The organism is Kitasatospora viridis (assembly GCF_007829815.1).
GTDB lineage: Bacteria > Actinomycetota > Actinomycetes > Streptomycetales > Streptomycetaceae > Kitasatospora > Kitasatospora viridis.
In genome coordinates this window covers 617475-673499 of record NZ_VIWT01000001.1, presented here as the reverse complement: position 1 = coordinate 673499, position 56025 = coordinate 617475, and the positions used below count along the sequence as shown (strand labels likewise).

Genomic DNA, 56025 nt, shown 5'->3' with positions numbered 1-56025 from the left:
GCGGCGTCCGGGTGCCGTGCAGCCAGGCGTCGAGGAAGCCGGACAGGTCCTGGCCGGCCAGCTCGGAGGCGGTCTCGACGTAGTCGGCGGTGCTCGCCGAGCCGTCCCGGTAGCGGGCCAGGAAGCCGCGCTCGATCCGGTCGAAGGCCTGCTCGCCGACCCGTTGGCGCAGCGCGTAGAGCACCAGCACCCCGCCCAGGTAGCGCTGCTCCTCGAACAGGTCGGCCGCGTTCGGGTCGGCCACCGGCCCCCAGTCGTGGCGCCACTGGTCGCCGTCGGCGTAGACCGCGCGCATCCGGTCGTCCAGCGAGGTCAGGCCCAACCCGTCCGGCCAGCCGCGCTGGTAGCGGTAGAGCAGGCCGTAGTAGTCGGCGTGCCCCTCGTTCAGCCACAGGTCGGACCAGCTGCGCGGGGTGACGCTGTCGCCGAACCAGGAGTGCACCAGCTCGTGCATCATGTGCGAGCCGATCGCGGGTTCCGGCTGGGTGAGGAAGCCGGGCTTGTAGAGGGTGAGGGTCTGGGTCTCCAGGCCGGTGAAGCCGAAGGCGTCCGGCGCGTCGGTGTCCACCGGCAGCAGCCCGTAGGACTCGAACGGGAAGGGGCCCAACCGCTGCTCGATCCACTCCAGTTGGCCGTACTCCAGGTCCAGCGCGGGCCGGACGGCGGCCAGCCGGGCGGGGGGTACGACGTCGCGCAGGGGCAGGCCGTCCGGGCCGCGGTGCTCGTTCAGCCGGTAGTCGCCGACGGCCACCTGGAGCAGCTCGGTGGCCATCGGGGCGCGGTAGCGGTAGGTCCGGGTGGTGCGGCCGTCCCGCCGGCTGCTGCCGGCGGGGGTGCCGCCCGCCACCCCGAGCAGTCCGTCCGGCGCGGTGACGTCGACGGTGAACCGGGCCTTGTCGTCCGGCCGGTCGTTGCAGGGGAAGACGGTGTGCGCGCTGTTCGGCTGCCCGGCCAGGGCGAAGCCCGTCGCGGTCGGCACCCAGCCGGTGTGCGGCAACCGGGCGGTGGGGTCGGCGGTGTACTCGACCTTCACGGTGAGCCGCTGTCCGCCCGCCGCCCGGTGGGGCAGATGGACCGTCAGTTTCTCTTCCTCGGTGCGGAACTGCGCGTCACGGCCGTCGACCGTGACCTGGCGCACCGTCAGGCCCAGGGCGTCCAGGTCGAGCTCGCGCAACGGCTGCCGGGTGCGGGCGGTGATCTCGGCCGTGCCGGCCACCGTGCGGGTGTCGGCCAGGTAGTCGAAGGCGAGGTGGTAGTCGAGCGCGTCGTAGGCCGTGCTGCCCAGGCCCGGGAAGACCGGGTCGGCGGGCGAGGGTGCGGCCTGGGCGGTCGGGGTGAGCGGGGCCAGCAGGAGCCAGCAGGCGAGCGCGGGCGGGGCGGCCTTGGCGATCATCACGTGACGGAGTGTAGGGGGCAACGGCCGGCGGGCCGTGGCATCAGCCACGGCCCGCCGGGTGAATCCGAGGTGGGGTCAGCTCGCGTTCAGCGCGGTGTCGTCGATCACGAAGCTGGTCTGGGCGGAGGAGGAGTTCTCCACGCCGCTGAACTTGAGCGTGACGCTCTTGCCGGCGTAGGAGGACAGGTTGTAGGTCTCCTGGACGTAGCCGTTGTTGGCGTTCAGGTTGGAGAAGGTGGCGATGGTGGTGCCGTTCGCCGTGACGGTCAGCTTGTCGGAGGCGGTGCTACCGGTCTTGGCGGTGTCGATGTGCAACCAGAAGCTGAAGCTCGCCGAGCAGTTGGCCGGCACGTTGACGGTCTGCGACAGGGTGTCGGTGTGGGCGGCGCCGTAGCCGTCCAGCCACGCGTCCCAGTTGCCGCTGTGGGCCGGCTCGCTGACGGTGTCGTTGTTGATGACGCCGGCCGTCGCGGTCCACGGCGAGGCGGCGCCGGTCTCGAAGCCCGGGTTGCCGAGCAGCTGGCCGCCGCCGGTGCAGGTGCCGCCGCCACCGGAGGTGGCGATGGTCCAGCTGAACGAGGCGGAGCCGGAGGCGCCGGTGCCGTCGGTGGCCGTCACGGTGACCGAGGAGGTGGCCGCGGTGGTCGGGGTGCCGGTGATCAGGCCCGAGGAGCTGATCGACAGGCCGGCCGGCAGGCCGGTGGCCGAGTAGGTCAGGGTCTGGCCGGAGCCCGAGTCGGTCGCGTTGACCTGGAGGCTGACCGCGGTGCCGACGGTGCCGCTCTGGCTGCCCGGGTTGGTCACGGTGACGGTGTTACCGGTGCCGCCACCGTGGTTCAGGATCGGGTGCGAGATCGAGCACGCGTTGGTGTCGTTCGACCAGCTGGCCTGCTCCGGGTAGGTGCCGAAGGAGCCGAAGGAGACGTTGGCCGCGCCGCCGGTGGTGCCGGGGGCGATCCAGGCGCACTCGTCGGAGTTCTCCTGGCCGTTGAAGGAGCTGCCGCTCTGCTGGTTGGTCCAACCGCCCGCCGGGTACATGTCGGACATCATCTCGTGCCACTCGTGGCCCAGGGTGATGGTCCAACCGTCCAGGGTTCCGGGCGAGTTGACGAAGCCGACGCCGCAGCCCTGGCCGGAGTCCATGTTGTACGGCTGGTTCGAGAAGGCGAGGTCGCCGTACGGCGAGCTGACCGCGCCGCCGGTGAGCGAGGAGTCACCCGTGTAGTCGTGCCAGGCGCAGTACTGGCCCTGGTAGTTGTCCGGGTTGGCGCCGGTCGGCGAGAGGATCACGTAGTAGGTGTTCCGGTTGGAACCCGACGCCGTGTTGCCGAAGTGGGCGGCCGCGTTGACGGCCTCCTGGCCCAGCTGGTTGCCGGTGGCCGCGCTCGGCGAGGCGCTGGAGGTGTCCTCCCAGACGCCGGACAGCACGCCGCCGGTCTGGTAGGGCACGAAGCTGGCGTTGCTCGGGCAACTGGTCGCCCCGCTGGCCACGTTGGGGCCGTCGCACCACTGGGTCAGGTCGGCCGACCAGAGCTCGTTGTTGGTGCCGATGCCCTTGAACATCTGCTGGGCCGCGGCGGCCGCGCCGTCCGGGTCGCCGGTGAAGGTGGCGTTCCCGTTGCTGTCGGTGCCCTGGGTACCCCATTGGGAACCGTAGAACACCAGGTAGACCTTCGCGTGGCCGTCGTTGACGCCGACGCCGTTGACGCCGCCGCCGTAGGAGAGGGTCTCCGGGCCGGTGGCGACCTGCGGGCTGGCGTGGCCGGCCGCCCAGGTCTTCATCTTGCCGTTCTGCTGGATCGTCGGGATGACGCCGTGCCGGTACGAGTGACCCGTCGCCGGGTCGTACGGGTTGGCCGAGGCGGCCTGGCTGGTGGCCGGGGCGGCCGTGGCCGACGGGGCGGCGGCGGCCATCAGCACGCCGGTGACCAGGGACAGCGCCGCGAGGCCGGTGACGGCCGCTCGTGCGCGGATGTGGGGAGTACCCATCTGTGGGGGGAATCCTCTCTCCTGCAGACCGTCGGAGGAACGCCGGTGGGCGCGGACGGTCAGCTGCGTGGGGTCGGACTTGCAAGACGCACCTGGGCGGGCCGCCGAGAACACACGGCGACGGCCGTCGAGCGGTGGAGCGGGACGCACCGAACCTGGGGCACGGCGCGCGGGGCGCGTCGCACCGGTGTGCGGGTGGGGGATCCGGCGCGGCCGTGGGAGCCGCGGCGGGTGGGGAGCGGCGGTCGGCCCGCCGTTCACTGCGGTGAAGCAAAGCAGAGTTGGCGAGGCTCGGTCAACGGTGCGGGCGTCAGGTTCCTGTACCGACCGACCGATCGGTCGTGGTGATCTCGCTCCCGCGGTGCGGGAGTTACCGAACGCCGGGGCGGGAGAGCAGATCGTCCAGCAGTGCCGGGCCCTGCTCGGTGAGGTAGAAGTGGCCGCCGGGGAACGAACGCCAGCCGAAACCGGCCGTGGTGACGGTGGCCCAGGTGCTGATCGACGCCTCGTCCACGTACTCCTCGCTGTCGCCGAGGTAGGCGGTCACCGGGACCGAGAGCGGTGCGGCGGCCGGGTCCACCCGGTGCGCGTCGACGTTGCGGTAGTCGGCCCGCAGGACCGGCAGGACCAGCTCGCGAAGATCCGGATCGTCGAGCAACTGCCCCGTGGTGCCACCGAGTTTGCGCAGGTGGGCGACGAGTGCCTCGTCGCTGGCACCGGGCAGGCCGCGGGCCTTCTCCATGCCGGGACCGGGGCGGCTGGACACCACCAGCGCGCGCAGCGGGGAGCCGGGCCGGCCGTCCAGCAGGCGGGCGGTTTCGTAGGCCACGGCCGCGCCCATGCTGTGCCCGAAGAGCACCAGCGGCGCGCCCCACAGGTCGGCGCAGGCCTCGGCGACCGGCGCGGCCAGCTCGGCGATGCTGCCCGGCACCGGCTCGGTCAACTTGTCCTCGCGGCCCGGGTAGCGGACCGCCAGCAGCTCCACCCCGTGCGGCGCGAGCGGCCCGAGGAAGCGGTAGTAGTTGGCCGAACCACCCGCGTGCGGGCAGCACAGGATCCGCAGGCGCGGCGCCGGGACCGGCTCGGGGTTGAGCCGGCGGAACCAGCGCTCGGCGGTCGCCCTGCCCCCGTCGCCCATCTGTGACCCCTCTCCCCACCGCGGCACCAAGACCCGCCCATGGTAGCGGTCGATGATCATCCGGTCAGCCCCCGCCGTCCAGCTGCCGCCCAGTCACCGCCCAGCCGGCGCCCAGTCGGTGCACGGCCGCCGGCTACCCCCGGGCGGCCGTGAGCTCGGCCAGCAGCTCCGGCCCGCTCCAGCGCCGGCGCGGCCCCCGCTCCGCCTCGTGCACCAGCGCCGCCAGTCGGGCGTTCACCGGTGCTTTCAGGCCGAACTCGGCGGCCAGCGCGACCACTTCGCCCTGGAGGTTGTCCACCTCGGTCGGCCGCCCGCGCTCCAGGTCCTCCCACATCGAGGAACGGGCCCGGTCGTCCACCCGCAGGTTGGCGGCGGCGATCCGGCGGAACACCGCGTCCGGCGCCAGCAGCACCCGCGCGGTGACCGCCGCCGGGAACGGGCCGACCTTGGACAGCGGCAGCCCCGCCGCCCGGAAGGCGGTCAGCGCCTCGCCCTGACAGAGCGCCAGGCACCGCCGGTAGGCCCGCTGGCCGAGCTGCTCGCGCAGCGGCAGGTCGGAGAGCGCGTTCACCGCGTTGTTCAGGTTGGCCATCAGCTTGCTGCGCTGGGTCGCGCCGATGTCGGCCTCCGACTGCGCGGACAGGCCGGCGGCGGTCATCACCCGCAGCAGCGGGGCCGCCGCCGGGTGCTGCTCGATCGCCACCGCGCCGGCCGTGCCGCGGTGGAAGGTGCCGGGCGCGGACTGCAGCACGTTGTACGGCACCATCGCCGCCAGCACCGTGCGCCCGGGCAGCGCGGCGCGCAGCCGCTCGGTGTTGTAGAGCCCGTTCTGCAGGCTCACCACCACCGCCGAGCTGCCCAGTTCGGCGAGCTGGCGGGCGGCGGCGGCCGTCGCCGCGGTCTTCACGGTGACCAGCACGAAGTCCGCCCCGGCCGCCGCCTGCGGCGTGGTCGCCACGGCGAACCGGTCGGCCGGCACGGTGCGGGCCGGCCGCTCGCCGCCGGACAGCGTGAGCCCGCCGGCCAAGGTGTCCAGCACGGCCGGGCGCCCGATCAGCGTGACCTCGGCGTGCTCGGCGAGATGGCCGCCCAGGTAGCAGCCGACGCTCCCGGCGCCCAGCACGGCGATCCGCAGACGGTCCATCAGTCGTTCCCCTCGGTCGTGTGACTGCGGGTCAGACTACGCAGCAGCGGGGCGAGGAAGCGACGCTCCAGGGCGCCGGGCGGCAGCTGCTCCGGCTCCACGTAGCTCTGCGCCAGACCGCCCTCACGCAGCGCCACCAGCAGCCGGGCGAACTCCTCGGCCGGCACGGTCAGTTCCAGGCCGGCCCGGGCCAGGAAGGCGGTCAGCCCGGCGGCCAGCGCGGCCCGCAGCCGGGCGTCGTGCCGGGCCAGCACCCAGGCGGCCTGCGGGTCGCGGATCGCGTGCAGGGTGAACTCGGTGGTCACCAGGTACCAGTCGCGCTCGGCCGGCTCGATCACCGAGGCCAGCTCGGCCAGCCGCTCCAGGCTCGACTCGCCGTCCGGCACCGCCTCCAGCGCCGCGGCCAGCTGGGCCAGGGTCCGCTCGCTGTGCTCGTCGAAGAGCGCCAGGAACAGCTCCTCCTTGCTGGCGAAGTTGGAGTAGAACGCGCCCCGGGTGAAACCGGCGGCGGTGCAGACCTGTTCGATGGTCGCGGCCCGGAAGCCGTGCTCGGCGAACGTGGTCAGCGCGGCCGCCAGCAGCGCCGCCCGGGTGCGCGGGCGGCGGCTGGTGGTGCCCTTGGGCATGGTGCTCCTGCGGTGCTGTGGTGATCAGTGGTGCTGTGATGATCAGTGGTGATCAGTGGTGCTCTGGTGGTCGGTCGGCTGATCAGTCGACCAGGTCGGGGGAGGCGGCGAAGACCTGGTCGAAGAGCGGCTGCGCCTGGAACCAGCCGGCCAGCGAGCCGCCCAGCTGGGCGTGGGTGCGCTCGGCCGTCTCGTGGTCGATCAGCCGGGGCGTGCCGGCCGCCATCGCCAACAGCTGGGCCTGGCAGGAGCGTTCCATGGTGACGAACCACCAGGCCGCCTCGGCCACCGTCTGACCGACCGTCAGCAGCCCGTGGTTGGCCAGGATCGCCGCCTTGTGCGCGCCGAGCGCGACGCCGATCCGCTTGCCCTCCTCGACCTCGTCGGCCACGCCCCGGTAGTCCAGGTAGAGGCCGTGGTCCTGGTAGAAGGCGCAGGCGTCCTGGGTGATCGGGTCCAGCGGTATGCCCAGGCTGGCGAAGGCCTTGCCGTGCAGCGAGTGCGCGTGCGCCGCCGCGACCACGTCCGGCCGGGCCGCGTGCACCGCGGAGTGGATCACGAAGGCGGCCTTGTTGACCAGCCGCCGGCCGACCAGCAGGGTGCCCTCGTGGTCGACCAGCAGCAGGTCGGAGGCCTTGATCAGGCTGAACGCCATGCCGAACGGGTTGACCCAGTAGCAGTCGGGGAACTCCGGGTCGCGCACCGTGATGTGGCCGGCCACGCCCTCCGAGAAGCCGAGCCGGCCGAACAGCCGGAAGGCGGCGGCCAGCTGCTCCTTGCGGTGCTGCCGCTCCTCCTCGAAGGAGTCGAAGGTGGGCGGCAGCGGGAAGGTGACCCCCTCGGGGGTCGGTCCGATCAGCTTGGCGACGTTCGGGTCCATGGGCACGGGACTCCTCCGAGGGTGCGGGGCCGATGGGCCGACGATACGCCCGCGTATCCGATACGACAATGCATCGGATACGCGGGTGCATCGGTTCCTCAGTTCGCCGCCCGCAGCTTGCCCGCCCGGTCCCAGGCCCAGTAGCCGAGCACGCCCGCCAGCGCCAGCGCCAGCCCGGCCACCGGCACGCAGGCCGCGTTGCTGTCCGTGCGCACCGCGTCCGACAGCGGGGCCGCCAGCACCACCACCGCCACCGCCGGCCCGGCCGCGTACCAGGCGGCGAAGACCAGCGGCCCGAGGCCGCCGCCCGCCCCGCCGCCCGCGCCGCCCAGCGGCGAGACGATCAGATCGCGCCGCGGCACCCCGCGGCAGGCGTTCACCAGGCCGGCCGCCACCAGGGCCGGCACCAGCACCGGAGCCAGCCAGACCGCCGGCCCGCCCCCCGCCAGCTCCACCCCGAGCGCCGCCAGCACCGCGATCAGCCCGCCCAGCAGCACCGGCACCACGGCGTGCCGCAGCATCAGCCCGGTGATCCGGTACGGCGACCAGGAGGAGCGCCGCAGGTCGTCCGCCTCCACCCGGGCCGGCTCCAACAGCTGGGCCACCGCCAGGTAGCCGAAGACCACCGCGACGCCGGTCGCCAGCCAGCCGGCCGGCCCCCGGCTGGTGTGCGCCGGCACCGCCGCGAGCAGCGCGGGCCCGGTCAGCAGCACCGCCCGCCCCAGCCGGGCCGGGGCGCGCAGCAGCGCGGTGGCGTCCCGCCAGGGGATCACCAGCCAGGCGCTGCGCGGGGCGGGCAGCCGCAGCCGGTGCCGCGGCTTGGCGCCGGCCGCACTGCTGACGGCCAGTCGGGCCGAGCGCAGCTCCACCGTGCGCAGCGCCGCCAGCACCCCGGCGGCCGTCCGGGCCCGCTCGCGCAGCCGGTCCAGCGGCACCGTCGACGCCGCCCGGTCGGCCAGCACCAGAGCGCCCAGCGTGCCGATCAGCAGCAGCGCCGCCGCCGCCCAGGCGCCCGGCACCGAGGCCCGGGTGGGGGCCAGCGCGGTGATCCCCGCCCACCCCCAGGGCCCGGACCAGAGCTCACCGCGCTCCAGCCAGCCCACCCGGTCACCGGCGATCGCCAGGCCGCACTGCGCGGCCAGGCCGAGCACCGCCAGCAGCACCGGCCCGGAGAGCCGCCGCACCCAGCGCGCCGCCCGGTCGCTGCGCTCCACCCAGACCGCGGCGCTGGTGGCCAGCAGCGGCACGCACAAGCAGCCGACCAGGCACCAGCCGAACGCCGCCGCCAGGCCCACCTTCACCATCAGCCCAAGCGCCACCATGGCGCCGACCGCCGTCACCAGTCCGGGGAAGGCGGCCAGGCCGCAGGAGAGCCAGAACCACGGGCGCAGCACCGGCCGGGGCCGCACCGGGTGGATCAGCAGCCAGTCGATCGAGGCGCGCGGCGGCACCACGGGGCCGCGCCAGAGCGCGTCCCGCAGCACCACCAGGAAGGTGGCCAGCGAGACGGCGGCGATCCCGCTGGGCAGCGCGGCCAGCAGCCGGCCGCCGTGCGCGGTGTAGTCGGCGCCCATCTTGGCCTGGAGGAAGAGGCCGAGGCTCGGCACCCCGCCCCAGATCACCAGCACCAGCACCACGCAGTAGAGGAGGAAGAGCACCTGCTTGGCCCGGCCGCGCCGGTGCGGGGCGCGCAGGGTGCGCAGCAGGGCCAGCGCCTCCGGGGTCCAGTCGTCCGCGTCGGTCCAGTCCGGCGGGCTGTCGGTCTGCTCGGCGTGCGGGGCGGTCACCTGACACCCACCCGGTCCAGCACCTCGGCCGCCGGGCCCTGGTCCAGCACCTTGCCCTCCTCCAGCACCACCACCCGGTCGGCCACCTCGCGGGCCAGGTCGGCGTGGTGGGTGACCAGCAGCACGGCGACGCCGTCGGCCAGCTCGCCGCGCAGCAGCTCGGCCAGCCGGCGGCGGGCGGTCGGGTCGAGGCGCTGCTCGGGCTCGTCCAGCAGCAGCAGGTCGCGCGGGCGGACCAGTGCGCAGGCCAGCAGCAGCGCCTGCAACTGGCCGGAGGAGAGCGCGGAGGGCAGCGCGTCGGCCCGCTCGGTGAGCAGCCGGTCGGCCAGCACCTGGGCCACCCAGGCCTGGGCGTCGGCCACCCCGTGGGCCACCGCGACCAGCAGCAGGTGCTCGCGGACCGTCAGGTCCGGGTAGTGCGCCACGGTGTCGCCGACCACGGCCACCCGGGCCCGGATCCGCGGGTCGTTCTCGTCCATCGGCAGCCCGTCGAACCGGACCGAGCCGGCGCTCGGCCGGTCCCGGCCGGCCGCCACCCGCAGCAGGGTGGACTTGCCGGAGCCGTTGTGGCCGAGCAGCGCGACGCACTCGCCCGCGGCCAGCGACAGGTTCAGCGGGTGGAGCACCACCCGGTCGCCGTAGGTGCGGCTGACCTTGGTCAGCTGCAGGAGCGCCTTGGGGTTCTCGGCCATCAGCGGGGTGCCCTCTCGACGTTATGGTCGGTTCACCCTACCGAGCGCCGCGCAGTCGCCGGGCCGTGCTCGCGAGGCCGCCGCTCGGACCGGCAGGACGGTCACACGGTCAGGACGATCCGGCCGCGCCCGTGGCCCTGGGCGCTCAGCCGGTGCGCCTCGGCCGCCTCGGCCAGCGGCAGCACGGTGCGCACGGGGAGCACGAAGGTGCCCGCCGCGTGCAGCTCCAGGACCTTGGCCAGGCCCTCGGCGGTGCGCCAGGTCGCCGGGTCGGTGCCGCTGAACCGCACGCCCGCCCCGGCCGCCTCCTGCGCGTCGACGATGGCGATCACCCGCTCGGTGCCGCCGGTCAGCTCCACCGAGCCGGCCAGGTAGCCGCCCGCCGCGTCCAGCACCGCGTGCACGCCCTCGGGTGCGAGCGCGCGGACCCGCTCGAAGACGCCCTCGCCGTAGGCGACCGGTTCGGCGCCCAGCTCGCGCAGGTAGTCGTGGTTGGCCGGGCTGGCCGTGCCGATCACCCGGGCGCCGGCCGCCACCGCGAACTGCACGGCCACCGCGCCGACGCTGCCGGCCGCGCCGTGGATCAGCAGGGTGTCGCCCTTGGCCACCCCGAGCTCGGCCAGGGTGCGGAAGGAGGTCTCGGCGGCCATGTGGAGGGCGCCGGCCTGCTCCCAGGAGAGGTCGGCGGGCTTGGCGGCGAGCAGCTCCTCGCCGGTCACCGCGTACTCGGCGTAGGCGGCGGGCACCGAGCCGAAGACCTCGTCGCCGACCGACCAGCGGGTCACGCCCGGGCCGACGGCGGTCACCGTGCCGGCCGCCTCCAGGCCGGGCACGTGCGGGAGCTCCAGCGGCATGAAGCCGGTCAGGTAGCCGGCCCGCAGCTTCCAGTCGAGCGGGTTGACGCCGGCCGCACGGACCTTCAGCTGCACCTGGCCCGGGCCGGGCTGAGGCGCCGTCAGCTCGGTCAGCGAGAGCTGCTCGGGCTCGCCGTAGGCGGCGAAGGAGATGGCGAGGGACATGGTGGGCACCCTTCCGGTGGTGTGGTGCCCGGGGCGTTTCCCGGACATCACTGACTCTGTCAGCGCTTTCGTTTCGAAAGCAGTGGAGCGTTCTGCCTAGGACCGGGAATCCCACCCGAGCGGCCACTGGTTGTCACCGGGCATGGACCGCGTGATCGACCGCCCGCAGCTCGCCGACTTCCTGCGCCGCTCGCGCGCCCGAGTGCTCCCGTCGGACGTCGGCCTGACCGACGGCCCGGGCAACGGGCTGAGCAATGGGCCGAGCAACGGCCGGGCCGACGGCCGGCGCCGCCGCACGCCCGGGCTGCGGCGCGAGGAGGTCGCGCTGCTCAGTGGGATGTCGCCGGACTACTACGTGCGCCTGGAGCAGGCGCGCGGCCCGCAGCCCTCCACCCAGCTGCTCGGCGCGCTGGCCCGGGCGCTGAAACTGACCGAGGACGAGCGCGACCACCTCTACCTGCTCGGCGGGCACCAGCCGCCGGCCGCCGCGCCGGTCGGGCCGCAGATCGCGCCCGCCGTCCGCTACCTGCTCGACCAGCTGACCGACACGCCGGTGCAGGTGGTCAGCGACCTCGGCGACCTGCTGGCGCAGAACGCCTCGGCCGACCGGATCTTCGAGCCGGTCTGCACGGTGCCGGTGGAGCGGCGCAACACGGTCTGGGCCTGGTTCGTCAACTCCGGTCTGCGGCACGCCTATTCGGACGAGGAGTGGGAGCTCTCCGGGCGGGCGCTGGTGGCCGACCTGCGGGCGGCGGTGACCCGGCGCGGGCCGGGCGACCAGCAGGCGGCGGAGCTGGTCGAGCGGCTGCGGGCGAGCAGCGCGGAGTTCGCCGAGTACTGGTCGCAGCACGAGGTGGCGACCTCCCGCACCCGTCACCTCCGGCTGCCGGGGCAGGAGTTCGCGGTGGAGACGCTGCTCACCCCGGCGGCCGACCAGCGGCTACTGCTCTTCACCCCCGCCGGCCAGTAGCGCGCCGACGAAGCGCGCGGTCTCCGCGCGCAGCTCGGCGCGGCCCGGGGCCCGCCGGATCCCGCTGCCCACCGCCGAGTTGAAGAGCACGCCCTCGCACCAGCGGACCAGCCGACGGGCGTCCGCGACCGGGTCCGCCGAGCCGCAGCGGGCCAGCAGGCCGGCCGCGAACTGCACGAAGCCGGCGCCCAACCGGTCGTAGACCTCCCGCAGTTCGGGTCGCCGGGCGGCCTCCAGGGCCAGCTCGAAGCGGGCCAGGGTGACGGCGCGTCCGGTGGTCAGCGAGCGGTGCAGCGCCTCGGCGACGACGGCGGCCAGCACCTCGCGGGGCGGCCCCTCGGGCAGTGCGGTCAGCTCCGCGCCGCCCTCCAGCTCGGCGATCCGGGTCAGCGCCAGCTCCAGCAGGGCGGCCCGGGTGCGGGCCAGGTTGGAGGTCGAGCCGGGCGGCAGTGCGGCGGCCTCGTCCACCGCGCGGTGGGTGAGGCCGCGCAGGCCGCGCTCGGCGATCAGGGCGATCGCGGCGTCGGCGACCAGGGTAGATCGGGGCGTCATGGGTCCGATCATCGCCGCTCGGGGGCGGAGGCTCCCAATCCACACTACAGGCGTAGTACGGTGGCACTACACCTGTAGTTGCGGTACTCGTCAGGAGGCCCTCCATGGAAGCGATCGTCATCGGCGGCGGCATCGGCGGCCTCACCGCCGCCCTCGCCCTGCACCGGCGCGGCCACGCCGTCACCGTCCACGAACGCGCCGCGAGCCTGGAACCCGTCGGCGCGGGCATCGCCCTGGCCCCCAACGCGCTGCGCGCGCTCGACCGGCTCGGACTCGGGGACCAGCTGCGCGCCCAGGCCGGGCCCGACGCCGCCCGCACCGGGCTGCGCCGGCCCGGCGGACGTCGGCTGGCCCGGTTCGACCCGGCGGCGATGGCCGAGCTGTACGGCGACCGGATCGTCGCCGTACCGCGCGCGGTGCTGATCGACGCCCTGCTGCGCGCGCTGCCACCGGGCACGGTGCGGACCGGGTCGGCGGCCACCGTGGTCGACCCCGACGGGGGAGTGGTGCGCACCCCCGACGGGGACCGGACCGCCGACCTGGTCGTCGCCGCCGACGGCATCCGCTCCCCGACCCGCGCCCGGCTCTTCCCGGACCACCCCGGGCCGCGCTACTCCGGCTTCACCACCTGGCGGGTGCTGATCGACGCCGCGCCACGGGAAGCCGGCGAAGTGTGGGGGCGCGGCGCGCTCTTCGGCACCGTCCCGCTGGCCGCCGGCCGCAGCTACCTCTACGCCGCCGCCCTCGCCCCGGCCGGGGGAGCCGGTGGGCACGACGAACTCCTGCGCCGCTTCGGGGGATGGTGCGACCCGATCCCCGAACTCCTCGCCGCCGCCGACCCGTCCGCCGTGCTGCGCCACGACGTCCACGAACTCCTCGACCCGCTCCCCGCCTTCCACCACGGCCGCACCGCCCTGCTCGGCGACGCGGCGCACGCGATGTCCCCCTTCCAGGGGCAGGGCGCCTGCCAGGCGATCGAGGACGCGGTCGTCCTGGCGGCGGTCGGTGACCTCGCCGCCTACACCGCCGCCCGGCTGCCCCGCACCACGGCGGTGGTGGCCGGCTCGCACCGGGTGGCCTCACTGGTGGCCCGGCGCAGCACGGTCGGCGTGCTGGCGCGCGACGCGCTGCTGGCGGTCGGCGGGCTGCTGCCGCAGCGGCTGGTGCTGCGGCAGGCGGCGCGGACGGTGGAGTGGCGGGCGCCCCAGTGACGGGTGCTGGAGTGACGGGGCGTCAGCGGTCCAGGCGGACGCCTCGGCGCAGGGGGCGGGTGGGGCGGTGGGCGAGGCGCATGGGGACGCTGATCCTGCCCCGTGCCGTGTCCACGTTGGCTTGGATGTGCAGGTGCGGCTCGGTGGTGTTGCCGGAGTTGCCGACCTCGGCCAACTCCTGTCCGGCGCTGACCCGTTCGCCCTGGCGCACGCGGAGGCTGCCGGGGCGCAGGTGGGCGAGCAGGATCACGGCGCCCCGGTCCGCCGCCCGCAGCACGATGTGGTTGCCGGCGGGCGGCTGCACCATGAGCGGGCCGGGCTCGCTCGCGGACGCCAGGACGGGCTGGTCCGCGTAGCCGTCGAAACAGGCGAGCACCTCGCCGTCGCACGGGGCGGCCACCACCGCGCCGTAGGCGTGGTAGGCCTCGTTCGCCCGAGGCGCCAGCCCTCGGGCGCGGGTGCCGAAGGGGCCGAGGCAGAGCAGGTCCAGCGCGAAGCGCTCGTCGGGATGGCCCGCGTGGTGGTTCACGGACGGGCCCCCGCCCTGGAGGATCAGGGCCCGGCTGCCCGGCAGCGGATTGCGGATCAGCACGGGCCGTTCCTCGCCCGCCTTCTCGAAGCTCGCGACCACTGCCCGGACCGCCGCGACCAGGGACCCTCCGGCGAGGACGGTCATCCAGAGCTCCACGCTCCCGTCCGGGAGTCCGGGCATCCGGAGGGCGGCGACCGCGAGGAGCGCGCCGATCGTCAGAACGAGGGCCCACCGGCCGATGCCACTCGACACCAGCCACCCGATGAGTCCCAACGCGCCTCCTGCTACGCCGAGTTGCACCACATCGGCCCGCGTCCCGGCCAGCGCTGCCACTGCGGCCAGGGCCGGGCCGGGCAGGACCGTCACGGGAAGGACGAGCAGTGGCGTCCACCGCTCGCGCACCGACCGGGGCCGCTCCGGCCGCCCGCCGCCGACCCACACCGCGAGGATCAGCCCCTCGGCGTCCACGTTCACCGACGCGGCCACCGCCCCGCGCTCGCACTCCACCCGGTACTTCCCGGCCGGCCCCTCCGCCGTGACCGCCCCCACCTCGCCGTACTCCGCGCGCAGCTCCTGCCGGATCGCCGCCAGCCGCCGCAGGCCGATCCGCTCGACGGCCGCCGGGGCGAACAGCTCCTCATCCGGTCGACCACCCGTCAGGAACCGCCACAACTGCTCCCGCTCGTCCCCCACCGCTTCCCCCGTCCCACCCGGCCCCGCGCTCCAGCGGAGCATCGCAGAGGGCACACACGAACTCAGCATCCTTGATCACGTTCACCGCCCCGCACCCGGGGCACAGCCGGAACACCAACTCCTCGCCGCACTGCGCCGCCAGATCCAGCACCACCATGTCGCCCAGGAGGCCCAGCCGTCGAGGTGAAAGTGTGTTGAGCAGGTGAAGCCCCCGCTGGTAGCTTCCGCCTGCTCGCTGTCCTCCTTGGCAGCGGGACGATCACAGGGGGTGCTTCATGACTTCTCGTCGAGTCCTGGCGGCGATGGCTGCCATGCTCGTCGCCGGGGGTGTCCCGGTGGCCGGGGCGACCGCCGCGCAGGCGGACACCGGCATCACCGTCCAGGCTGCGCACAACGACTGGACCAACAACGGCAAGCTGGTCCTGACGCTGAGCGCGCCGACCGCCGTCAAGGACGTCAAGGTCAGCCTGTACTCGGTGGCGACCCAGCAGACGGTGGCCACGGTCGCCGACTTCAAGCTGACCTCCGGCACCGCCGAGAGCGGGAGCTGGGAGAATGCGGCCCGGATCCAGCTCCCGGACCTGGGCAGCTACCGGATCGACGTGTCGGCCACCGACGCGGGCGGTGACGTGCTGAACACCACCGGGTCCGGCTACTTCTACTACTCGGTGACGACCAACCTGAACGACACCAAGGTGGACCGCAGCACGGTGGACTACTTCCACCGCAGCGTCACCATCAGCGGGCACCTGATGGGCCAGTGGCCGGGCTCCGGGGCGATCACCCCGATGGGCGGGCTGTCCGTGGGAGTCACCTCCTACGACCAGTCCGCGACCGTGACGACCGGGGCGGACGGCAGCTTCTCCGCGACGCTCCCGTTCACGAACGCCTACGACACGGACATCCAGGCGAACTTCTCGTACGACCCGAACCACGTCTTCTACAGCCAGTCGGGCTCGCGCGACTTCCAGATCGGCTGGAGGAAGACGGCCACCAGGATCGTCGAGAACCCGAGCTCCCGGCTGATCCCCTACCAGGGCACCGTGAACTCGACCAGCGCCACCCTGCAGTGGGACTCGCCCACCGGCTGGCAGCCGCTGGGCGGGAAGAAGCTGGGCTCCAACTCCTTCGGCAGCTTCGTCCAGGAGACCACCGACGCGAACGGCAACGCGGTCTTCCCCGCGACCCAGGCGTTGTGGAGCAACACCACGCTGATGGTGGGGTGGTCGAGCGACGACCCGTACCTGAAGGACGCCACCGCGAGCAGCTCGGTCATGGTGGTGCAGCCGGCGTCCTTCCTCTCCTTCTCCCCGACGCGGACGGACGCGGCCGACGTCGCCGTCCAGGGCAACATGACGTTCCCCGGCCTGATGACCCCGGGCACGATCCCGGTGAACATCCAGTTCTCGACCACCGGCAAGGGCGGCTGGACGACCGTGGCGACGACGCCCGGCGCCCAGTGGAACGGTACGGGCTACGGCTTCTCCGCGACCGTGCCCAGCACCACGGCGGGCTTCTGGCGAGCCACCTACACCGGGCAGCCGCAGTTCCAGAACGCGGTCAGCACGGTCGCCTTCGTCCCCGCTCCCTGACGCCGCCCCGCTCGTCCAACCGGTCGGGCCGTCCGGCCCGACCGGTTGTCGGTCGCAGACTGATGTTCCGTCAGTTGACGCTGAACGAGTAGTAGTACGGGGACAGCTGGACGCCCTTGGTGGTGGTCGCGTAGACCGTCAGCTGGTACCAGTCGCTGGTGGGCGGGGTCCAGGTGATCTGGGCGGTGCCGTCGGCGCCGGCGGGGACGGTGACGGTGGGGTCGCTGTTGAACTGGTAGGTGTAGCTCGCGATGTCGCCGCCGGGGATCTTCGGGGCGAAGGTGAAGGTGCCGGGCACGCCGGTGCCGCCGCCCGAGCCGTTCTCGGGGTAGACGGTGGAGGTCACGGTCGGCGTGGTGTCGAGGTAGCCGTTGTTCCACGACGCCTGCTCGCTGACCCAGCCGTCGGCGCTGGTGGAGCTGACGGTCAGGGTGTCGCCGGTCGGGCCGTCGAGGACGACGTGCAGTTCGGCGGTGCCGTCGGAGCCGGCCGGCACGGTGGTCTTGGTCTGGCCGTTCGCGCTCTGGTGCACGACGGTGTAGCTGACCACGGGGCTGGCCGACTGGAGGCCGGGGTCGGCGGTCAGCTTGAAGGTGGCCTGCTCGCCGAACGGCGTGGTGGGGGTGTGCTTGGTGATGGTGGGCGCGTCCGGGGTGGTCCGGATGTCGTACGTGGTGACCGGCGACCGGTTGCCGGCCCGGTCGAGGCTGATCACCGAGAGCCGCATGAGGCCGGTGTCGGACGGCGGGACCAGGCTGACCGTGCCGGAGCCGCCCAGGGTGGCCGCGCGGACGGCGATCTTCGGGTCGGCGTAGATGTCCTGGTACGACGGGACGCCGTTGGCGCCGATGTTGGCGCTCGGGACGGGGAAGTCGCCGGTCCAGGAGTACTCGTAGCCGGCCACGTCGCCGACGCCGCCCGCGCCGAAGTCGAACTGGATCGGCGCGCCGCCCTGCACGGGCTGCCCGGCCGGGTAGTTGGGCGAGCTGACGGTGGGCGCGGTGGCCGGCGCGGTGTCGTCGTCGGCCACGTAGCACGGGGCGGACCAGGCGGAGGTCGCGCCGCTCGGGTCCACGGTCCGGGCCTGCCAGGCGAAGGTCTGACCGTCGGTCAGCGGGCCGATGCTGGTGGACAGTTCGTTCCCGGTCACGTAGCTGGTGCGGGAGCTGGTGGTGACCTGGGTCGGGTCCGAGGTCGGCCAGTACTGGAACTGCTCGGTGAGGTCGGTGGCGCTCGGGTCGGTGTCGCCGGCGATGCCCTCGACCTGGAGCCCGAAGCTCCGGCTCGCCACGTAGACCGGTGCGCCCGGGTCGGTGGAGCACGCGAGGTAGGCGTTGAACAGCTCGGTCGGCGTCACCGGCGCCCCGCCGGCCGCGTGCGCGGCGACGGGTGCGGCCATCGCGAACCCGATGGCGGTGGCGGTGGCGAAGGCCAGCCGGGCTCTCGTGCCCAGTGCGGTCCTCATGTCGGTCCCCCCTTGACTGTTTGGACTGCTGCGACTGCTTGGACTGCTGCGACTGCGTGACTGCCCGGCCCCCCGTCCGAACGAACGGTCCGGGCAAGGGAGATGCTAGCGCGGAGCACTGGTGAAGAAGCTGGGATTATGCTGTGGATCACCGGGGGTCCCACCCGCACCGCGTGCCCTGACAAAAGTCATGGTCCAACGGTGCGTCAGCACACTCCCGGTCCCCCGCCGCTGCCCGCCACCATGGGTGCCATGACCTCCACCGATCTGAACCACCCCGACACCGTCCGCGCGTTCGGCACGGTCCGCAAGCTCGTGATCGCCTACTTCGGGCTCAGCGTGCTGACCCTCGCCGCGATCCTGCTGCTGCGCAACCACCACTCGCAGGTGAACCCGACCGTCTGGAGCCGCGGCATCGCCGTGGTGTTCAGCGCGGCCGTCACCTTCTGGCTCACCAACCGGGCGGCCGGCGGCTCGCGGAACGCGTTCCGGCGGCTGCGGTTCGTCTCCGTGGTCTTCCCGCTGGCGATCGTCTACATCGTCACGGCGCAGGCGGCGCTCCCGCTCTGGATGAAGATCGAGCAGGGTGCCTGCGGCCTGGTGCTGGTGGGCGTGGCCGCGGTGGTCAACGGCCGGCACCTGCGGGAGCTCTTCGCCGCGCGGTGACCGACGGCACCCCGGCAGTCAGGAGAGGACGGATGAGCAGCAGCGGGCGGTACTGGGGACAGGGCTGGCGCCGGGTGATGCTGGCCAACGGGATGCTGGTGTACCCGGGGCTGACCGCCGCCAGTGTCCCCTCGCACGTGCACGGTGCGGCGGCGGTCGCGGCCTACGCGATCGTCGGGGCCTTCACCGCCTGCTACCTGGCCGTCATCGCCGCGGTCGCCGCCGGCCGGCCGCGGCGCGGGCTGCTACTGGCCGGGGTGCTCGGCGCGCTCTTCGCGGCCGAGCTGCCGTTCCTGCGGACCGACGCGTTCTTCCTGGCCGTGGTGGTGGTCTCGGTGCTGGCGGTGCTGCGGCGCGAGTGGACCGGGCCCGCCGTGCTGACCGGCGCGCTGGCCGCCCTGGTGCTGCCGTGGGCGGTGCGGCCCTGGCACACCGGCCCGGGCTACTTCCAGGCGATGGCGATCTTCTTCAACTGCCTGGTGGTGGCGGCCTTCGCGGAGATCGCCAGCACCAACAAGGCGCTGGTCACGGCGCAGGCCGAGGTGGAGCGGCTGGCCCAGGAGGCGGAGCGCAACCGGATCGCCCGCGACCTGCACGACCTGCTGGGCCACTCGCTGACCGCGATCACCGTGAAGTCCCGCCTCGCGCAGCGGCTGGTGGCCAAGGACACCGCGCTGGCGCAGGCCGAGATGGCGGCCGTGGAGAACCTGTCCCGGCAGGCGCTGGCCGACGTCCGGGCCGCGGTCTCCGGCTACCGCGAGGTCACCCTGGCCGGCGAGTTGGCCCGCGGCCGGGAGCTGCTGCGCGCGGCCGGCGTGCTGGCCGACCTGCCCTCGGCCACCGACGTGGTGGCCGAGCGCGAGCGCGAACTCTTCGGCTGGGTGCTGCGCGAGGGCCTGACCAACGTGGTGCGGCACGCCCGGGCGACCCGCTGTACGGTGACCATCACCGCCGACTCGATCGAGATCCGCGACGACGGCCGGGCGACCGGCGACAACGCCGACGGCAAGGGGCTGACCGGCCTGCGCGAGCGGGTCGCGGCGGCCGGCGGCGCGGTGCTGGCAGGGCCGCTGGACCCGCACGGCTGGCGGGTGTACGTGACGACCGGACGCGCCCCGGAAGGGAACCAGGAACCGAGATGACGATCCGTCTGCTGCTCGCCGACGACCAGGAGCTGGTCCGCACCGCCCTGCGGGCGCTGCTCGACCTGGAGGACGACTTCGAGGTGGTGGCCGCCGTCGGCCGGGGCGACCAGGTGGTGGACGCGGCCCGCGAGCACCGACCGGACGTCGCGCTGCTGGACATCGAGATGCCCGGCCTGGACGGCCTGGCCGCCGCCGCGGTGCTGGCCGAACAGGTGCCGGGCTGCCGGGTGGTGATGCTGACCACCTTCGGCCGCTCCGGCTACCTGCGCCGGGCGATGGAGGCCGGCGCGGTCGGCTTCGTGGTCAAGGACGCCCCGGCCGAGGTGCTGGCCGACGCGATCCGCCGGGTGGCGGCGGGGGAGCGGGTGGTGGACCCGGAGCTGGCGGCGGCCACCCTGGCGGCCGGCGCCTCACCGCTGACGGCCCGTGAGCGGGACGTGCTGAACGCCTCCCGCTCGGGCGCCTCGGTGGCCGAGATCGCGGCGAAGCTCTACCTCTCCGAGGGCACCGTGCGCAACTACGTCTCCTCGGCGATCACCAAGACGGCCACCCGGAACCGGACCGAGGCGGCCCGGGTGGCCGACGAGCGGGGCTGGCTCTAGGTAGGACCGCGCCGGTACGAAGTGACCGTCGGTTGACGATCCATCACATCGGCGCAGGTTGAGCGCGTACTGGCGGATAATCATTGGTTAATTAAGAGTTGACCAAACGTCATTCAGATCATCTGCACGATTCGCTAACCTTTGGCTCCTCTGTTCACCTGCCCGGACCCTGCACGGCCGGGCCCAGGGGGGTTCACATGCCACCACGGCACCACCGCATACCCACGACCACCCGCCGTCTGACCAGCCGCTTGACCAGCGGACTGCTCAGCACCGCCCTGCTGGCGCTGGGCACCGGCGCGCTCACCCTCACCGCCGGCCCGGCCGCGCACGCCGACAGCACCACCATCTCCTCGGACAACTACCGCACCGGCTGGGACCAGAACGAGCCCGGCCTGACCCCGGCCCAGGTCAGCTCCTCCGACTTCGGCCAGCAGTTCTCCACCCCGGTGGACGGCCAGGTGTATGCGGCGCCGGTGACCATCGGCAACACCGTGGTGGTGGCCACCGAGACCAACCACGTGTACGGCGTGAACGCGACCACCGGCGCGGTTCAGTGGACCGACGCCTACGGCGCCCCCTGGCCCGCCTCCGGCCCGACCACCCCGGGCAACACCTGGTCCTGCGGCGACCTGGCCCCGTACATCGGCATCACCTCCACCCCGGTCTACGACCCGGCCAGCGGCTACGTGTACCTGACCTCCAAGGAGGACGGCGGCCAGTACCACGACGCCCCCACCTGGAAGATGCACGCGATCAACCCGGCCACCGGCGCCGAGAAGCCCGGCTTCCCGGTGCAGATCGGCGGCTCGCCGAGCAACGACCCGAGCGTGGTCTTCAACCCGGTCGAGGAGGGTCAGCGGCCCGGCCTGCTGCTGCAGAACGGCGTGGTCTACGCGGGCTTCGGCTCGGTCTGCGACCACGGCGCCTGGCGCGGCTACGTCGCCGGCGTCTCCACCGCCGGCACCCAGACCGCGCTGTGGGCCGACGAGACCGGCACCGCCAACCACGGCGGCGGCATCTGGAACTCCGGCGGCGGCCTGGTCGCCGACGCGCAGGGCCACATCCTCTTCTCCACCGGCAACGGCGTCTCCCCGCCGCCCGGCCCGGGCAAGACCCCGCCCAGCACCATGTCCGAGTCGATCATCGCGCTCGGCGTGCAGCCGGACGGCTCGCTCAAGGCCACCGACTACTTCAGCCCCTCCGACGCCACCGTGCTCGACACCAACGACCGCGACCTCGGCTCCGGCGGCGTGATGGCGATCCCGGACGGCTACGGCAACAGCGCCGTGCCGCACCTGGCGGTCGAGGAGGGCAAGGACGGCCGGATCTTCCTGCTCAACCGGGACGACCTGGGCGGCCACGACCAGGGCGCGAACGGCGGCGACGCCACCGTGCAGACCCTGGGCCCGTACAACGGCTGCTACTGCCACCCGGCCTTCTGGGGCGCCGACACCGGCTACGTCTACTACTCCGGCAACGGCGGCCCGCTCCAGGCCTTCAAGCTCGGCACCGCCGGCAACGGCAACCCGGCGCTCGCCCTGGTCGGCCAGGGCGCGATCAACTTCGGCTACCTGAGCGAGGGCTCACCGGTCGTCACCTCCACCGGCACCACGGCCGGCTCGGCCACCGTGTGGGTCGAGCGGGCCAACGACATGTACGGCAACGGCGGCACCCTGCTCGCCTACAACGGCACCCCGAACGCCGACGGCTCGCTGACCCTGCTCTGGTCCGGCCCGATCGGGGTGGCGCCCAAGTTCGTCACCCCGACCACCAGCAACGGCCGGGTCTACATCGGCACCCGGGACGGCCACCTGCTGGCCTTCGGCCGACCGGCCGCCTCGGCGCTGACCGGCTCCCCGGTCGCCGAGGGCAACGTCAACGTCGGCTCCACCGGCACCGGCACGCTGACCGTCACCGCCACCAAGGCACTGACCGTCAACTCGGTGACCACCAGCGCCCCGTTCGCGGTCACCGCGCCGGCCCTGCCGCACACCATGGCGGTCGGTGACACCCTGTCGATCCCGATCACCTTCACGCCGACCGTGGGCGGCCCGACCTCCGGCATCGTCAACCTGGCCACCGACGCCGGCACGGTCGGCTTCTCGGTCACCGGCAACGGCATGAAGGCCGGCTTCGGCACCGCGCCGAACAGCGTGAGCTTCGACGACGAGCCGACCGGCGTGCCGGTCGCCGCCAGCGTGCAGTTCACCAACACCGGCACCGGCAGCGAGACGATCACCGCGATCGGCAACCCGGCCGCCCCCTGGACGGTCACCGGCGCGCCGGCCGTCGGCACGGTGATCGCGCCGGGCGGCTCGTTCGTCGCCAACGTCAGCTACGACCCGACGGTGGCCGGCAACAGCACCGACACCTTCTCGGTCACCTCCACCTCCGGCACCTTCTCGGTGCCGCTGAGCGGACAGGCCGTCACCGGGCAGGGCCACCTGACGATCACCCCGGCCACCCTGGCCTTCGGCTCGGTCCCGGTCGGCACCACCTCGCAGCAGCTCAGCTTCACGGTCACCAACGACGGCAACGTCCCGGTCACGCTCAACAAAGCCAAGGCCCCGGTCGGCACCTTCAGCAGCCCCAACGCGATCGCCGAGGGCACCGTGATCGGCCCGGACCAGTCCATCTCGGTCCCGGTGGTCTTCACCCCGGGCGCCGCCGGACCCGCCTCGGACAGCTACGAGATCACCGGCAACACCGGCCAGGGCGACAACTTCGTGCAGCTGAACGGCACCGGCCTGGCCACCCTGCCGGCCCCGCCGACCGGCTGGCAGGCCAACGGCAGCGCCACCCAGCCGACCGCCGGCACCCTCCAGCTCACCCCGGCCGCCACCCAGCAGTCCGGCTCGGCCTTCTACACCTCGCCGGTCGCCACCGACGGCCTGACCGCCTCCTTCACCGCCCAGCTGGGCGGCGGCACCGGCGGTGACGGCATGACCTTCGCCCTGGTGGACGCCACCAAGGGCACCGCCGGCGGCACCGGGACGGGCGGCGGCGGGCTGGGCTTCTCCGGCCTGACCGGGCTCAGCGTCGACCTGGTCAGCTCCTGGAGCGGCCAGACCGGCACCGGCAACTTCGTCGGCATCGCGGCCGGACCGGGCAGCGGCGCCGACAACCTGACCTACCTGGCCTGGGCCAAGGCCCCCAGCGACCTGCGCACCGGCACCCACGCGGTGGCGGTCACGGTGGCCGGCGGCCACGTCAAGGTCTCGGTGGACGGCACCGCGCTGCTGGACTACGTGCCCGCCACCGGGGTCGTCCCGGCCAGCGCCTACGTCGGCTTCACCGGTGCCTGCGGCGCCTCCACCGACCTGCACGCGGTCAGCAACGTGGTGGTCACCCCGCCCGGCACCGCCACCGGCAGCCCGCAGCCGCTCACCCCGACCCCGACCGCCGTGGCCTTCGGCTCGGCCACCCTGGGCAGCACCGCGACCCAGTCGGTGACGCTGACCAACAACGGCACCGCCACCGAGACGGTCACCGGCACCACCGCCCCGGCCGCCCCGTTCGGCGCCACCCTGCCGGCCACCGGCACCGCCGTGCCGGTCGGCGGCTCGATCACCGTGCCGGTCACCTTCGCCCCGGGCCTGACGGGCACTCAGAACAGCACCTTCGCCGTCACCACCACCAGCGGCACGGTCACCGTCTCGCTGGTCGGCACCGGGCAGCCCGCCGCCACCGGCGGCACCCTGCCCGGCTTCACCGACAGCTCCTGGCAGCTCAACGGCAACGCGGTGGACAACGCGGGCACGGTCGCGCTGACCACCGACGGCCAGCACTCCGCCCGCGGCTCGGCGGTCAACGCCAAGGCGGTCTCGCCGCTGGGCCTGCACGCCACCTTCACCGAGCAGATCAGCGGCACCAGCAGCTCGCCCGGTGACGGCCTGACCTTCTCGCTGCTGGACGCCTCGTCCAACTCGCCCACCGCGGTGGGCAGCAGCGGCAGCGGGCTCGGGGCCTCCGGGCTCAACGCGGTGGTGACGGGGCTCGCCGTGTTCGGCAACTTCGGCGTCAACACCGCGCCGGTGCTCGGCGTGGCGACCTCCAGCAGCACCGGCTTCAGCACGCTGGCGGCCGACACCGCGATCCCGGCGCTGCAGGGCAGCAGCCACCAGATCGACATCACCGTCACCACCGCGAGCCACCTGGTGGTGAAGATCGACGGGACGCAGGAGGTGGACGTGCCGGTGACGCTCCCGAACAAGGTGCTCGCGGCATTCACCGCGGGCACGGGTGCCTCGACCGACACCTTCGCGGTCTCCGCCCCGACGATTACGTACACCGCCTGACACTGCCTGATCAGCCGTGTGACCGGGTCGCCCCGACCCGGTCACGCGGCGCGTGAAATCGACCCCCGGCACTGACCGGTAGTCAATAATCATTCTTGGACCGGGATTGGCCGGTCCGTGCTGGGGGGATGTTCCATGATTTCGGCCGTCATCGTTCTGTGCTCACTCCTGCTCTTCGGCGTGGCAGTGTTCACCCTCTGGTGGATGCTGCACGCCTGGCGCACCCCGGAGACCCTGGCCGCCACCAGGTTCACCGACCCCGACGGCACCGGCGCGCTCTCCTTCTCCCTGCTGGTGCCCGCCCGGCACGAGCAGGCGGTGCTGGAGCGCACCGTGCTGCGGCTGCTGGAGTCCACCCACCCGGACTTCGAGGTGATCGTGATCGTCGGCCACGACGACCCGGAGACCGCCGAGGTGGCGCACGGGCTGGCCGCCCGCCACCCGGAGCAGGTCTTCGTGGTGACCGACACCCACGAGAAGAAGAACAAGCCAAAAGCGCTCAACTCGGCGCTGCCCAGCTGCCGGGGCGACGTGGTCGGGGTCTTCGACGCCGAGGACCAGGTCCACCCGGACCTGCTCTCGCACGTCGACCACGCCTTCCGGGCCACCGCGGCGGACGTGGTGCAGGGGGGCGTGCAGCTGATCAACTTCCACTCCAGCTGGTACAGCCTGCGCAACTGCCTGGAGTACTTCTTCTGGTTCCGCAGCAGGCTGCACCTGCACGCGGCCAAGGGCTTCATCCCGCTCGGCGGCAACACGGTCTTCGTGCGCACCGACCGGCTGCGGGCGAACGACGGCTGGGACGCCAACTGCCTGGCCGAGGACTGCGACCTGGGCGTGCGGCTCTCCAGCCAGGGCGCCAAGGTGGTGGTCGCGTACGACTCGGAGATGGTGACCAAGGAGGAGACCCCGGACTCGGTGGTCTCGCTCTTCAAGCAGCGGACCCGGTGGAACCAGGGATTCCTCCAGGTCTACCGCAAGCGTGACTGGCGCTCGCTGCCCACCATGCGGCAGCGGATGCTCGCCCGCTACACCCTGGCCACCCCCTTCGTGCAGGCCTTCTCCGGCCTGCTGATCCTGGTCGGGATCGCCGTCGCGCTGTTCAGCTCGGTGCCCGACCTGGTGGCGATGATCTCCTTCTCGCCGCTGATCCCGATGGTGGCGATGTTCGCCTTCGAGGCCGTCGGTCTGCACGACTTCGGCAAGCAGTACCGGTTGCCGATCAAGTTCTCGCACTACGCGAAGCTGATCCTGGGCGGCCCGTTCTACCAGCTGATCCTGGCCGGCGCGGCGATCCGCGCGGTCTGGCGCGAGCTGCGCGGCCGCAAGGACTGGGAACTCACCAGGCACGTCGGCGCCCACCTGAACGCTTAGGGCTCCTCCTCGGCCGGCCCGGCCCGGCCCCTGAGCCCGCAATTTCACCCGGGGAAGGAAACAACACCCGATGGCGACTGTCGTCGCGACGGTTCTGCAAGAAGAACGCCCCGATCCGGCCCTCGACCCGACCGCGCCTGCACCGCGCGGCCGGCTCGCCCGGCTGGCGTCGACCCGGCCCGACCTGCTGATCACCCTGCTGCTGGTGGCCGCGGTGGTGCTGGTGCAGGGCCTGAACATCCGCAACTTCCCCACCGTCAGCGACGACGAGGGGACCTACCTGGCCCAGGCCTGGGCCATCCAGCACGGCCACGGGCTGGCCCACTACAGCTACTGGTACGACCACCCGCCGCTCGGCTGGGTGCAGATCGCCGCGCTCTCCTGGATCCCGGCGCTGCTCTGGCACGGCCCGCTGGTGGTGATGAACGCCCGGGTGATCATGCTGCCGGTCAGTGCGGCCGGCTCCGCCCTGGTCTACCTGGTGGCCCGGCGGATCGGCCTGCCGCGCTGGTCGGCCGCGCTGGCCACGGTGGTCTTCGGGCTGTCACCGCTCTCGGTGACCATGCAGCGCGAGATCTACCTGGACAACTTCGCCGCGGTCTGGATGCTCGGGGCCTTCGCCTGCGCGCTCTCCCCGCGCAAGCACCTGTGGCACCACATCGGCGCCGGGGTCTGCGCGGCGGTCTCCGTGCTCTCCAAGGAGACCATGGTGATCGCGGTGCCGGCGCTGCTGCTGGCGCTGTGGCGCGGCAGCGACAAGGCCACCCGGAAGTTCTCGCTGGTCGGCTTCCTGACGGCGTTCGGGCTGCTCTGCGCCCAGTACCTGCTCTACGCCACCCTCAAGGGCGAGCTGTTCCCCGGCCCGAACCACAACTCGCTGATCGGCGCGATCGAGTACCAGCTGGGCCGCGGCGGCTCCGGGGACATCCTGCGGACCGGCACGGTCTCCAACCTGACCCTGCACTGGTGGCTGGTCCGCGACCCGCTGCTGATCTACACCGGTGCGGCCGCCTCGGTCCTCGCGCTCGCCGTGCGCCGGCTGCGCGAGGTGGCGGTGGCCGGGGTGCTGCTGATCGCCGTCGCCTTCCGGCCCAACGGCTACCTGCCCGCGATGTACGTGATCCAGGTGATCCCGTTCATGGCGCTGGCCATCGCCGGGGTGGCCGACGCCGCCGTGCGCGGGGTGCTGCGGCTACCACTGGGACGGTTGGCGCGTTGGCACGTGACGCCCCGTGATGTGGTCGCCGTGCTGGCCATCGGGCTGGTCGGACTCGCCGCCCCGCAGTGGGAGAGCGGCGACGAGACCGCCGACACCGCGCTGTCCAACGACAACTACGTGGCCGCCTCGAACTGGATCCGGGCCAACATCCCCGACCCCGGGCACCAGCGGATCGTGGTCGACGACGCGATGTGGCTCGACACCGTCAAGGACGGCTTCCAACCCGGCCTCGGCGCGATCTGGTTCTACAAGGTGGACCTCGACCCGGCCGTCACCAAGACCCTGCCGCACGGCTGGCGCGACCTCGACTACGTGGTGCTCACCTCGATCATCCGGCAGGACCCGAACGGCCTGCCCACCGTGCGCGCGGCCATCGCGCACTCCACCACGGTGGCCACCTTCGGCACCGGCGACCAGCAGATCACCATCCAGAAGGTGAACCGCGACGGGAGCGGACAGTGACCGCCATCGACCTGCTCTCCGTCTACGCGGAGCCGCGCCGCCCGGTCGCCGTGCGGCTGCGGGCCGCGCTCGCCGACCGGCTGCCGCTGATCGCCATCCTGCTGGTGCAGTGCGCGCTGGCCTACCGGCTCGCCAACACCGCCTTCGAGGACGAGGCGCTGTACATCTACGCCGGGCACCGCGAGCTGGGCCACCTGTTGCACGGCGTCCCGGTGGGGGACACCTACGCCTCCTACTTCTCCGGCATCCCGGTGCTCTACCCGGTGGCCGCCGCCGTGATCGACTCCGCGCTCGGGCTCGGCGGGGTGCGGGCGTTCAGCCTGCTGGCGATGCTGGGCGCCACCGCCCTGCTGTGGACCACCACCCGGCGGCTCTACGGCAAGCCGGCCGCGGTGATCGGCGCCGCACTGTTCGCGACCTGCGCGCCGACCCTCTTCCTCAGCCGGCTGGCCACCTATGACGCCCCGTCGGTGTTCCTGCTGGCGCTGGCCCTGTGGTGGACGGTGCGCACGGCGCACCGCTCGCCGTTCCTGGTGCTGCTCGCCGCGCCGCCGCTGGTGCTGGCCGCCGGCGTCAAGTACGCCTCGGCGCTCTACCTGCCCACCGTGGTGCTGGCCGCCGTGCTCACCGTGCCGGCGCTCGGGTTGTCCTGGTGGCGGGGGGTGCTGCGCGGTGTGCTGCTGGGCGCCGGCACCGCCGCGCTGCTCTTCGCCGGGCTGGACGCGGCCGGGGCCGGAGTGCGGGCCGGCCTCTCGCAGACCACCGTCAACCGGACCACCGGCGCCGAGCCGCTCTCCAACATCCTGCGGCTGTCGCTGATCTGGGGCGGCTGGGTGGCCGCCCTCGCGGTAGTAGGTGTCGGCGTGCTGATCGTCCGTCGGCGCGGCTGGGCGCCGGTGCTGCTCGGCGCCCTGCTCACCGGCACGGCCGCGCTGGCCACCGCCTACCAGGCCCACCTGGGCACCAGCGTCTCGCTGCACAAGCACGTCGGCTTCGGCCTGCTCTTCGCCGCCCCGCTGGCCGGCGCCGGGCTGGCCGCGCTCTCCGGCCTGCCCCCGCTGCGCGACTCGGTGCCGATGCTGCGCCGCGCGGTCCCCGGGGTCGCGGTCGGCACCTGCGCCGTGCTCGCCTACTACGCGGGCAACGCCGCCGGGCCGATGTACGGCTGGCCCGACTCCTCCGGCCTGGTCGCCGAACTGCGCCCACTGGTCCACCCCGGCCAGGACCGCTACCTGGTCGAGGAGGACGAGGTGCCCCGCTACTACCTGCGCACCCAGGCCGACCCGTCCCAGTGGCTGAACACCTACTACTTCCAGTACGGCGACTCCACCGGGAAGCAGTTGGTCAACCTCCCCGCCTACCAGGCCGCCTTCGCCGACGGCTACTTCGACCTGGTGGTCCTGGACGACGGCCCGACCGCCGCCCTGGACAAGCAGCTCACCCAGGCCCTGAACGCCCCCGGCAGCCGCTACCACCAGCTGGCCCACATCCCGGCGGCGAGCGGGCACGGGACGCAGTACTACACGGTCTGGCAGCGGGGGTGACTGTGCCATACTGCGGTATGGTGGATGTATGGCTACCAAGAAGGTGACGATCACGCTGGAAGAGGGACTCGTCGAGGCCTTGAGTGCCGCGGCGAAGGAGGCGGGGATACCGCTCTCCCGATTGGTCGCCAGTGCGGCCGAGCGCGAAATGCGGATCCGCATCGGGCTTGCCGTGGTGGCCGACTGGCAGGAGGAGCACGGCGCCTTCACCCCCGAGGAGCTGGCCGCCGCGCGCGCGGAGATGGCTGCCGCTGACGCGGAGTACCTCGGCGGCACGGGGGCCGGCGCTGTATGAGCATCCCTTACGTCTACGACGCCGGCGCCCTGATCGCCCTCGACAACAACGACCGGCGGATGTGGGTCCGGCACGCCATGGCGTTGGAGGAAGGCCGGGACATCCATGTCCCGGCCGTCGTGGTCAGCCAAGCCTGGCGGGATGGCCGCCGACAGGTCCGCCTCGGCCACATCCTCTCCAGTTGCCGCATCGAGCCCGTCCGCCTGGAGATCGCCAAGGCCGCCGGCACCTTGTGTGGCAAGTCCGGCACCTCCGACGTCGTCGATGCGACGGTGGTCGCCATGGCCGCGCTCCTGGGGGCGACGATCTGGACCTCCGACCCCGGTGACATCCGCCGTCTCGCCGACGCCGCCGACGTCAAACCGGGGCTCGTCATTCGGACTGTCTGACCATCAGGCGGCATATAGGCCTAGACCATTGCGCGCCCTGGGGGGAAACTTCCCTCCATGAGCGAGGAGTGGGCGCTGCTGGGCCGTGACGAGCTGCTCGACCGGTGTCGGGCCGGGCTGGCCGATGGTGGTGGGGGAGTGCTGCTGACCGGGCCGGCCGGGATCGGGAAGTCGGCGGTGTTGGAGGTGCTGGCCGGGCAGGCGGCCGCTGCCGGGGAGTTGGTGCTGCGGGCCAACTCCTCGGCCACCGAGGCGGCGCTGCCCTACCTGGCGCTCTACGACCTGTTCGCCCGGGCGATCGCCGAGCGGCCCGGGCTGCTCGCCCCGCACCTGCGCGCGGTGCTCGACGTGGCGCTGCTGCGCACTCCCGGCGACGGGCGGCCGACCGACCAACTGGCCATCCGGGTGGCCGTGCTGGAGCTGCTGCGGGCGCTCGCCGAGCGGCAGCCGGTGCTGCTGGTGCTGGACGACGTGAACTGCCTGGACGCGGCCAGCGCCGAGGTGCTGGCCTTCGCCGCCCGCCGTCTGACGGGCCACCGGATCAAGGTGGCGGCCACCGAGCGGGTGGCCGACGGGGGCGAGCCCGGCTGCCTGGAGCTGCTGCCCGAGCCGCGCACCGAGCTGCCGGTCGCCACCCTGCCCGGGCCGGTGATCGGCGAGCTGCTCTGGGCCAGGCTCGGCATCACCCCCGGCGCCGCCAACTCCGAGCGGATCCAGGCGGCCAGCGGCGGAAACCCTTACTACGCCATGGAGTTGGCCAGAGCCGCCCGCCGTGCCCCGAGCCCGCCGAGCCCCGACGATCCGCTCCCCGTGCCCGGCCGGCTGCGCGGCCTGCTCGCCGACCGGCTGGCCGCGCTGCCGGAGCAGGCGGTCTGCGCCCTGCTGCTGCTCGCGGCCGCCGCCCGCCCGCACCCGCCCGAGGCGCCCGAGCAGCGCGAGGCGCTCGCCGCCGCGCTCGCGGCCGGCGTGCTCACCCGCGGCCTCGGCGGCGAACTCCGGTTCGCCCACCCGCTGTTGCGCGAGATCATCTACGCCGACGCGACCGAGCGGCAACGCCGCGACTGCCACGCCCAGTTGGCCGAGCAGCTGGGCGATCCGCTGGAGCGGGCCCGGCACCGGGCGCTGGCCAGCCCCGACCGGGGCGCCGCGCTGGCCGCCGAACTCGCCGCCGCCGCCCAGGTCGCCGTGCACCGCGGCGCCCCCGCGCTGGCCGCCGAACTCTCCCAGCTGGCCGCCGACCGCACCCCCGCCGAGCAGGGCGACCTCGCCGCCGAGCGGCTGCTCGCCGCGGCCCGCCACGCGCACGACGCAGGCCTGCTGGACACCGCCAAGCAGGCCTGCGCCGCGGTGCTGCACGGCCCCGACCCGGCCGCCCGGGTCGGGGCCCGCCTGCTGCTGGTCGAACTGGCCGGCAACGACCGGGCCGGGGTGCCCGCGCTGCTGGACGCCGCCGAGGCCGACGCCGCCGGGCAGCCCCGGCTGCGCGCCGCCGTGCAGATCGCCCGCGCCGACCACGCGCTCTGCACCGGACGCACCGAGTACGGCCTGGCCGTGCTGGCCGAGGCCGAGTACCACGCCGAGCGCAGCGGCGACCTCGACCAGCAGATCGAGGTGATCGCGCTGCGCGCCCCCATCGAGATGCAGCTCGCCCCCGAGCGGGTGCTGCCCGCGCTGCGCCGGGCCGGCGCGCTCTCCGCCGGCCGCCCGGCCGCCGCGATCACCGCCGCCGGGGTGCAACTGCGCTGCTGCCTGGTGATCAGCCTGCTGCGCGGCGGCGAGACGGCCGAGGCGATCGAGGCGGTCAACCGGCTGCGCGCGGACGTCGAGGCCGCCGGCCGGGTCAAGGACCTGGGCCAGGTGCTGCACCTGGCCGCCTCGGTGCACGAGCGGGCCGGCCGGTGTGCCGAGGCCCACCAGGTCGGGCTGGCCGGCGGCCGGCTGCGGCTGGAGCTCGGCCCGACCCCCGGCCCCGGCCTGGTGCTCAGCGCCGCCGCCGAGCTGAACGGCGGCACCGTGGAGCGGGCCACCGAGCTGGCCGACGCCGCGCTGCGGGCCGGTCAGCAGGCCGACGACACCGAGTGGTCGGCCTATGCGCTGGGCCTGCGCGGGCGGGCCGACCTGCTGGCCGGCCGGATCCCGCAGGCGGCCGAACACCTGCTCCGCTGCCGGGAGTTGCTGCGCGGGCTGGGCTACACCGACCCCGCGCTCTTCCTGGTGGACGCCGACCTGGTGGAGGCCCTGGCACTGGCCGGCCAGGCCGAGCGGGCCGCCACGGTGCTGGCCGAGGCCCGGGCCGAGGCGGCCCGCCTGGACCGGCGGGTGATCCTGCTCGGCCTGGCCCGGGCCGAGGCGGTGCTGGCCGGCCTGGCCGGCGACCCGCGCGGGGCCGCCGACCGGCTGCGCGCCGAACTGCCGGCCGGCCACCCCTATCCGCTGGAGGCCGCCCGGGCCCGGCTCGCGCTGGCCGAGTTGGAGCGCCGGTCCCGCCGCCGGGCCGCCGCCCGGGCCGAACTCGCCACCGCACTCCAGGCGTTCACCGCCGCGCACTGCCTGCCCTGGGCGGCGTACGCCCGCGAGCGGCTGCTCCGGCTGGACGGGCCGAGCACCGAACTCACCGAGCTGGAGCGGCAGATCGTCCAGCTGGTGCGGGGCGGGGCGACCAACCGGCAGATCGCCGCCGCGCTCCACGTCTCGGTCAAGTCGGTCGAGGCCGGACTGACCAGGCTCTACCGCAGGTTCGGCGTCCGGGACCGCAGCGGGCTGATGGAGCGCCGGGGCCTGGCCGAGCGTCGGCCGGCGGCCCGCGGGTGACGGCAAGGGTGGGCTCCGGACTTTGCAAGCGAAGGGCAAGGGTGGGTTGCTGACTGCGATTCATTGACCGTGTCCGGCCCACGGGCTACGTTTTCGGCTCGACGCGGGATGCACCCCCCACCCCTCCCCGCACCCCCCGCGTCACCCTCCCCGCTGCGGTCGCCCCGGCCGCCGTTCCGCGCTGCCCTCAGGCAGGCCGCCGCGGGGCGCGCTCGCGGGCGACCCCGCCTGGCGAGCCCGGTCCCGCCCCCACCCAGGGGCCACGTCAGGAAAGGAGTCCGAGTGGCCATGCACCATTCGGAACGCCCTGCCCGGTCCGCCCTGCTCGCCCCGCTCTCCGCGCTGGGCCTGCTGGTCACCGCCGTCGCCGGCTTCACCCCCGTTGCCTCCGCCGCCACCCCGGCCACCGCCGGGCAGGTCTCGGTCGAGCGGTCCTGCGCCGCGCCGACCCAGCCCGGCGAGGAGGCCTGCCTCGCACTCAAGCGCACCGACCTGCACCCGCACGCGCTGGGCCAGAACGGATTGGCCCCCAACGCCGCACCCTCGGGCTTCGGCCCGAGCGACCTGACCAGCGCCTACAACCTGCCCAGCGGCGGCTCCGGCCAGACCGTGGCGATCGTCGACGCCCAGGACGACCCGAACGCCGAGTCCGACCTGGCCGCCTACCGCAGCCAGTACGGCCTGCCCGCCTGCACCACCGCGAACGGCTGCTTCCGCAAGATCGACGAGAACGGCGGCAGCAACTACCCGACGCCCGACACCGGTTGGGCCGGCGAGATCTCGCTGGACGTCGACATGGTCAGCGCGGTCTGCCCGAACTGCCACATCCTGCTGGTGGAGGCCGCCTCGGCGAACATGAGCGACCTCGGCGCCGCGGTCAACCAGGCCGTCGCCCAGGGCGCCAAGTTCGTCTCGAACAGCTACGGCGGTTCCGAGGACTCCACCACCCCCAGCGCGGACGCGCAGTACTTCAACCACCCGGGCGTGGCCATCACGGCCAGCGCGGGCGACTCCAACTACGGCGCCGAGTTCCCGGCCACCTCGCAGTACGTCACCGCGGTCGGCGGCACCTCGCTGACCCGGGACTCCAGCGCCCGCGGCTGGAGCGAGTCGGTCTGGAACACCAGCGCCAGCGAGGGCACCGGCTCCGGCTGCTCCGCCTACATCGCCAAGCCCAGCTTCCAGCACGACACGGGCTGCCAGAACCGGATGGAGACCGACGTCTCCGCCGTCGCCGACCCCGCGACCGGTGTGGCCGTCTACCAGACCTACGGCGGCAGCGGCTGGGCCGTCTACGGCGGCACCAGCGCGGCCTCCCCGATCATCGCCTCGGTCTGGGCACTGGCCGGCGCCCCGAACGCGGGCGACCAGGCCAACGCCTACCCGTACGCGCACACCAGCAGCTTCAACGACGTGACCAGCGGCAACAACGGCAGCTGCTCGCCGTCCTACTTCTGCACCGCCGGCCCGGGCTACGACGGCCCGACCGGCTGGGGCACCCCGAACGGCACCAGCGGCTTCACCCCGGCGGGCTCCGCCGCCGAGCAGGTCACGGTGACCAACCCGGGCCAGCGGATCGACACCGTCGGCAGCCCCGTCTCGGTGCAGCTGCAGGCCACCGACTCGGCCGGCAAGTCCGTCACCTGGAGCGCCACCGGCCTGCCGCCGGGCCTGAGCGTGAACGCCAAGACCGGCCTGATCACCGGTACTCCGACCACCTCCAACACCTACTCCCCGACGGTGACCGCGAGTTCGGGCACCGCATCCGGCAGCGCCAGCTTCGGCTGGGCGATCCGCAGCCAGCCGACCGGTGAGACCGTCACCATCACCGCCCCCGGCAACCAGAGCGGCACCGTCGGCACGGCCGCCTCGCTGCAGATCAGCGCCACCGACTCGGCCGGCAAGACGCTGACCTACAGTGCCAGCGGCCTGCCGGCCGGCCTGTCGATCAACTCCTCGACCGGCCTGATCAGCGGCACCCCGACCACGGCCGGCAGCACCTCGGCCACGGTCATCGCCAACTCCGGCACCGCGACCAACCAGGTGAGCTTCACCTGGACGATCGCCGCCTCGGGCGGTGGCGGTTGCGGCACCTTGGCTGCCTGGAGCGCGACCACCTCCTACGTGCCGGGCGCCCAGGTCTCCTACGGCGGCCACAAGTGGCTGTCCACCTGGTACTCCACCGGCGCGACCCCGGGGGCCCCGGCCTCCTGGTCCTCCTGGTCCGACCAGGGCGCCTGCTGACGATCGGTCAGCGATGAACGCCGGCCGGTCCTGATGGGGAGCGGGGCCCGGCCGGACGACGCAGCCGCGGTGGCTCTCGGGAGCCGCCGCGGCTGCGGCACGCTACCGTGAGCTCAACTACGGTCATCCTCCTCGCCGTTGGTCTCATCGGCCGCCGCCGCTTCGTCCTCGGCGACCAGCCGCGCCGCCACCCGGCCGGCGACACCCGAGTACGGCGCCCGGGCCTTGTCCATGGCCGCCAGGATCCGCGAGCCATGGCCGGGCCTGCCCTTGGGGGTGGGGGAGTTGGACATGTCGCTCCTCAAGGTGACGTGCGGAGTGGTTCCGGGCCCTCGGGCATGACGATCGCCCAGACCTGCTTGCCCGAGCCGTCGCGAGCGAGGCTGTGCCCCCAGTCGGCGGCGAGCTGGTCGACGAGCCGCAACCCCCTGCCGCATTCGTCGTCCGGATGCGCGGGCTGCATGATCGGCAGGTGCCGCGTCGAGTCGTGCACCTCGACCCGCAGCCGGTCGACGGACGCTTCGAGCCGCACGAAGATCGGCGTCTGTGGGGATCTGGAGCCGTGGACCACGGCGTTGGCAATCAGCTCACTGACCACCAACTCTGCGCTGACTCCGTAGAGTTCGACGTCCGTCAGGTCGTTGAGCAGGGCCCGCAGCATGCTGCGCGCCAGGCGGGCCGAGCTCCCGTGGCACGGCAGCCACTGCGAACGTCCGAGCGTCGGCTGGGGGGTGTGTGTACGTCTGGGCATGCGTCGCTCCGCTGTGTAGCGAATCCACTACCGAGGGCACTCACTTTGCCGCTATGCTCGGAGTGCCTTCAACCTGTCGGAGTGGAAGGAGCAACAGATCTTGAACCGCCTGGAGTTGGACCCGACCACATCGCCGCGTGCAGCCTTCGGCGCTGCTCTACGCGCTGCGCGCGAGGAGCGCGGATGGACGCAGGAGGAGCTCGCCGAACGTGCGGACTATTCGGCGACGCACGTTTCGGCGGTGGAAACTGGCCGGAAGCCTCCAACGCCTCGTTTTGCGAGAAGAGTTGACGCCGCGTTCGGATCAGGGACGCTGTTCATTGATCGATATCGCGATGTTCGAAGCGCGTCCATGCTCGACGGCTTCGAGGAGTACGCCGCACAGGAGGCAAAGGCCCGAGAGATCCGAGCGTTTGAGATCGGCGTGATACCGGGTCTGCTTCAAACCTCTGAGTACGCCGCCGCGCTGGCTGACGCTCAGGTTCGGCGAGGAACCATCACCCAGGACGAGGCTGACAGCTGGTGTGCACATCTGCAGGCTCGACAGCAACGTCTTGCCGCGGCTGACGGACCCATGCTTCACGCCGTGCTCGACGAGAGCTGCATCCGCCGACTCGTGGGTGGGCGTGAGCTGATGGCTCGCCAGCTTGATGCCCTGGAGGAGTACGCCGGCAGTGCGAGGATGATCATCCAAGTAGCTCCGTACTCCATGGGTGCTGACCGTCCGTTCGCACTCCCGGTGCACCTTCTGACGCTCTCTGACCGGAGCTTGATCGGCTATTCGGAGTCCGTAGGCCAAGGCCACGTTCAACGTGATCTCAACATCCTCACGACCTGGGACAGGGACTACCATCGCCTTCAGGTGGGTGCGTCGTCGGTAGCCGCATCTATCGAGGTGTTCCGTGCTATTCGAAAGGAACTTGAGTGAGTATGGACATGTCTCAGGCCCGTTGGCGGAAGTCGACCCACAGCCAGCAGCAGGGCGCGTGCGTCGAGGTAGCTGACGGCTTCCCCGGGGTCGTCCCCGTCCGTGACTCGAAGGACCCGGAGGGCGGTGCCCTCGTCTTCTCCACCACCGCGTTCGGGGCCTTCGTGGAGTCGGTGCGCGCAGGGGAGTTCGGGGAGGTCTGACGACCCAGCGCGCCGCTCTGGAGCAACAGGCTGAGACCCCGGTGGGCCCTGAAGCGGGCTGCCGGGGCTTTCGCCCATAGTCGTGGTCCGTCCCCGAGCCGAGGTGCCGCGCCGCGCCGCGCGAAAAGTGTCTGCGCCGGCCATGCCGAGGGACTACCGTCGGCCGCAGGTGGGCATGCTGCCGACGGCCGCATTCACGCTGCTCGGAAGGAACGTGGGTAACTATGGACATCTCCCAGACCCGGTGGCGGAAGTCGACCCACAGCCAGCAGGGTGGCGCGTGCATCGAAGTCGCCGACGGTTTCGCTGGCGTCGTCCCTGTCCGGGACTCGAAGGACCCCAACGGCAGCGCCCTCGTCTTCTCCGCTGCCGCGTTCGGCGCCTTCATCGAGTCCGTGCGCGCAGGAGAGTTCGGGCTCGTTTAGCTGGTCACAGCTGCGTAGCGAATGCTGCGAAAGCAGGTGGCCGATGTGCCGCTCACCCGATCACGCCAGCTAGCCTCGCCGTGTGGTGCTGCCGTACGTCTCCGTTCTGATGGCGGCGAGCCAGTCGTCCATGAGGGCGGACCTGGGGCGAAGTCACCCACGAGGATCTGGCGGAAACAGCGGACTGAGGATTGAGGACGTGAAAGACGGCGAGTACCGCTCGGAGCCGCCGCGCGAATCGAAGGAGGCCGGCGATCGCAAGTTGGCGGCCCTGCGGACTCCGGAGGAAATCGACGCGGGGTTCGAGCGCGGGGATCCGTACGTGGGGACGGCCGTGATCCGGCTGGTGTTCAACTGCACGGACTTCGGGGCGGTGGCGGCCCGCGTCGAGCGGGCGCTGCGGTCGGACGACCTGACGTTGCGCGGGTACGGGTGTGTGGCAGCGGGGGACATGACCCGGATGTTCGGGCGGCTGTCGCCGGGGATCTGGGGCCGGCTGCGGGAGCTGGGGTTCCGGGACGCGGCGGCGGACTCGATCGGGGACGCGCTGACGTTCATTCCGTTCCGCCACCTGCCGCCGTGGTTCAAGTGGCAGTGGGTGCGACTCACCGTCGTGCACTGGCTGGTGGGGCGGCGGTTCGACGCGGAGGACTGGGCGGAGCGGGTCTGGAAGCTGGTCCGGCGGGGCGGGCCCCGGTAGGCCGGGACGGCGCCTACCGGGGCCCGCGCGGGGGCGTCCGGTGGCGGCTCAGTGCGAGCCGGGCTGGTAGTCGCCGACCGGGACCCGGGAGGTGATGGCCACCCGGTTGAAGGCGTTGATCACCACGATCACCCAGGTGAGGGCGGCGATCTGCTCCTCCGTCAGCACCTCCGCCGTCTCCCGGTACACCGCGTCCGGCACCTGGCCGTCGGCGACCAGGGTGACGGCCTCGGTGAAGGCCAGGGCGGCCCGCTCGACCTCGGAGAAGAACGGGGTCTCGCGCCAGGCGTTCAACGCGTAGATCCGCTGCTCGGTCTCGCCCGCGTGGCGGGCGTCCTTGGTGTGCATGTCCAGGCAGTAGGCGCAGCCGTTGATCTGGGAGGCCCGGATCCGGACCAGCTCCAGCAGCGGCAGCTCCAGGCCGGCGGCGAGCGCGGCCTGCTGGGTGGTGGAGTTGAGGGCGAGCATGGCGCCGTAGCTGTCACGGCTCAGCTTCATCATGTTGAGGCGGTTCTCGGTGATCGTCATGGTGCGGACTATAGCCATCCGTCGGTGTGCGATATTCCCTGCTGACAACGCAAGTTGACGCCCCGTCGAGCGGCTACGCTGTCGCGCGTGACGATGCCGCACCAACCGCCCACCGAGCGCCGCAACCCGGCCTCCGCGTCGATCGACCGGCTGGACACCCTGCCGCTGCTGGAGCTGATCAACGACCAGGACGCCATCGTGGCGGGCGCCGTCCGGGCCGCGCTGCCGCAGCTGGCCGCACTGGTGGACGCCGCGCTCGCCGTGCTGGCCGGCGGCGGGCGGATCCACTACTACGGCGCGGGCACCAGCGGACGCCTCGCGCTCGGCGACGCCGTCGAGCTCGGGCCGACCTACGGGGTCGGGCCCGACACCGTCGTGGCACACCTCGCGGGCGGACCGGGCGCCGGTGGTCGGGCCCGGGAGGACGCGGAGGACCACGCGCCGGAGGAGCCGCCCGGCGCCGCGCCGACCGCCGCCGACCTGGTCATCGGCATCACCGCCAGCGGCCGCACGCCCTACGTCGCCGCCGCCCTGCGCGCCGCCCGGGCGGCGGGGGCCGCCACCGCGCTGCTCTCCAACGACCCGGCCGCGCCGCTCGCCGAACTCGCCGACCTGCACGTGGTCCTGGACACCGGCCCCGAGGTGGTCACCGGCTCCACCCGGATGAAGGCGGGCACCGCGCAGAAGCTCGCGCTGAACGCCTTCTCCACCGCGCTGATGGTGCGCAGCGGGCGCACCTGGTCCAATCTGATGATCACCGCCTCCACCCACAACGCGAAGCTGCGCGAGCGGGCCGTGCGCACCCTGGCCACCGCCTGCGAGGTGCCCGAGCCGGTGGCCGCCGAGGCGCTGGCGGCCGCCGACCACGAGACGCCCACCGCGCTGGTCGCCCTGGTGGCCGGCGTCGGCCCGGCCGAGGCGCGGGCCGCGCTGGCCGTCGCCGGCGGCCACCCGTGGTCCGCCGTCAAGTCGCTGACCTCCCGCCAGGTGACCCCGTGACCTACCTCGGCCTCGACGTCGGCGGCACCCACACCCGCGCCGTGCTGCACGACGCCGCCGGCCGCGAGCTGGCGCGGGCCACGGCGACCGGCGGCAACCCCGCCGCGCGCGGCGCCCCGGCGGCGCTCGCCGTGCTCGCCGAGGTGGTGGCCCGCACGGTCGCCGACCCCGGGGCGGTGCGCGGCTGCCTGCTGGGCCTGTCCGGGGTGAGCGCGCTCGCCGACCCCGACGGCTTCGCCGAGGCGTGCCGGGCCGCGTTCGGCCTCACCGTCCCGGTCCGGCTGGTCTCCGACGCGGTGGTGGCGTTCGCGGCCGGCGCCCCGGCGGCGCCCGGGGGCACGGTGCTGATCGCCGGTACCGGGGCGATCGCCTGCCGGATCGCGGGCACCGCCGTGACCGAGCGGGCGGGCGGCCTCGGCTGGCTGCTGGGCGACGAGGGCGGCGGCTTCTGGCTCGGCCGCGAGGCGCTGCGGCACGCGCACGCCCACGCCCATGACCACCCCGCCGACCCGCTCGGCCGCGCGGTCCTCGACGCCTGCGCCGCGCCCGACCCGGCCGCCCTGCTCCGCTGGGCCTACGACGGCCCGCCGCACCGCCTGGCCAGCCTCGCCCCACTGATCACCGAGCTGGCCCTCACTGGCGACCCGGCCGCGCTACGGATCACCGAGTCCGCCGCCGCCCACCTCGCCGCCCTGGTCGCCGCCCTGCACCGGGACGACGCACCGATCGTGCTGGCCGGCTCCGTCGCCACCGCCCCCGGACCGGTCCACGACGGTCTGCTAGCCCGCCTGCGCGCCGCCCACCCGGCTGCCCCGCTCACCGTGGCGGGTGACGGCGCCGCCGCGGCCGCCCGCCTCGCCGCAGCCGCCGGCTAGCGCCGGTCGCGCGGGTCGCGCAGCGGACGCACCGTCACCCGACCCGCCGGCCCGGCGAGTCGGGATGCGGGAGCGCCCGCCCCCGGTGAGGGTGGAGCGCAGGACTCTCTGCCCGCAGACCCCACCACCGAAAGGCCGACCGTGGACGTCACCGACCTCACCCCAGCCACCCTGGCCGCGCTCGCCGCGCCCCGCCCGCGCCCGGCGGTCACCGTCGCCGTGCCGACGCACCGGCGCGGGCCGGAGCGCGAGCAGGACGCGCTCTGGCTGAAGAACCTGCTGGTCGAGGCCCGCCACCGGATCGAGTCGGACGAGACGCTGGCCCGGGCCGACCGGCTGGACGTGCTGGACCGGCTGGACCGGGCGGCCGCCGAGGTGGACCTGCGGCACTCGCTGGACGGGCTGCTGCTGTTCGCCGCGCCCGGGGAGCACCAGGTGTGGACGCTGCCGCGCACGGTGCCCGCCCGGGTGGTGGTCTCCGACTCCTACCTGACCCGCAACCTGGTCGCCGCCCGCGCGGTGCACGCGCCGTACTGGGTGCTCACCCTGGCGGCCCATCAGGTCCGGCTGTGGAGCGGCGCCGGGCCCGACCTGGCGGAGTCCCGCGCGGCCGGCTTCCCGCAGCTGCCGGCCAACCCGGAGAAGTTCGACCCGCAGCGCGAGGAGCGGATCGGCGACACCCCGAGCGTCTACAGCGCCGAGGAGACCCGGGTCTTCTTCCGCGACGTGGACGCCGCGCTGGGCGCCCTGCTCAAGGAGGACCCGCGGCCCTGCTACCTGGTCGGCGTGCCGGAGGCGGTCAGCCTCTTCGACTCGGTGACGGCGCACCAGGACGTGGTCGTCGGGCGGCTGGAGAAGGGCGGCCTGGGCGACGGCCCGGCCACCGCGCTGGCCCCGGTGCTGGCGCCGGTGCTGGCCGCGCGGGACGAGGCGGAGCGGGCGGCCGCGCTGGCCCGGCTGGACCAGGCGGCCGGCCGCAAGACGCTGGCCGCCGGGCTGGACGAGATCTGGCAGGCCGTCAGCGAGAACCGGGTCGCCGAGCTGATGGTGGAGGAGCGCTACCAGGCGACCGTCCAGGTCACCGACGGCCACCTGGCCCCCGCCCCCGCGCAGGCGCTGCCGACCGGCACCGGCGAGCTGCGCGAGGACGTGGTGGACGAGATCGTCGAGCGCACCCTGCTGTCCGGCGGCACCGTGACCTTCCTGCCCGACGACGCGCTGGCCGACCGGGACCGGCTGGCCGCCGTGCTGCGTTACTGATTCCACGACGGTGGGTGGTTCTGCTACCGTCGATCACATGATTCAGCGTGCCGCAGTGACGACGACGCCGGTGGAGGTCCCGGCGCGCTGAGTGTTGAACATCAGACAGCAGCCCCGGGGCGAGTGCCCCGGGGCTGCTGCGTTTTCGCAGGTCGTCGGGGCCCGCCTCCCGGGGGAGGAGAGAGCGGAGACGACGCGGTGGACGCGAAGCACGACCACAAGAAGCTGGGCCGCGAGCTGGGCCTGTTCGGCACCGATCCGCTGATCGGCGCGGGCCTGCCCTACTGGCTGCCGGACGGCGCGGTGGTGCGCCACGAACTGGAGGAGTACGTCCGGGGCGAGGAGCGGCGGGCCGGCTACCGGCACGTCTACTCGCCGGTGCTCGGCAAACGGGAGCTGTACGAGATCTCCGGGCACTGGTCGCACTACAGCGAGGACATGTTCCCGCCGATGAAGCTCGGCGAGGAGGAGGTGGTGCTGCGGCCCAGCCTGTGCCCGCACCACGCGGTGATCTACCGCTCCAGGGCCCGCAGTTACCGCGAACTGCCGCTGCGGATGGCGGAGCTCGGGCCGATGTACCGCTCCGAGCTGTCGGGGGTGCTGGGCGGGCTGACCCGGGTGCGGGCGATCCAGCTGAACGACGGTCACATCTTCTGCACCCTGGACCAGGTGGCCGAGGAGGCCCGCGGCGCGCTGCGGCTGATCCGCGAGGCCTACCGGGTGCTCGGCATCGAGGCGGCCCGCTACCGGCTCTCGCTGCCGGGCCCCGGCGGCAAGTACGTTGCCGCGCCCGAGCTGTGGGAGCGCTCGGTGGCGCTGCTGGTCGAGGTGCTGGAGAGCGAGGGCATCGAGTACCAGGCGGAGGAGGGCGAGGCCGCCTTCTACGGGCCGAAGATCGACGTCCAGGTGGTCGACCCGCAGGGCCGGGAGTTCACCCTCTCCACCGTCCAGGTCGACTTCCACCAGCCGGAGCGCTTCGACCTGCACTACATCGGCGCCGACGGTGCCAAGCACCGGCCGGTGATGGTCCACCGGGCGGTGATCGGCAGTGTGGAGCGGGCGGTGGCCCAGCTGGTGGAGCAGCACGGCGGGGCGTTCCCGGCCTGGCTCGCACCGGTGCAGGTGGTGCTGCTGCCGGTGGGCGAGGCGGAGGTGGCGCAGGCGGCCGAGCTGGTGGAGCGCTGCCTGGCGGCCGGGCTGCGGGCCGAGCTGGCCGGCCCGGAGCTGGGCAGCCTCGGGGCCCGGATCAGGGAGCACCGGCTGGTGCCGTACCAGGCGGTGATCGGGAGCAGGGAGGCGGCGCAGGGTCTGGTGGCGCTGCGGCTGCGGGACGGTCGGCGGCTCGACCCGCTGCCGGCGGGGGAGGCGCTGGCCCGGATCTCGGCGCGGGTGGCGGAGCGCCGGACCGACCTCTGGGACTGAACCGCAGGAGCAGAGGCTTCCACGGCAACGCGGGGGTTCCACAGCAATACTGCACAGCCAAACTGGACAGTTTCGACTGACGGTCCTAGGGTGGATGCATGGGCATAAAGGTCACCGGAAGGTGATTGATCGTCAGGTGGTTGCAAGGATTGGCGCTATCGTGTAATCCATGCAGACCAGTCATGCGAAGCGGGCGTTCAAGTTCCGCTTCTATCCGACTGAAGCGCAGGCAGCTGAGCTGTTGCGCACATTCGGGTGTGTGAGGAAGGTCTACAACATGGCGCTGGCCGCTCGGACTGAAGCGTGGACGCTTCGTCGGGAGCGGGTGAACTACAACGCAACGTCTTCGATGCTGACGGCGTGGAAGAAGACCGAGGAGTTGGCGTTCCTCAGTGAGGTGTCCTCCGTGCCGTTGCAACAGGCACTCCGGCACTTGCAGGGGGCATTCTCGAACTTCTGGCAGAGGCGCGCGAAGTATCCCCGGTTCAAGTCCAAACGGAAGTCATGCGACTCGGCCGAGTACACCACCAGTGCCTTCCGGTACCGGGGTGGCGGGATCACTCTGGCAAAGATGAGCGAGCCGCTGGACATTGTGTGGTCCAGGCCATTGCCGGAGGGTGCATCGCCCTCCACGGTAACGGTGACCCGGGACGCGGCCGGGCGCTGGTTCGTCTCGATGCTGTGTGGCGATCCGGGCGTCAGGCCGCTGCCTCTGGTTGATGCGGCCGTGGGCATCGACGTCGGCATCACGAGCCTTGTGACCCTCTCCAGTGGGCAGAAGATCGCCAACCCGAAGCATGAGCGGAAGGATCGAGAACGCTTGGCGGTGGCTCAGCGGGAGCTGTGCCGCAAGGCGAGAGGATCGAAGAACCGAGAGAAGGCTCGGGTCAAGGTCGCCCGAATCCATGCGCGGATCGCCGACCGGCGCAGGGACTTCCTGCACAAGCTCACCACTCGAATCGTCCGCGAAAACCAAACGGTCGTGATCGAGGACCTGTCGGTCCGCAACATGCTCAAGAACAAGCGCCTCGCTCGCGCCATCAGCGACGCGAGCTGGAGCGAACTGCGAACGATGCTGAACTACAAGTGCGCCTGGTACGGCCGCGAGTTGGTGACCATCGACAGGTGGTTCCCCAGTTCCAAGCTGTGCAATGTATGCGGTGTTGTTCGTGTAGACCTGCCGCTCAATGTTCGCGAGTGGACGTGTGACTGCGGAGCGGTCCACGACCGGGACGTGAACGCGGCACGTAACATCTTGGCCGCCGGGCTGGCGGTTGCAGCCTGTGGAGACGGTGTAAGACCTCAACGGAGCACTCCGAGCGGGCGGTCGTCGATGAAGCAGGAAGTCGTCCCACCGCAGCGCATGCACGCAGCGGCTCAGCCGTGAGGCTGAGGGGAATCCCCTCCGTCAGGAGGGGGAAGCCAAGTACGGCTACACCCAGTGGCTGGAGGAGGGGCGCGGGCTCTCCACCTCGGTCACCGGCCTGTTGCTGCTGCCCGGTTCGGCGGTCGGCATCCTGTGCGGGGTGCTCTCCGGACGGCGGCCCGGGATCTGGGGCAAGGTGCTGCTGGGCGGCGCGGTGATGGTGCTCACCTGCTCGCTGCTGACCGTGCTGCGCGCCGACACGCCGATCGCGCTGCTGGTGGTGGTCGGGGCGCTGGTCGGGATCCCGCAGGGGATCAACGGGCTGGCCAACCAGAACGCGCTCTACCGGCAGGCCGACCCGGAGCGCATCGGCACCGCCGCGGGCCTGCTGCGCACCTTCACCTACCTCGGCGCGATGCTGGCCTCGGCCGCCGTAGCCGCCTCCTTCACCCACGGCGCGCACACGGCCGGCCTGCACCGGCTGGCGCTGTTCATGCTGCCGTGCGCGGTCCTGCTGCTCGTGGTGAGCCTGCTCGACCGCTCCATCCGCAAGCCGCGTTGACGAATCACCAGCTGATCAATCGAATCATTCGAATCATTCGAAAGGCACGACCATGGCACTGACCACGCTCGACCAGAACACCGCGCTCGTCCTGATCGACCTGCAGAACGGCATCGTCGCCATGCCCACCCAGCCGTACGGCGCCGACGAGGTGGTGGCCAACGGCGTCGCGCTGGCCGAGGCCTTCCGGGCCAAGGGCCTGCCCGTGGTGCTGGTCCGGGTGACCTTCGCCGCCGACGGCTCGGACGCGCTGCGCGGCCGCACCGAGGCCCCGCGCCCGGGCGGCGCGCTGCCCGAGGGCTGGGACGTGATCATCGACCGGCTGGCCGGCCACGACGGCGACATCCGGGTGACCAAGCGCAACTGGGGCGCCTTCTACGGCACCGACCTGGACCTCCAGCTGCGCCGTCGCGGGGTGACCCAGATCGTCCTCGGCGGCGTCGCCACCAGCATCGGCGTCGAGTCCACCGCCCGCGCCGCCCACGAGCACGGCTACCACGTCACGCTGGCCACCGACGCGATGGCCGACCTCGACGGCGAGGCGCACCGCAACAGCGTCGAGCGGATCTTCCCCCGCCTCGGTGAGACCGGCACCACCGAGGAGGTCCTCACCCTGCTCGCCAAGACCCACGGCTGAGCCGGTCGGTCCGGACCCCGAGCCCCCGGCGGCACCCGCCGCCGGGGGCTCGGCGCGTCGCCTCAGCGCTCGGCGACCAGCAGCGTCTGCAGCACCCGCCCGCAGTCGCCCGAGCGGTCGTCGAGCCGCCCCGAGGCGATGGCGGACCCGGCCGGGCTGGCCGCGGTGGCGGAGGTGAGGCTGAGCCACTCGCCGACCGGGTCGCGGTGCAGGGCCAGGGTGACGTCGGTGTTGATCACCAGCCGGCGCACGTGGTCCAGCTCGAAGGCGATCGCCCAGTTGCTGTCCGCGACGGTGAGCGCCCGGGTCAGCGGCGTGTCCTCCTCACCCGCGACCAGCGGGATCCGCTGGCGCACCCAGGCCGCCCCGGGGCCGGGTGTGGTGAACCCGGCGCTGCCCTCCTGGAACCGCCACTCCATCGCCGACACGTAGCCGTCGGTCAGCGTGCCCGGCGCCGCCGTCACCGGGTGCGGGGCCGGCAGCGCGGCCGGCCCGGGCTCGGGGCGCAGCGCGGGGGTGTCCTCCGGGCTGGCCGCCACCCGCCAGGCCCGGGCCAGCATCACCGGGCGGCCCTGGGAGGTGAGTTCGGCCTCCAGCAGCTCCGTCCTGGCGCCGCCGCGCACCGTCCGGGCCTCCACCGCCAGCTCGCCCACGGGTACCGGGTAGGGCACCTCCAGGGTGATCCGGGCGATCCGCATGCCGGGGCGCGGCTGGTGCCGCTCCAGCGCCCGGCCGAGCAGCGCGGAGGGCGGGCCGGCGTGCTGCGCCTTGGCGTTCCACGGTCCGGCGGTGGCACCGGTGCTCTCGAACCGGCCGCCGCCGAGGTCCCGGTAGAAGGACTCCTCCGTCGTCACGCCGAGCCGGTCCGCCCGGTCTGCCTGGTCTGGCTGGTTTGGCTGGTCCGCCGTCATCTCGCCCCTCCGCCGCGCCGATTGGTCCCGCGTGCTGTGGCACAGACCCTAGCTCCCCGGCCGCGACGGGAGGGACCCCTGGGATGAGGTGGTGGTCCGCGGTCCGGGGGCACCGGGCTGGGGTTCGTTCGGATCTGGGATATCCTCCCGAATATGGGAGACCCTATCGAGCACCAGCCCGACCCGGTCACCGTCCGGCTGGCCGAGCGGCTCGCCGCGCTGCGCACCGAGCGCGGCTGGTCGCTGGACGAGCTGGCCCGCCGGGCCGAGGTCAGCCGCTCCACCCTCTCGCGCCTGGAGCGCGCCGAGATCAGCCCGACCGCCGCGCTGCTCGGCCGGCTCTGCGCCGCCCACGGCCGCACCATGTCCCGGCTGCTGGCCGAGGTCGAGGCCGAGCCGCCGCAGCTGGTCCGGGCCGCCGAGCAGGCCGTCTGGCGGGACCCGGACGCCGGGTTCACCCGGCGCGCCGTCTCCCCGCCGCACCCGGGGCTGCGCGGCGAGGTGGTGCACGGCGAGCTGCGCCCGGGGGCCGACATCGCCTACCAGGACCCGCCGGTGCCCGGGCTGGAACAGCACGTCTGGGTGCTGGAGGGCGTCCTCGAACTGACCGTGGACGCCACCGCCCACCGCCTGGCCGCCGGGGACTGCCTGCGGTTCCGGCTCTGGGGGTCGACCCGGTTCCGCTGCCCGGGGCCGGATCCGGTCCGCTACGCGGTGCTGGTGGTGCTGCCGTGACCGCCCCCGCCCCGGTCGCCCCGATCGCCCTGCTCGACCCCGCGGACTTCGAGCAGGCCCTGCCCGGGCTCGCCGAGCTGCTCGCCGCCACCGTCGCCGACGGGGCCTCGCTCGGCTTCCACGCGCCGTTCGGGCCGGCCGAGGCCGCCGACTGGTGGCGCACCCAGCGCGCTGAACTGGCCGCCGGTGACCTGCTGTTGTGGCGCGCGTCCGGGCCCGGCGGCTGCGCCGGCACGGTGAGCCTGCGGCTCACCCGCAAGCCGAACGGCCGTCACCGTGCCGAGCTGGTCAAGCTGATGGTGCATCCGGCGGCCCGCCGCCAGGGCCTGGCCGCCCGCCTGCTGGCCACCGCCGAGGCGGCCGCCGCCGAACGCGGGATCACCCTGCTGGTGCTGGACACCGAGGCGGGCAGCGGCGCCGAAGGGCTCTACCGGGCGGCGGGCTGGACCGGCTTCGGCACCGTGCCCGGCTACGCGACCGACCCGGCGGGGGTCCCGCACGACGGCAGCTTCTACTACAAGCAGCTCAGCTGACCGACGGGCCGTCAATCGGTCAGCCGTCGACCAGCCGGCCGTCGACCAGCAGCCCACCGGACTGCTTGACCACCCGGGCGTACGGCAGCACCTCCAGCGCGACCACGCCGTCCAGCGCACCGACCCGGTCCACGGTGAACTCGTAGAGCCGGCGCAGGTCGCGGCAGGCCACCGCCGCCACCAGGTTCTCCCGCCCGGAGAGCGCCGCGACGTACCCGACCTCGGGGAGCGCGGCCAGGGCCTCGCCGACCTCGCGCAGCCGGGCCGGGGCGACGGTCAGGCAGAGCTGCGCACCCACCGTCAGACCGAAGGCGCCGTGCGCCAGGTCGAGGTCGATCACCACGGTGCGGCTGCGCAGCAGCGCGGCGAGGCGGCGGGCGGCCCGCCCCTCGCTGATCCCGGCCGCCTCGGCGATCCGGGCGGTGGTGGCGCGCCCGTCCGCCGCCAGCACCCGGACGATCGCGGGGTCGTACGGCTCGGGCGCCAGCTCCTCCGGCTCGCCCCGCGCAACGTCGAGCTGCTCGACTTCCGCGGGCGTGAGCAGTCCGGCCAGCTCCGACCAGCCCTGGGAGCCCAGCCCGAGGAAGACGTGCAGCACCAGCCCGGCGCCGATGTCCAGCACCCGGGCCGACCGGGGCAGGCCGCGGGTGAGCAGCAGCTCGCTGCGCTCCGCCGAGTGCGACCGGATCGCGAAGAGCACCTCGGCGCCGGCCGCCGTGACCGCCACCCAGGCCACGTCGTCGCGGGCGGCGAGGCCGGCCGCCAGCGACTCGGCGGCGTCCGGCCGGCAGCGCACCCGCACCTGCCAGAGCTGGTGCCCGACGGCGAGCGGGTTGACCACGCCGAAGATCCGCAGCACGCCCGCCCGGTGCAGCCGCCGGTAGCGCCGGGCGACGGTGCGCTCGTGCATCCCCAGCACCTCGGCGAGCCGGGCGAAGCCGGCCCGGGGCGCCAGCTGCAGTGCGCGGACCAGCCGCAGGTCGTCGAGCTCCATCGCGCGCCCCTCGGTTGTCGGATTCCACCATCCGCGTCCCTGGTGCGGACAGGGAACCACACCCGGTCCCGTTCCAGCCACGCCGCCCGCCCGCCGCCCGCGTAGAACTGGCCGCATCACCGTTCAACACCCCGAAACCCAGGAGCTTCCCGTGCAATTCGCCGAGAACGAAGACCTGTTGGTCGTCATCGTGCTCACCGTGCGCCCCGGGCGGCAGCAGGAGCTGGTCGACGCGCTCCGCGCGGCCGGCGACCCCGCCACCGTGCCGGGCCTGCGCTCGGTCACCCTGCTGCGCAGCGAGGACGGCACCCGGGTGGTCAACCAGCTGCGCTGGGCCGACCGGCAGGCCTACCTGGCCGCCCGCGACCACCCCCTGGTCGCCGGCGCCCGGGCGGCCGTCCAGCCGCTGATCGAGCGCGCCGACACCGACCTCTACCGCACCGTCAGCCCCCGCTGACGGCGGCCTCGACGGCGGGCCCGGCCGCGGGCAGCTCCATCTCGGTCCGCCCGGTGACGATCAGCCAGGCCGGCAGCGCGGCCACGCAGAGGAAGGAGATCAGCCGGGTGTCCTGCACCATCGCGGCGGCGGTGAACAGGCTCAGCCAGCCCTGCCGGGTGACGGCCAGCAGGACGCCCAGGATCGAGCAGGCCACCGCGAGCGCCACCGGGATGTCGTCGACCGCCCCGTGCGCCGCGCAGCCCAGCGCCACCCCGGCGAAGACCGCGGGGAAGATCCGCCCGCCGCGGAAGCCGCAGGTGCCGGCCACCAGCAGGGCCGCCAGCTTCACCAGGCACATCCCGAGCAGTGCCCAGGCGCTGTGCGAGGAGAAGCTGGTGGCCAGCTCCTTGACCTGGTCCAGCCCCTTGAACATGGTCAGTTCGCCGCCCAGCGCGCCGAGCCCGCCGAGCAGCAGCCCGCCCAGCAGCAGCGGGAGCACCGGCCCGCCGGGCACCCGGGCGAAGAGCGCGTGCAGCGGGGCGAAGGCGTAGACCACCACCAGCCCGAGCAGTGCCGAGACCGCGCCGAGGGCGAGCGCCCAGCCGACGTCGACCATCCGGCCGCCGGGGAACTTCGGCAGGTCGATCACGAAGTCGTTCCCGGCGATCACCAGGGTGGTGATCGCCCCGGCGGTGGCGGCGACCAGCGGGGCGAACAGCCGGTCCCAGAGCGCCGCCGGCTGGCCGCGGCCGGCCGGCAGCTCGGAGAGGATCAGCGCGGCGGCCACCGGGCTGCCGAAGAGCGCGCCGATCGTGCCGGCCACCGCGAGTCCGGTCCACAGCCCGGCCCCGGTGGCCGGCAGGGCCTTGCGGCCGAGCCAGTAGGCCCAGCCGATGTTGACCATGGTGATCGGGTTCTCCGGGCCCAGGCTCACCCCGCCGCCCAGCGCCAGCACCGCCGCCACCGCGACCCCGGGCAGTACCCCGAGCGGCTGGGGCGCCCCGCCGAGCTCGACGGTGGCCGGGTCCGGGCCGGCGTGCCCGGGCACCAGACGGACCGTCAGCCCGACCAGCAGCCCGGTCGCCGCCAGCACCACGACGATCCACCACCGGCTGAACGGGGCGAACCCGCCGTGCGCGGGCAGGTAGTGCCACCACAGGTGGTCCAGCCGCCCGGCCAGCGCGCTCAGCCCGAGCAGCACCAGCGCGGAGCCGATCCCGACCAGCACCGCCGGCACCACCAGGGCGAGCAGCACGCGGGACGGGGTCTGCGGGGGCATGGCACGACTCCTGGGGGCGCGGCGACCGGTCCCCTCGACCCTGGTGGGCGAGGGGACCACCGCGCACCCCGGGCTGCGCCGATGGGGTGACGGGACGTCAGGCCGCGATCCGCAGCGCCCCCGGCAGCACCCGGATGGTGGCCGGCAGGGTGGTGACCTCGTCGCCGTCGGCGCAGACCGGCACGGGGCGGTCGGCGTCCACCACCACCTCGCGGGCGGTGCGCACCGCCACCTCGGGCCGGCGGGTGTGGGTGCCGCGCTTGGCGTCCAGCAGGAAGGAGACCACCTGGCTGCGCGGGCCGTCGCCGACCGTCATCAGGTGCGCCAGCCCGTCGTCCAGCACGGCCTGCGGCACGATCCGCAGCCCGTGGCCGTAGGCGCCGGAGTTGGCCACCACCACGGTGTGGCCGCGCAGCCGCTGCCGCTCGCCGTCGACGGTCAGCGTGTAGTCGACCGGCTGCCAGCCGAGCACCGCGCGCACCGGTGCCAGCCGGTAGGCGAGCAGCGCCGGCAGGGCGCGGGCGTCGTTGATCAGCTGGGTGGCCACCGAGTCCACGCCGATGTAGACGTTGCCCGGCGCGATCACCCCGTTGACCTCCAGCACGTCGATCCGCCGGGTGCGGCCGGAGAGCAGCAGCCGGGCCAGCGCCGCGGTGTCGGAGGGCAGGTCGAGCGCCCGGGCCAGGTCGTTGCCCCGCCCGGCCGGTACCAGGGCCATCGTGCCCTCGCCCCGCACCGCGCCCTCGGCCACGTCCCGCACCAGGCCGTCGCCGCCGACCGCGACCACCACCTCGCCGCGGGCGGCCGCCTCGGTGGCGGCCCGCACCGCGTGCTCCCGGCTGCGGGTCGGTTCGGTCCGCACGGTGGCGCCGGCCGCGCACAGCAGCGCGGCGACCGGCTCCCAGCGGGCGGCGGCGTGCCCGCCGCCCGAGATCGGGTTCACGATCGCGGTGAACGCCGTCATGTCAGCGGCCGCTCTCGAACAAGACCCCCGGGTTGAGGATGCCGGCCGGGTCGAGCACCTGCTTCACGGCGCGCAGCGCCTCGATCGCCAGCGGGCCGACCTCCTCGGCGTAGGGCGCGCGGTGGTCGGTGCCCACGCCGTGGTGGTGGGTGATCGCCGCGCCGCAGGAGCGGATCGCCTCGTTGGCGGCCTGCTTGGCCTGCTGCCACTGGGCCACCGGGTCGTCGGTCTGCGCGCAGGCGACGGTGAAGTAGAGCGAGGCGCCGGTCTCGTAGACGTGCGAGATGTGGCAGAGCACCAGCGGCGGGGTGCCCTGGGCGGTGAGCGCGTCGGTGAGCGCCTTGACGACGGCGGCGCGCAGCTCGTGCAGGCCGGACCAGAAGGTCACCGTCTCCAGGGTCTCGATCAGCACGCCCTCGTCCAGCAGCGGGTCGCGCAGGTAGGGGGCCTTGAAGCGGCCGTGCCGCCAGGACTCGCCGGGCTCCTCGCCGAGCGGCTGACCGCCGGCCGCGGTGAGCAGCTCGGTGGCGCCGGCCCGGCGGGCGGCGACCTCGGCGGCCGTGCCCTCGTAGCCGGTGACGGCCAGGCAGCCGCCGGGGCCGCCGGCGAACATGGCGGCCGGGTCGGCCAGGTTGACCGAGGTCTCGGCCTCGTCGGACAGCCGCAGCACGGTCGGCAGCGGGCCGTCCTGGGCCAGGCCGCGCAGCGCGGCGGCGCCCGCCTCGAAGTCCTCGAACCGCCAGGCCTCGAAGACCCGGGTGTCCGGCGCCCGGCGGACCCGGACGGTGACGGCGGTGATCACGCCCAGGACGCCCTCGGAGCCGAGCACCAGCTGGCGCAGGTCCGGGCCGGCGGCCGACTTGGGGGCGCTGCCCAGCGAGACGGTGCCGCGCGGGGTGGCCAGCTCCAGGCCGACCACCATGTCGTCGAACCGGCCGTAGCCGGCCGAGGACTGGCCGGCCGAGCGGGCCGCCGCGTAGCCGCCGATGCTCGCGCCCTCGTACGACTGCGGGAAGTGGCCGAGCGTCAGGCCCTGCTCGCGGAGCAGGCGTTCGGCCTCGACGCCGCGCATCCCGGCGCCCAGGGTGGCGGTGCGGGAGACGGTGTCCAGGGCGATCAGCGCGTCCAGCCGGCGCAGGTCCAGGGCCAGCAGGCCGGCGAAGCCGGCGCGGTCCGGGGCCAGCCCGCCGACCACCGAGGTGCCGCCGGAGTAGGGCACCACGGCGACCGCCAACCGCTCGCAGGCGGCCAGCAGGTCGACCACCTCCTGGTGGCTGCCCGGGCAGGCCACGGCGTCCGGCGCGTCGGTCAGGTCGCCGGCCCGCAGCTTGAGCAGGTCGGGGGTGGACCAGCCGCGGGTGTGGGCGATCCGGTCGGCCGCCGCGGCGCTCAGGTGCTCGGCGCCGACCACGGCGGCCAGCGGGGCGAGGTCGAAGCCGGGCTCGGGCAGGGTCAGGCCGGCCAGGTCGACGGGCTCGTGCTCCGGGGTGCGGACGCCGAAGGCGGCCAGCGTCTCCTTGGCGGCGGCCGGCAGCGTGGTGCGGCGCGCGGGGTCGCCCCAGCGGTAGGGGTGGAAGTCCGTCACGGGCAGGTCTGACTCGGTCATCGGGGTCCTCGGGGCCGGGGTGGTGCGAAGGGTCGCTGATACACTTCTACATGTGGTGTCGCAGCGAATCAACAACCAGGTCAGCACGGGCCCCCGGAGCGAGCTCAAGGCGGCCAACGCCATCCCCGAGGAACAGATCCTCGACGCGGCCTACCAGCTGCTGCTGACCATCGGCATGCAGCGGCTCACCATGGCCGACATCGCCCGGCAGGCCGGCGTCTCCCGGGCCACCCTCTACCGGCGGTGGGGCGGGGTGCGCGAGGTGATCGGCGCGCTCACCACCCGGGAGTGGACGGCCGTCACGCTGGCCGCGATGCCGGCCGCGGACGAGCCGGTCGGCCGGGCCGAGCTGGTGGACGGGGTGGTGCGGCTGGTCCGGCTGATCCGGGTGCACCCGCTGCTGCGCCGGATCGTCGAGCTGGACCCCGACTTCCTGACGCCGTACCTGCTCACCCGGCGCGGCAGCAACACCAACCACCAGCTGGAGATGCTGGAGGCCGCGCTGCGGCTCGGCATCGCGCAGGGCTCGGTGCGCGCCGGGGACCCGGCGCTGCTGGCCCGCTCGGTGCTGCTGACCGCCTGGTCCTTCACCCTCACCGGGCCGGTCTTCACCGACTCGCCGGAGGGGTCGGGGCCCGAGCTGGACCGGCTGGACGAGGAACTGCGGCTGCTGCTCGACCGCTATCTGACGGACCCGACGGATGGAGCCGAATAGTGAAGACCGCCCCGAAGAGCCCCTCCTCCCTGAACGCCGCCCGCCGGGCCCGGGAGCTCGCCGAGCTGCGCGGTGCTGCCAGTGCCGGTCGTGCTGGCGGTGCCGGCAGTGCTGGCGGTACTGATGGTGCGTCGGGAGTCGGCCAGGTCGACGTCCTGGTCATCGGCGGCGGGATCACTGGCGCCGGCGTCGCGCTGGACGCCGCCTCCCGGGGCCTGCGCACCGTGCTGGTCGAGAAGCACGACCTGGCCTTCGGCACCAGCCGGTGGAGCTCCAAGCTGGTCCACGGCGGCCTGCGCTACCTGGCCTCCGGCGCGGTCGGGATCGCCCGGGAGAGTGCCGTCGAGCGCGACATCCTGCTCCGCCGCACCGCCCCGCACCTGGTGCAGCCGCTGCCCCAGGTGGTCCCGCTGCTGCCCGGCACCGGCGCGGCCGGCGCCGCCCTGGTCCGCACCGGCTTCCTGGCCGGCGACGCGCTGCGGATCAGCGCCGGCACGCCGTCCGCGCTGCTGCCCCGCTCCCGCCGGCTGCGCCCCGCCGAGGTGCTGCGCTACGCGCCCACCGTGGAGGCCGCCGGCCTGCGCGGCGGACTGGTCTTCTGGGACGGCCAACTGGTCGACGACGCCCGGCTGGTGGTCGCCCTGGCGCGCACCGCCGCCGCGCACGGCGCCAAGGTGCTGACCCGGGTCGCGGCCGTCGAGGCCGCCGGGCGCGGCGCGCTGCTGCGCGACCAGCTGACCGGCGACCAGTTCCGGGTGCGCGCCCGCACGGTGGTCAACGCCGCCGGCGTCTGGGCCGGCGAGCTGGCCCCCGGCCTCACCCTGCGCCCCAGCCGGGGCACCCACCTGGTGCTGGCGCAGTCCGCCTTCGGCGGCCTGGGCGCGGGACTGACCGTGCCGGTGCCGGGGGAGACCAACCGCTTCGTCTTCGCGCTGCCCGCGCCCGAGGGCCGGGTCTACCTGGGCCTCACCGACGAGGACGCGCCCGGCCCGGTGCCGGACGTGCCGGAGGCCTCCGAGGCGGAGATCGACTTCCTGCTCCGGACGATCAACACCGCGCTGCGCCGCCCGCTCACCCGGGCCGACGTGCTCGGCAGCTTCGCCGGCCTGCGCCCGCTGCTGGACGACGGGACGGGGCGCACCGCCGACGTCTCGCGCAAGCACGCGGTGCTCACGGCGCCCGACGGGCTGGTCACGGTGGTCGGCGGCAAGCTCACCACCTACCGCCGGATGGCCGAGGACGCCCTCGACGCGGCCCTGGCCTCGGCCGGCCTCTCGGCCCGCCCCTGCCGCACCCGCTCCCTCCCGCTGGTCGGCGCCGGCGCCCCGGCCACCCTCGCCGCGGTCGCCGCCCCGCCCCGCCTGGTCCGCCGCTACGGCACCGAGGCACCCGCCGTCCGCTCCCTCGGCGACGCCGTCACCCCGGTCGCCCCGGGCACCGACACCACCGTGGCGGAGCTGCGGTTCGCCGTCGAGCACGAGGGCGCCCTCACCGTCGACGACCTGCTCGACCGCCGCACCCGCCTGGGCCTGGTCGCCGCCGACCGCGCGGCGGCCGCCGAGGCCGCGGGCGCGGTGCTGGCGGGGCAAGCGGTCTGACGGAGCGTCAGCCCTGGGCCTGGGCCTTGCGCTGACGCTTCGACAGGGCCGCCTTGGACATGTCCTCCGCGACCGAGCGCAGGTTCTTGTAGCCGTAGCCGCGCTCGGTCAGCCAGGCCTGGGCGGTCTGTTCGGCGCGGGTGGTGGCGGGCACGATGTCCTCGTCGGCGCTGCCGGACTCCAGGAACCGGAAGGTGAAGTCGGCGCGGGCGGCGAGGTCGTAGCTCAGGTGGCCCTCGCGGGTGTAGCTCGCGAACAGCACGTCGTGCTCCTTGGCGGCGGCCAGCAGCTCGGCGCGCTGTTCGGTGGTCAGCCCGTCGAAGGCCCCGCGCACCGTCACTCGGAAGTTCCTGTCACTCATGCGCGCGACCCTAACCGCCGCCGACCGCCGGGCACCAACCGATTACCGCGCCTGCGCCGCCACCGGTTACCGCGCCTGCGCCGCCACCGGTTACCGCGCCTGCGCCGCCACCGGTTACCGCGCCTGCGCCGCCACCGGCCGGGTCCGCAGCAGTGCCCGCCCGGGCAGTGCGGTGGCGGCCACGGCGAGTGCCAGCACGGCGCCCGCCAGCGGCAGCGCGAGCGCGGCCGGGACGTACGGGGTGGTGCCGGCCAGGCCGCGGGTGACCGGGATCAGGGTGATCCAGGCGATCGCGCCGCCCAGCAGCAGGCCGGTGGCCGCGACCAGCAGCGCCTCCCAGCGGAGCATCCCGCGCACCTGGCGGCGGGTGGTGCCGGCCAGCCGGAGCAGGCCGACCTCGCGGCGGCGGTCGAGCACGGTCATCGCCAGGGTGTTCGCCGCGGCCAGGGCCGCGAAGCCGCCCAGCACGCCCGCCATCACCCGGTTCGCCCAGGCG

The 56025-nt window shown here is 73.7% G+C and carries 52 protein-coding genes (2 of these 52 running past the window's edge); 30 read left to right on the top strand and 22 right to left on the bottom strand.

Features of this window, described 5'->3' with window-relative positions; translation table 11 throughout:
- The 9 genes from FHX73_RS03125 to FHX73_RS03085 all read right to left on the bottom strand — a co-directional run.
- Nucleotides 1–1393 carry the 5' portion of a M1 family metallopeptidase gene (locus FHX73_RS03125; RefSeq protein WP_145908025.1) on the bottom strand. The gene continues 47 nt to the left of window position 1, outside the view, so 1393 of the gene's 1440 nt are visible here — the first part of the coding sequence; it begins with the start codon at nt 1391–1393; its stop codon lies beyond the left edge, outside the window.
- A 78-nt stretch (nt 1394–1471) separates the two neighbouring features.
- Entirely contained in the window at nt 1472–3385 is a 1914-nt protein-coding gene (locus FHX73_RS45480; protein ID WP_211786123.1) for a putative Ig domain-containing protein, read from the bottom strand.
- Nucleotides 3386–3755: 370 nt separating this feature from the next.
- Nucleotides 3756–4523, bottom strand: a complete 768-nt coding sequence (locus tag FHX73_RS03115; RefSeq protein ID WP_145903153.1) for a thioesterase II family protein — start codon at nt 4521–4523, stop codon at nt 3756–3758.
- Between the two features lie 133 nt (nt 4524–4656).
- A complete protein-coding gene (locus FHX73_RS03110) occupies nt 4657–5667 on the bottom strand; it encodes a 2-dehydropantoate 2-reductase (protein ID WP_246213323.1) in 1011 nt (336 codons plus the stop codon).
- Nucleotides 5667–6293, bottom strand: coding sequence for a TetR/AcrR family transcriptional regulator (locus FHX73_RS03105; protein ID WP_145903152.1), 627 nt, complete (start codon nt 6291–6293; stop codon nt 5667–5669). The genes FHX73_RS03110 and FHX73_RS03105 overlap by 1 nt, the downstream gene beginning before the upstream one ends.
- Nucleotides 6294–6375: 82 nt before the next feature.
- Nucleotides 6376–7173: a class II aldolase/adducin family protein gene (locus FHX73_RS03100; protein ID WP_145903151.1), complete on the bottom strand. Its 798-nt coding sequence runs from the start codon at nt 7171–7173 to the stop codon at nt 6376–6378.
- Between the two features lie 98 nt (nt 7174–7271).
- Nucleotides 7272–8960 carry a hypothetical protein gene (locus FHX73_RS47060; RefSeq protein ID WP_145903150.1) on the bottom strand — a complete coding sequence of 563 codons (1689 nt, stop codon included), beginning with the start codon at nt 8958–8960 and terminating at the stop codon, nt 7272–7274.
- On the bottom strand, nt 8957–9652 hold the full coding sequence (locus FHX73_RS03090) for an ABC transporter ATP-binding protein (protein WP_145903149.1): 696 nt from the start codon (nt 9650–9652) through the stop codon (nt 8957–8959). Before FHX73_RS03090 ends, FHX73_RS47060 begins: the two co-directional genes overlap by 4 nt.
- Before the next feature lie 101 nt (nt 9653–9753).
- Entirely contained in the window at nt 9754–10671 is a 918-nt protein-coding gene (locus FHX73_RS03085) for an NADP-dependent oxidoreductase (protein WP_145903148.1), read from the bottom strand.
- A gap of 142 nt (nt 10672–10813) precedes the next feature.
- Between FHX73_RS03085 and FHX73_RS03080 the strand changes: the two genes are divergently transcribed.
- Nucleotides 10814–11641 (top strand): helix-turn-helix transcriptional regulator, encoded by an 828-nt coding sequence (locus FHX73_RS03080; RefSeq protein WP_145903147.1) that lies wholly within the window; start codon nt 10814–10816, stop codon nt 11639–11641.
- Here FHX73_RS03080 and FHX73_RS03075 read toward each other — a convergent pair.
- A complete protein-coding gene (locus tag FHX73_RS03075) occupies nt 11612–12193 on the bottom strand; it encodes a TetR/AcrR family transcriptional regulator (protein WP_145903146.1) in 582 nt (193 codons plus the stop codon). The two genes, FHX73_RS03080 and FHX73_RS03075, sit on opposite strands and share 30 nt — an antisense overlap.
- A gap of 104 nt (nt 12194–12297) precedes the next feature.
- Between FHX73_RS03075 and FHX73_RS03070 the strand changes: the two genes are divergently transcribed.
- Nucleotides 12298–13404, top strand: a complete 1107-nt coding sequence (locus FHX73_RS03070; protein WP_145903145.1) for an FAD-dependent monooxygenase — start codon at nt 12298–12300, stop codon at nt 13402–13404.
- Between the two features lie 22 nt (nt 13405–13426).
- Here the strand turns inward: FHX73_RS03070 and FHX73_RS45995 are convergent, their stop codons facing one another.
- A complete protein-coding gene (locus FHX73_RS45995; protein WP_145903144.1) occupies nt 13427–14629 on the bottom strand; it encodes a M23 family metallopeptidase in 1203 nt (400 codons plus the stop codon).
- Between the two features lie 275 nt (nt 14630–14904).
- Between FHX73_RS45995 and FHX73_RS03060 the strand changes: the two genes are divergently transcribed.
- Nucleotides 14905–16221 (top strand): hypothetical protein, encoded by a 1317-nt coding sequence (locus FHX73_RS03060; protein WP_145903143.1) that lies wholly within the window; start codon nt 14905–14907, stop codon nt 16219–16221.
- Nucleotides 16222–16291: 70 nt separating this feature from the next.
- Here the strand turns inward: FHX73_RS03060 and FHX73_RS03055 are convergent, their stop codons facing one another.
- A complete protein-coding gene (locus tag FHX73_RS03055; protein ID WP_145903142.1) occupies nt 16292–17686 on the bottom strand; it encodes a hypothetical protein in 1395 nt (464 codons plus the stop codon).
- Nucleotides 17687–17938: 252 nt separating this feature from the next.
- Here FHX73_RS03055 and FHX73_RS03050 point away from each other — a divergent pair, with 252 nt between their 5' ends.
- The 11 genes from FHX73_RS03050 (at nt 17939) to FHX73_RS03000 (ending at nt 34738) form a co-directional block, all read left to right on the top strand.
- Nucleotides 17939–18352, top strand: a complete 414-nt coding sequence (locus FHX73_RS03050) for a hypothetical protein (protein WP_246213322.1) — start codon at nt 17939–17941, stop codon at nt 18350–18352.
- A 32-nt stretch (nt 18353–18384) separates the two neighbouring features.
- On the top strand, nt 18385–19494 hold the full coding sequence (locus tag FHX73_RS03045) for a sensor histidine kinase (RefSeq protein WP_145903141.1): 1110 nt from the start codon (nt 18385–18387) through the stop codon (nt 19492–19494).
- A complete protein-coding gene (locus tag FHX73_RS03040) occupies nt 19491–20099 on the top strand; it encodes a response regulator transcription factor (RefSeq protein WP_145903140.1) in 609 nt (202 codons plus the stop codon). Before FHX73_RS03045 ends, FHX73_RS03040 begins: the two co-directional genes overlap by 4 nt.
- 251 nt (nt 20100–20350) lie before the next feature.
- Nucleotides 20351–24400, top strand: a complete 4050-nt coding sequence (locus tag FHX73_RS47055) for a beta strand repeat-containing protein (RefSeq protein ID WP_145903139.1) — start codon at nt 20351–20353, stop codon at nt 24398–24400.
- A gap of 135 nt (nt 24401–24535) precedes the next feature.
- A complete protein-coding gene (locus FHX73_RS03030) occupies nt 24536–25774 on the top strand; it encodes a glycosyltransferase (RefSeq protein WP_145903138.1) in 1239 nt (412 codons plus the stop codon).
- A 70-nt stretch (nt 25775–25844) separates the two neighbouring features.
- Nucleotides 25845–27455 carry a phospholipid carrier-dependent glycosyltransferase gene (locus tag FHX73_RS03025; RefSeq protein ID WP_145903137.1) on the top strand — a complete coding sequence of 537 codons (1611 nt, stop codon included), beginning with the start codon at nt 25845–25847 and terminating at the stop codon, nt 27453–27455.
- Nucleotides 27452–28999, top strand: a complete 1548-nt coding sequence (locus FHX73_RS03020; RefSeq protein ID WP_145903136.1) for an ArnT family glycosyltransferase — start codon at nt 27452–27454, stop codon at nt 28997–28999. The genes FHX73_RS03025 and FHX73_RS03020 overlap by 4 nt, the downstream gene beginning before the upstream one ends.
- A gap of 28 nt (nt 29000–29027) precedes the next feature.
- Complete coding sequence (locus FHX73_RS03015; protein WP_145903135.1) at nt 29028–29294, top strand: hypothetical protein; 267 nt, start codon at nt 29028–29030, stop codon at nt 29292–29294.
- On the top strand, nt 29291–29683 hold the full coding sequence (locus FHX73_RS03010; RefSeq protein WP_145903134.1) for a type II toxin-antitoxin system VapC family toxin: 393 nt from the start codon (nt 29291–29293) through the stop codon (nt 29681–29683). The genes FHX73_RS03015 and FHX73_RS03010 overlap by 4 nt, the downstream gene beginning before the upstream one ends.
- A 57-nt stretch (nt 29684–29740) precedes the next feature.
- Complete coding sequence (locus FHX73_RS03005; RefSeq protein ID WP_145903133.1) at nt 29741–32494, top strand: AAA family ATPase; 2754 nt, start codon at nt 29741–29743, stop codon at nt 32492–32494.
- Nucleotides 32495–32782: 288 nt separating this feature from the next.
- Nucleotides 32783–34738 (top strand): putative Ig domain-containing protein, encoded by a 1956-nt coding sequence (locus FHX73_RS03000; protein WP_145903132.1) that lies wholly within the window; start codon nt 32783–32785, stop codon nt 34736–34738.
- A 113-nt stretch (nt 34739–34851) separates the two neighbouring features.
- Here the strand turns inward: FHX73_RS03000 and FHX73_RS02995 are convergent, their stop codons facing one another.
- Nucleotides 34852–35031, bottom strand: a complete 180-nt coding sequence (locus tag FHX73_RS02995; RefSeq protein WP_145903131.1) for a hypothetical protein — start codon at nt 35029–35031, stop codon at nt 34852–34854.
- 8 nt (nt 35032–35039) lie between these two features.
- Entirely contained in the window at nt 35040–35489 is a 450-nt protein-coding gene (locus FHX73_RS02990) for an ATP-binding protein (RefSeq protein ID WP_145903130.1), read from the bottom strand.
- A 100-nt stretch (nt 35490–35589) separates the two neighbouring features.
- On the opposite strand from FHX73_RS02990, the gene FHX73_RS02985 reads away from it, so the two are divergent.
- The 4 genes from FHX73_RS02985 to FHX73_RS47050 all read left to right on the top strand — a co-directional run bounded on the left by FHX73_RS02985 (nt 35590) and on the right by FHX73_RS47050 (nt 37745).
- On the top strand, nt 35590–36417 hold the full coding sequence (locus tag FHX73_RS02985) for a helix-turn-helix domain-containing protein (protein ID WP_170304818.1): 828 nt from the start codon (nt 35590–35592) through the stop codon (nt 36415–36417).
- 2 nt (nt 36418–36419) lie between these two features.
- Entirely contained in the window at nt 36420–36620 is a 201-nt protein-coding gene (locus FHX73_RS02980; RefSeq protein WP_145903128.1) for a DUF397 domain-containing protein, read from the top strand.
- 224 nt (nt 36621–36844) lie between these two features.
- Entirely contained in the window at nt 36845–37045 is a 201-nt protein-coding gene (locus FHX73_RS02975) for a DUF397 domain-containing protein (protein WP_145903127.1), read from the top strand.
- Nucleotides 37046–37244: 199 nt separating this feature from the next.
- Complete coding sequence (locus FHX73_RS47050) at nt 37245–37745, top strand: hypothetical protein (RefSeq protein WP_145903126.1); 501 nt, start codon at nt 37245–37247, stop codon at nt 37743–37745.
- A gap of 48 nt (nt 37746–37793) precedes the next feature.
- Here FHX73_RS47050 and FHX73_RS02965 read toward each other — a convergent pair whose 3' ends face one another.
- On the bottom strand, nt 37794–38273 hold the full coding sequence (locus FHX73_RS02965; RefSeq protein WP_145903125.1) for a carboxymuconolactone decarboxylase family protein: 480 nt from the start codon (nt 38271–38273) through the stop codon (nt 37794–37796).
- Between the two features lie 93 nt (nt 38274–38366).
- Between FHX73_RS02965 and FHX73_RS02960 the strand changes: the two genes are divergently transcribed.
- The 7 genes from FHX73_RS02960 (at nt 38367) to FHX73_RS02930 (ending at nt 45394) form a co-directional block, all read left to right on the top strand.
- Complete coding sequence (locus FHX73_RS02960) at nt 38367–39272, top strand: N-acetylmuramic acid 6-phosphate etherase (protein ID WP_145908022.1); 906 nt, start codon at nt 38367–38369, stop codon at nt 39270–39272.
- Nucleotides 39269–40147, top strand: coding sequence for an N-acetylglucosamine kinase (locus FHX73_RS02955; protein WP_170304816.1), 879 nt, complete (start codon nt 39269–39271; stop codon nt 40145–40147). Before FHX73_RS02960 ends, FHX73_RS02955 begins: the two co-directional genes overlap by 4 nt.
- A 141-nt stretch (nt 40148–40288) precedes the next feature.
- Nucleotides 40289–41407, top strand: coding sequence for a baeRF3 domain-containing protein (locus FHX73_RS02950; protein ID WP_145903123.1), 1119 nt, complete (start codon nt 40289–40291; stop codon nt 41405–41407).
- A 198-nt stretch (nt 41408–41605) separates the two neighbouring features.
- A complete protein-coding gene (gene thrS, locus FHX73_RS02945) occupies nt 41606–42829 on the top strand; it encodes a threonine--tRNA ligase (protein ID WP_145903122.1) in 1224 nt (407 codons plus the stop codon).
- A gap of 169 nt (nt 42830–42998) precedes the next feature.
- Nucleotides 42999–44216, top strand: a complete 1218-nt coding sequence (locus tag FHX73_RS02940) for an RNA-guided endonuclease InsQ/TnpB family protein (protein WP_145903121.1) — start codon at nt 42999–43001, stop codon at nt 44214–44216.
- A 58-nt stretch (nt 44217–44274) separates the two neighbouring features.
- Nucleotides 44275–44757: an MFS transporter gene (locus tag FHX73_RS02935; RefSeq protein ID WP_145903120.1), complete on the top strand. Its 483-nt coding sequence runs from the start codon at nt 44275–44277 to the stop codon at nt 44755–44757.
- Nucleotides 44758–44809: 52 nt separating this feature from the next.
- Nucleotides 44810–45394 (top strand): hydrolase, encoded by a 585-nt coding sequence (locus FHX73_RS02930; RefSeq protein ID WP_145903119.1) that lies wholly within the window; start codon nt 44810–44812, stop codon nt 45392–45394.
- Between the two features lie 62 nt (nt 45395–45456).
- Here FHX73_RS02930 and FHX73_RS02925 read toward each other — a convergent pair whose 3' ends face one another.
- The gene (locus FHX73_RS02925; protein WP_246213320.1) at nt 45457–46248 is read right to left on the bottom strand and encodes a thioesterase family protein; all 792 of its coding nucleotides are present in this window, start codon (nt 46246–46248) and stop codon (nt 45457–45459) included.
- 210 nt (nt 46249–46458) lie between these two features.
- Here FHX73_RS02925 and FHX73_RS02920 point away from each other — a divergent pair, with 210 nt between their 5' ends.
- Together FHX73_RS02920 and FHX73_RS02915 are read left to right on the top strand one after the other, a co-directional pair.
- On the top strand, nt 46459–47040 hold the full coding sequence (locus FHX73_RS02920) for a helix-turn-helix domain-containing protein (RefSeq protein ID WP_145903117.1): 582 nt from the start codon (nt 46459–46461) through the stop codon (nt 47038–47040).
- The gene (locus tag FHX73_RS02915) at nt 47037–47573 is read left to right on the top strand and encodes a GNAT family N-acetyltransferase (RefSeq protein WP_246213319.1); all 537 of its coding nucleotides are present in this window, start codon (nt 47037–47039) and stop codon (nt 47571–47573) included. Before FHX73_RS02920 ends, FHX73_RS02915 begins: the two co-directional genes overlap by 4 nt.
- A 19-nt stretch (nt 47574–47592) precedes the next feature.
- Here the strand turns inward: FHX73_RS02915 and FHX73_RS02910 are convergent, their stop codons facing one another.
- Nucleotides 47593–48567, bottom strand: coding sequence for an Lrp/AsnC family transcriptional regulator (locus FHX73_RS02910; protein ID WP_145903116.1), 975 nt, complete (start codon nt 48565–48567; stop codon nt 47593–47595).
- 151 nt (nt 48568–48718) lie between these two features.
- Here FHX73_RS02910 and FHX73_RS44445 point away from each other — a divergent pair, with 151 nt between their 5' ends.
- Nucleotides 48719–49024: an antibiotic biosynthesis monooxygenase family protein gene (locus tag FHX73_RS44445; RefSeq protein ID WP_170304815.1), complete on the top strand. Its 306-nt coding sequence runs from the start codon at nt 48719–48721 to the stop codon at nt 49022–49024.
- On the opposite strand, the gene FHX73_RS02900 is transcribed toward FHX73_RS44445, so the two are convergent.
- From FHX73_RS02900 to FHX73_RS02890, 3 genes are all read right to left on the bottom strand, one after another.
- Nucleotides 49011–50285: an ion channel protein gene (locus FHX73_RS02900; protein WP_145903114.1), complete on the bottom strand. Its 1275-nt coding sequence runs from the start codon at nt 50283–50285 to the stop codon at nt 49011–49013. The genes FHX73_RS44445 and FHX73_RS02900 overlap by 14 nt on opposite strands.
- Before the next feature lie 97 nt (nt 50286–50382).
- Entirely contained in the window at nt 50383–51249 is an 867-nt protein-coding gene (locus FHX73_RS02895; RefSeq protein WP_145903113.1) for a diacylglycerol/lipid kinase family protein, read from the bottom strand.
- Nucleotide 51250: 1 nt separating this feature from the next.
- A complete protein-coding gene (locus FHX73_RS02890) occupies nt 51251–52855 on the bottom strand; it encodes an FAD-binding oxidoreductase (RefSeq protein WP_145903112.1) in 1605 nt (534 codons plus the stop codon).
- A gap of 55 nt (nt 52856–52910) precedes the next feature.
- Between FHX73_RS02890 and FHX73_RS02885 the strand changes: the two genes are divergently transcribed.
- The gene (locus FHX73_RS02885) at nt 52911–53570 is read left to right on the top strand and encodes a TetR/AcrR family transcriptional regulator (protein ID WP_211786122.1); all 660 of its coding nucleotides are present in this window, start codon (nt 52911–52913) and stop codon (nt 53568–53570) included.
- Nucleotides 53570–55168, top strand: coding sequence for a glycerol-3-phosphate dehydrogenase/oxidase (locus tag FHX73_RS02880; RefSeq protein ID WP_211786121.1), 1599 nt, complete (start codon nt 53570–53572; stop codon nt 55166–55168). Before FHX73_RS02885 ends, FHX73_RS02880 begins: the two co-directional genes overlap by 1 nt.
- 7 nt (nt 55169–55175) lie before the next feature.
- Here the strand turns inward: FHX73_RS02880 and FHX73_RS02875 are convergent, their stop codons facing one another.
- Together FHX73_RS02875 and FHX73_RS02870 are read right to left on the bottom strand one after the other, a co-directional pair.
- Nucleotides 55176–55529, bottom strand: coding sequence for a DUF6204 family protein (locus tag FHX73_RS02875; protein WP_145903110.1), 354 nt, complete (start codon nt 55527–55529; stop codon nt 55176–55178).
- Between the two features lie 114 nt (nt 55530–55643).
- A protein-coding gene (locus FHX73_RS02870) for an ABC transporter permease (RefSeq protein ID WP_145903109.1) crosses the window boundary here: on the bottom strand, nt 55644–56025 show its 3' end. 2063 nt of this gene lie beyond the right edge of the window; 382 of the gene's 2445 nt are visible here — the last part of the coding sequence; its start codon lies off the right edge, out of view; its stop codon occupies nt 55644–55646.

Bases quoted from the DNA above. Each gene is read 5' to 3' on its own strand.
- FHX73_RS02975 (WP_145903127.1), top strand. From the start codon at position 36,845: ATGGACATCTCCCAGACCCGGTGGCGGAAGTCGACCCACAGCCAGCAG.
- FHX73_RS03100 (WP_145903151.1), bottom strand. From the start codon at position 7,173: ATGGACCCGAACGTCGCCAAGCTGATCGGACCGACCCCCGAGGGGGTC.
- FHX73_RS03000 (WP_145903132.1), top strand. From the start codon at position 32,783: ATGCACCATTCGGAACGCCCTGCCCGGTCCGCCCTGCTCGCCCCGCTC.
- FHX73_RS03080 (WP_145903147.1), top strand. From the start codon at position 10,814: ATGGACCGCGTGATCGACCGCCCGCAGCTCGCCGACTTCCTGCGCCGC.
- FHX73_RS03075 (WP_145903146.1), bottom strand. From the start codon at position 12,193: ATGACGCCCCGATCTACCCTGGTCGCCGACGCCGCGATCGCCCTGATC.
- FHX73_RS03040 (WP_145903140.1), top strand. From the start codon at position 19,491: ATGACGATCCGTCTGCTGCTCGCCGACGACCAGGAGCTGGTCCGCACC.
- FHX73_RS03090 (WP_145903149.1), bottom strand. From the start codon at position 9,652: ATGGCCGAGAACCCCAAGGCGCTCCTGCAGCTGACCAAGGTCAGCCGC.
- FHX73_RS02990 (WP_145903130.1), bottom strand. From the start codon at position 35,489: ATGCCCAGACGTACACACACCCCCCAGCCGACGCTCGGACGTTCGCAG.
- FHX73_RS03085 (WP_145903148.1), bottom strand. From the start codon at position 10,671: ATGTCCCTCGCCATCTCCTTCGCCGCCTACGGCGAGCCCGAGCAGCTC.
- FHX73_RS02965 (WP_145903125.1), bottom strand. From the start codon at position 38,273: ATGACGATCACCGAGAACCGCCTCAACATGATGAAGCTGAGCCGTGAC.
- FHX73_RS03060 (WP_145903143.1), top strand. From the start codon at position 14,905: ATGACTTCTCGTCGAGTCCTGGCGGCGATGGCTGCCATGCTCGTCGCC.
- FHX73_RS02875 (WP_145903110.1), bottom strand. From the start codon at position 55,529: ATGAGTGACAGGAACTTCCGAGTGACGGTGCGCGGGGCCTTCGACGGG.
- FHX73_RS02930 (WP_145903119.1), top strand. From the start codon at position 44,810: ATGGCACTGACCACGCTCGACCAGAACACCGCGCTCGTCCTGATCGAC.
- FHX73_RS03025 (WP_145903137.1), top strand. From the start codon at position 25,845: ATGGCGACTGTCGTCGCGACGGTTCTGCAAGAAGAACGCCCCGATCCG.
- FHX73_RS02890 (WP_145903112.1), bottom strand. From the start codon at position 52,855: ATGACCGAGTCAGACCTGCCCGTGACGGACTTCCACCCCTACCGCTGG.
- FHX73_RS02995 (WP_145903131.1), bottom strand. From the start codon at position 35,031: ATGTCCAACTCCCCCACCCCCAAGGGCAGGCCCGGCCATGGCTCGCGG.
- FHX73_RS02960 (WP_145908022.1), top strand. From the start codon at position 38,367: ATGCCGCACCAACCGCCCACCGAGCGCCGCAACCCGGCCTCCGCGTCG.
- FHX73_RS03070 (WP_145903145.1), top strand. From the start codon at position 12,298: ATGGAAGCGATCGTCATCGGCGGCGGCATCGGCGGCCTCACCGCCGCC.
- FHX73_RS02980 (WP_145903128.1), top strand. From the start codon at position 36,420: ATGGACATGTCTCAGGCCCGTTGGCGGAAGTCGACCCACAGCCAGCAG.
- FHX73_RS02900 (WP_145903114.1), bottom strand. From the start codon at position 50,285: ATGCCCCCGCAGACCCCGTCCCGCGTGCTGCTCGCCCTGGTGGTGCCG.
- FHX73_RS03030 (WP_145903138.1), top strand. From the start codon at position 24,536: ATGATTTCGGCCGTCATCGTTCTGTGCTCACTCCTGCTCTTCGGCGTG.
- FHX73_RS03050 (WP_246213322.1), top strand. From the start codon at position 17,939: ATGACCTCCACCGATCTGAACCACCCCGACACCGTCCGCGCGTTCGGC.
- FHX73_RS45480 (WP_211786123.1), bottom strand. From the start codon at position 3,385: ATGGGTACTCCCCACATCCGCGCACGAGCGGCCGTCACCGGCCTCGCG.
- FHX73_RS03010 (WP_145903134.1), top strand. From the start codon at position 29,291: ATGAGCATCCCTTACGTCTACGACGCCGGCGCCCTGATCGCCCTCGAC.
- FHX73_RS02920 (WP_145903117.1), top strand. From the start codon at position 46,459: ATGGGAGACCCTATCGAGCACCAGCCCGACCCGGTCACCGTCCGGCTG.
- FHX73_RS02895 (WP_145903113.1), bottom strand. From the start codon at position 51,249: ATGACGGCGTTCACCGCGATCGTGAACCCGATCTCGGGCGGCGGGCAC.
- FHX73_RS03055 (WP_145903142.1), bottom strand. From the start codon at position 17,686: ATGAGGACCGCACTGGGCACGAGAGCCCGGCTGGCCTTCGCCACCGCC.
- FHX73_RS03115 (WP_145903153.1), bottom strand. From the start codon at position 4,523: ATGGGCGACGGGGGCAGGGCGACCGCCGAGCGCTGGTTCCGCCGGCTC.
- FHX73_RS03105 (WP_145903152.1), bottom strand. From the start codon at position 6,293: ATGCCCAAGGGCACCACCAGCCGCCGCCCGCGCACCCGGGCGGCGCTG.
- FHX73_RS03045 (WP_145903141.1), top strand. From the start codon at position 18,385: ATGAGCAGCAGCGGGCGGTACTGGGGACAGGGCTGGCGCCGGGTGATG.
- FHX73_RS03110 (WP_246213323.1), bottom strand. From the start codon at position 5,667: ATGGACCGTCTGCGGATCGCCGTGCTGGGCGCCGGGAGCGTCGGCTGC.
- FHX73_RS02940 (WP_145903121.1), top strand. From the start codon at position 42,999: ATGCAGACCAGTCATGCGAAGCGGGCGTTCAAGTTCCGCTTCTATCCG.
- FHX73_RS03005 (WP_145903133.1), top strand. From the start codon at position 29,741: ATGAGCGAGGAGTGGGCGCTGCTGGGCCGTGACGAGCTGCTCGACCGG.
- FHX73_RS03015 (WP_145903135.1), top strand. From the start codon at position 29,028: ATGGCTACCAAGAAGGTGACGATCACGCTGGAAGAGGGACTCGTCGAG.
- FHX73_RS02910 (WP_145903116.1), bottom strand. From the start codon at position 48,567: ATGGAGCTCGACGACCTGCGGCTGGTCCGCGCACTGCAGCTGGCGCCC.